This is a genomic window from Stenotrophomonas maltophilia group sp. RNC7, from assembly GCF_030910085.1.
GTDB classification, from domain to species: Bacteria; Pseudomonadota; Gammaproteobacteria; order Xanthomonadales; family Xanthomonadaceae; genus Stenotrophomonas; species Stenotrophomonas sepilia.
The window spans coordinates 1-57,047 of sequence record NZ_JAVFVN010000361.1; the positions used below are offsets into that span (position 1 = coordinate 1).

Consider the following 57,047-nt stretch of genomic DNA (forward strand, 5'->3'; position numbering starts at 1 on the left):
ACTACAACCAAGAGCGAATCAGATTGAAATTGAAGGGGCTAAGCCCGGTAAAGTACCGGGAACAGGCCCAAGCAGCCGCCTGACCCCACCGTCCAAGTCTCGGGGGTCACTTCATGGATGGGTTTACGGCGTGTCCTGCCCAGCCGCACCCTCCGCCTCCCAACGTATCAGGAAGGCGCTGCTTTGGCTTTGGCTGTGGCTTTGAGCTTCGAAAAGCGGACCGGCGGGCCGCAGGCCCGCCAGCGACACCCTCACCCGGCAACGATGTACTGCTGCAGTTGATCCAGCTCCCGCCGCTGCGCATCGATCACCGACTTCACCAGGTCGCCGATGGAGATCACCCCCAGCACCTGCGCGCCCTCCACGACCGGCAGATGGCGGATGCGATAATCGGTCACCAACTGCAGGCAATGCTCCACCTGCTCGCCCGGCGACACCGTCACCACCTGCGACGTCATGATCTCTGCCACCGCCGTATCGCGCGAAGAGCGATCACGCAACACGATCTTGCGCGCGTAATCACGCTCGGACAGGATTCCCACCAGCCGCGGGCCGTCCATCACCAGCACCGCACCGATGCCCTTTTCCGCCATCAACCGGATCGCATCGATCACCGCCGCATCCGGCGCGACCGCATGTACTTCAGGAGACTTGCCGTCCAACAGTTGCCGTACCGTGGTCATCTGCCTGCCCTCCCAGGGTGGGTTGCGGGACCGAGTCTGCCACGGACGATGCTAGCCAGGCGTCAACCAGGTACAACGGCCGCTGCTTGGACTCCTCGTACAGCCGCCCCAGGTACTCGCCGATCAGGCCAAGCGCGATCAGCTGCACGCCGCCCAGGAACAGGATCACCGCCATCATCGTCGGCCAGCCCGCCACCCGGTCGCCATACAGCGCCGCCTTCACGATCACCCACAGGCCGAACACGAAAGCGACGGCCGCGGTTGCCAGCCCGAGGTAGGTCGCCGCCCGCAACGGCACGGTCGAGAACCCGGTGATGCCTTCGAGGGCGAAATTCCACAGCCGCCACAGGCTGAACTTGCTGCTGCCGGCCACACGTGCGTGGCGGTGGTAGGGCACGGCGATCCGCTTGAATCCCACCCAGCTGAAAAGTCCCTTCATGAAGCGGTGGCGCTCGCGCATCCCGCGCAGGGCGTTCAGCGCGCGCGGTGACAGCAGGCGGAAGTCCCCGGTATCGGCCGGAATCGGTGTCCGCGACAGGCGGCCCATCACCCGATAGAACATCGCTGCCGTGGCCCGCTTGATCCAGGCCTCGCCATCGCGGGCCATGCGCGTGCCGTAGACGTTGTCATGCCCTTCGCGCCAGCGCGCGACGAACTGCGGCACCAGCTCCGGCGGGTCCTGGCCGTCGGCATCGAGGATCATCGCCGCACCCTCGTGCACCAGATCCAGGCCGGCGGTCAGCGCCGCTTCCTTGCCGAAGTTGCGCGACAGCTTCAGCGCCGATACGCGTGCATCGGCCTGGGCCAGCCCGGCGATCACGTCCCAGGTGCGGTCATGGCTGCCGTCGTCCACATAGAGGATGTGACCGTCGATGTCGGGCATGCCGTCGAGCACCGCGCACAGCCGTGGATGCAGCAGCGGCAGTGCCAGGGCCTCGTTGTAGGCGGCGATGACGAAGGTAAGCCGTTCGCGGGTCATGGCCGGATTGTACGTTGCCGGCAGGCGCCCGGCCCGTCGCCTGCCAATTGCAGCGCCGGGCTCAGTCCTCCGACAGATAGGACGCACCACCCAGCTGACGCGCCTGGCGTTGGATCCACGCGGCCCGCCGCTGCACATACGGCCCAGGCTTTGCCGCGTTGTAGCGACGCGGTGCCGGCAACACCGCGGCCAGGCGCGCGCTCTCGGCCGGACTCAGCCGGGCCGCGTCCTTGCCCCAGAATTTCTGCGCTGCCGCTTGCGCGCCATACACACCATCACCGAATTCGGCAATGTTGGCGTACATCTCCAGGATCCGCTCCTTTGGCCACAGCGCCTCGATCAGCACCGTGTACCAGACTTCCAGGCCCTTGCGGATCCAGCTGCGGCCCTGCCACAGGAACAGGTTCTTGGCCACCTGCTGGCTGATCGTGCTGGCGCCGCGCAGGCGCCCGCCCCTGGCGTTGTGGTCGCGCGCCTTTTCGATGGCCTGCAGGTCGAAGCCGTTGTGGTCGGGGAAGCGCTGGTCCTCGGCCGCCACCAGCGAGATCGGCAGGCTCGGTGCCATCTGGTCGAGGTCGCGCCACTGGTGATGCAGCCGATAGGACCAGTCGGCCTCGCCCAGCGCCTCGCCATAGCGCCACAGCATCACCATGGACACCGGCGGGTCGATGAACCGCAGCACCAGCACCTGCAGACAGCTGAAGGCGGCCAGCAGCACCGGCAGCCACAGCAGCCGCTTCCAGCGCCAGCGTCGCCGGCGCGGCGCGGCGACCACGGCCTCTACCTTGTGCTGCTCTCCCGCTGCCCCCATTACTGGTGCATCCTTCTTCTGTCTGGTTGTCGGCGCATTATCCGGCAACCGCCCCCGTTTACGCGCGATGTGAGCCGATGACCGCCAACCCCGATTCCCTGATCCGTTTCCTGCTCCCCGACGCCGGCGTGCGTGGCGTGCATGTGCACCTGCAGGCCACCTGGCAGGAAATCCTGTCCCATGCCGCCTACCCGGACGCCGCTGCCGAACTGCTTGGCGAGGCCTGCGTCGCCTCGGCGCTGTTCACCGGCCACACCAAGATCGACGGGCGCCTGTCGGTGCAGCTGCGCAGCAGCACCGCGCTGCGCACCCTGTTCGCCGAATGCACCGCCGCCGGCACCCTGCGCGGTATCGCCCAGCTCAGCGAGGGTGGCGACGCACCGCGTGACCTGTCCCGCCTCGGTGATGACGCAATCCTCGCCATCACCATCGAGAACCCCGGCCTGGACCCGCGCGAGCCGCAGCGCTACCAGAGCCTGGTCGCGCTGACTGCGCCGGAACTGGACGAGGCCTTCGAGGACTACTTCCGCCAGTCGGAGCAGCTGCCGACCCGCCTGCTGCTGGCGGCCGACCGCAACGGTGCCGCCGGCCTGCTGCTGCAGAAGCTGCCGGGCGACGAAGGCGACGAGGATGGCTGGGCCCGCGCCAGCGCCCTGTTCGAAACCCTGGGCAAGGCCGAACTGCTGGCGACCCCGGCCGAGCAGCTGCTGCACCGCCTGTTCCACGAGGAGCGGCCGGAACTGCTGGGCGACAAGCCGCTGTCCTTCGCCTGCTCCTGCTCGCGCGAGCGGGTGGCTGGCATGCTGCAGTCATTGGGCGAGGACGAAGCCCGCGCGGCCGCCGAGGCCACCGGCGCCGTCGAGGTGCGTTGCGAATTCTGCGGGCGTGAGTATCACTTTCCATTGACGGAGTTCGGCATACTGTTCCACGGCGCCCAGGGGGCTGTAGCGGCGCCTGAACGACTTCAGTAAACGGCAGTCTTGTACCTGGGGAGGATCAAGGCTTGTTAAGAATTCATAAACACCCTAGGATCGAGTTCCCGTCCCCACGGGAACTTCCGTTGTCCGTCCCTGTCTGAACTGGTCCGATGCGTACCTTCCTGCGTCTACCGCTGGCCCTGCTGATCGCCCTTGGCGCGATCACGGGCGTGCATGCGCAGAGCAAGGACACCCGCACCGTGTTGCCGGTATGGAACAAGGGCAGCGGCAAGGTCGAGGCGCTGCTGTACCTGGAGCCGACCGGCGAACAGGCAGCCGGCGCCCGCTGGCATTTCGGCCGCAATTCGCTGGACGCAGCCTTTGGCCTGTCCTCCGGCGATTCGCTGGGCCTGCTCTGCAACAGCAGCAGCGGCACCAGCATCAGCGGCCTGGCCAGCCATTGCATGCTGGCCAGCCTGGGCGACGAGGATGATCTGAACAGCCGTCGTTTCAGTGGTACCGCCGCGTTGAACCGGGGCAACAGCCGCTTGGGCATCACTGCCGGCACCGGCCGTGAAACCCTGCCCGCCTGGTTGTCGGGCCCGAACAAGACGCCCTCGCTGCGCGCCGAGCAGAACGATCTGACCGTGTTCGCGCAGAAGAACATTGGCCGCGAAGGCTTCGTCTCCATCGCCGGTACCTACGCCAAGGCACGCCTGGTACCGTTGGCCGACGCTTCGCCGGCCATCGTCGATCGCTGGGACAGCAAGAGCCTGAGCATCGGTGCCGGTTACGGCAACTTCACCGGCAGCATCATCGGCCGCGTGGTCGACGTGCCGGGCAAGCCCGGCAAGTTCGAAGGCCTGGGCATCGGCCTGACCTGGCGTACCCCGTGGTCCGGCCAGCTGACCGTCGGCGCCGAGAACGTGATCAGCCGCGGCAAGAATCCGTTCTCCCCGCGCAACGAAAGCAACGACGACGGCACCGTGCCGTACGTGCGTTACGAACAGGATCTCTGATCCCCTCAGTCAGGTTCAGCAACGACATTCCCGAAGGCGCCGAAAGGCGCCTTTTTGCATCTGCGTGCCAGCCTCGCACTCGCATGAGCGGTATCGACCGCAGAGCGTATCGACATATTGGGATACATATCAGTCGAAACTTTTTTCATCATTCTGCGTTAACAAACGAGGCAGATCAGCATGACCATACCAGCAACCCGTTGATTGGGCTGGAAAAAGCGCTTTTTTACCAAAATCACAGACTTCATTAACACAGCTTTAATTCTTGGCGAACGCCCGTTACTATCGGGTCAGCCTCGCGATTTGGGAGCGCTTTTTCGCTCCCCCGCCGGGCATTAACCCCAGCCAAGATTTCTTGGAGAGAGAGAGCCAATGAAACTCAAGTCCAGCCAGCTGCGTGACGCAGTTGTGATCGCGCTTGTCGCCGGTGCCACCACCGCGACGGCCCACGCCCAGGAAGCCACCAACCTCGACCGCATCGAGGTCACCGGTTCGCGCATCCGTCAGGTCGATACCGAAACCGCCCAGCCGGTGTTGAGCCTGAGCCGCGCCACCATCGAAAAGAGCGGCTTCAAGACGGTTGCTGACGTGCTGCAGAACATTTCTGCCGCCGGCAGCCCGGCCATCAGCCGTTCCGAACCGCTGTCCTCCGGTGAAATGGTCGGCGGCTACTACATCGACCTGCGCAACCTGGGTGCACAGCGCACCCTGATCCTGGTCGACGGCAAGCGCCTCGGCGCCAGCGTCAGCGGTTATCAGGACGTGTCGCAGATCCCGTCGGCGATCGTCGAGCGCATCGACGTGCTGAAGGACGGTGCTTCCTCGGTGTACGGTTCCGATGCCATGGCCGGCGTGATCAACATCATCACCCGCAAGAATTTCGAAGGCCTGGAAGTCAACGCCTACACCGGGCAGTACAGTGAAGGCGACGGCCAGAAGCAGAGCGCCGATTTCGTTGCCGGCTTCACCGGCGATCGCGGCTCGATCACCATCGGTGCCGAGTACTCCAACGAAAAGGCGGTGTGGGCAAAGGACCGCTGGTTCTCCGAATCGTCGCGCACCAATCGCCATCCGACCGCCGGCTGGACCTCGGTCAGCCAGTGGGGCTCGGTGTTCGACCCGACCGATCCGGACGCACCGTCGCTCACCCTCAACCGCGGCGGCAATCCTTACAACGCGGCGGACTTCCACGAAACCGACCTGACCCCGATCACCGGTGACGTAAGCAACTCCAACCAGCAGATGCAGCTGCTGACCCCGACAAAGCGTCGCAGCGTATTCGCCAACCTGCAGTACGACCTTACCGACAATGTCCGTTTCAGCGGTGACCTGCTGTACACCCGCCGCGAATCGGAAGCGCAGGTGGCCGGTTACCCGCTGCAGTCCGAAGCCTACGCCAACCTCGGTTCCATCTGGTCGGCCGACAGCTACTACAACCCGTTCGGCCAGGATATGGCGTATGTCCGCCGTGGCTGGGAAGTGCCGCGCGTTTCCAACAACAAGCTGACGACGTTCCGCTTCAGCGGCGCGCTGCAGGGCTCGTTCCAGTTCAATGACAAGTACTTCGACTGGGAAGCCGGCTACCTCTACCAGAACTCCGAAAACAACCAGAGCCAGACCGGCAACTACAACGTCCTGGCTGCCAACGCCGCCACCGGGGCCTCGTTCTACAACCCGGCAACCGGCCGCGTGGAGTGCGGAACCGCAGCGGGCCTGGCTGCGGGCACCAACCCGGCCTACGGCCCCGGCGCCGGCGGCTGCATCCCGTGGAACCCGGCCATTCCGTTCGGCCGCACCGGTGATGGCGGCTTGACCGGCAATCCGGACCTGCAGCAGTTCCTGTTCCCGACGACGCACAACGTCGGCGAAACCACGATGACGTCCTACTACGCCAACATTGCGGGCAGCATCCTGACCCTGCCGGCAGGCGACCTGGGCTTCGCACTGGGTTACGAGTACCGCGAGGAGAAGGGCAACTTCAATCCGGACGCGCTGTCGCAGTCGGGTTACTCCACCGACCTGGCGGCTGGCCCGACCGGCGGCAAGTACGACGTCAATGAAGTGTACCTGGAGCTGAACGTACCGATCCTGGCCGACCTGCCCGGTGCCAAGGAACTGAGCCTGAGCGCAGCCACCCGCTTCTCCGACTTCAGCACCTTCGGCAACACGACCAACAGCAAGTTCGGCCTGAAGTGGCGCCCGATCGATCAGCTGCTGGTTCGTGCGACCTACTCCGAGGGCTTCCGCGCGCCGACCATCGCCGACCTGTACGGCGGCAGCTCGCAGTCCTTCGAGTACTTCACCGATCCGTGCGATACCTCGTTCGGTCTGGCCGCAACCGACGCCGCCACGGCCCAGCGATGCGCTGCCGCCCTGGGTGCCCTGGCCCCGAACTTCCGCCAGCTGAAGCAGGGTTACGTCCCGGCTGAAGGCCCGGATGAGCAGAGCCCGGTGCCGTTCACCTCCGGCTCCAATCCGAACCTGACTCCGGAAACGTCCAAGTCCAAGACCGTTGGCCTGGTCTGGAGCCCGACCTTCGCCCCGGGCCTGAACCTGAGCCTGGACTGGTTCAACATCAAGATCGAGAACACGATCGTTTCCGATACCCCGACGGATCAGCTGAACGACTGCTACGTTCTGGGCATTGCTGAGCGCTGCAGCACCTTCACCCGTGACGCCACGCTCGGCTACGTCAACAACCTGACCTACGGCAGCCGCAATGCCGGCTTCATCGAAACCGAAGGCTTCGACTTCGATGCAAGCTACCGCTATGCGACCGACACCTGGGGCAGCTTCAACTTCAACCTGCAGAACACCTACGTCACCAAGAACGTTCTGAAGACGGCCAATGATGACTCCCCGGTGCAGATCTACAATGGCTTCGGCAGCAACTTCCGCCTGCGTTCGAACCTGACCGTTGGCTGGGAATTCGGCGACTTCGGCATCACCTGGGGCACCCGCTACTTCTCCAGCGTGAAGGAGCGTTGCTACTACGCCACCGAGTGCTCGCTGCCTGACTACGGCTCGCCGGATCCGGCTCGCAACCAGGCGCAGAACAAGCGCGGCGCCACCACCTTCCACGACGTCCAGTTCTCCTGGAACGCGCCGTGGAATGCGACCATCGCGGTCGGTGCACGCAATGTGTTCGACCACTACGGCCCGCAGATGTACTCGGCGCCGAACTCGCAGTACTCCTACTACGGCGGCTACGACATCGGTCGCCTGATCTACATGCAGTACAAGCAGAAGTTCTGATCGGGAACCCGATCAGCTGATGCAGCAACGGCCCCGAAAGGGGCCGTTGTTCTTTGCGCGCCATGGACGGGCGCTGGCCAGCGCACAACAAAAAAGGCCGCAGCATCGCTGCGGCCTTCCTTCGAGATCATTTCCGGGCGCTCATCCGTTCGGGATCAGCGTCTCGATCAGGTGCTCGACGTAGGCCTCGAAATCCTCGCGCGCCTGCTTGGGCTGCTGCAGCTGCAGCGACAACTGCAGGAAGCCGACATACGCGGCGTACGCAAGGCGTGCGCGATGACGCGCATCGGTCGAGCTGAGGCCGGCCTGGCGGAACGAGGCGACCAGATAGTCGAGGCGACGCTGCGAGACCCGGTCGATCACCGGCCGCACCATCGGATGATCCAGGGCCTTCAGCAGCTCGCTGTAGATGATGTGCGGCTGCACTTCATGCGCCACCATCTGGAACAGCTGGCGCAGGCGCACGCGCGGATCCGGTACGTCTTCCAGGCTGCCGAACACCTGTTCCTGTTCGAACAGTTCCCAGCGTTCCAGCGCCGCCTGCAGCAATGCATCGCGTGAAGGGAAATGCCAGTAGAAACTGCCCTTGGTAACGCCGAGCCGCCGTGCCAGCGGCTCTACCGCGACGGCGCCGACACCTTGTTCAGCAATCAGATCGAGGGCCGCCTGGGCCCAGTCTTCGGCACTCAGGCGGCTGTTGCGGCCGGCGCGCGGTTCGCCGGCGGAAGCGTCAGGTTGATTCATGGACTGATTTAACCATACGCCGGGGTTCGTTGCAGTACGCGGTTGCGGTCGAAACCGTCGCAGGCCCGTCGGAAGGGTCCCTCCACGCGCGTTCTGCAACGCACCATACCATGCAGTATTGACTTCCCCTCGAAGCTCTCCATACTAGCAAGTATGGTTATGTCCCCCACTCCCGCTGCGTTCCATGACCTGCGCCTGGACGCCGCCCATGGCGCCCGCCTGGCGGCGACCGTCAGCGACCATGGCCGGCGCGGCCGGGTCCTGTTTGCCCATGGCTTCGGCCAGACCCGCCACGCCTGGAATGCCACTGCCCGCGCACTGAACGCGGCCGGCCTGCAGACGCTGGCCTACGACGCCCGCGGCCATGGCGATTCCGACTGGAATGGCGCCGATCTGCCCTATCACGGCGAACAGTTCGCCGACGACCTGATCGTGTTGGCCGGCGAACAGCCGCGCCCGCCGGTACTGGTTGCCGCTTCGATGGGTGGCCTGTTCGGCCTGCTGGCCGAGTCGCGCTGGCCGGGCCTGTTCTCGGCCATGGTGCTGGTCGACATCACCCCGCGCTGGGATACCGCGGGTGTCGAGCGCATCCTCGCCTTCATGACCGCCCATCCCGACGGCTTCGCCTCGCTGACCCAGGCCGCCGACGTGATCTCGGCCTACATGCCGCACCGGCCGCGCAAATCCGAGCAGTCGCTGCGTGCGCTGCTGCGCGAGGATGGCCACGGGCGCTGGCGCTGGCATTGGGACCCGCGCCTGGTGGCCGAGCTGGCGCGCGACAGCGAGCAGCACCAGGATGCACTGGCCGAGGCCGCGCGGCAGGTGAAGTGCCCGCTGCTGCTGGTCAGCGGCGGCCGCAGCGACCTGGTCACGCCGCAGACCGTGGCCGAATTCCTGGCGTTGGCGCCGCACGCGCGCCATGTACAGCTGCCGCAGGCCACGCACATGGTCGCCGGCGATGACAACGACGCCTTTACCGCTACTGTGTTGGACTATCTGGACGTGTTGCCCGCAGCGGACGCTGCGGCTTCGTCCGCCACAAACGAGCACGTCACCGGAGCACGCTCATGAGCATCGTTCTTCCCTTCCTCGCCCTGCTGCTGGCAGGCGCGTTCGTCGCCTACCACCGCATGCGGCTGGTTACCTGGACGCTGATCAGCGTGGCCCTGCTGGCCGCCTGCTGGTTCATTCCCTACGTCAACCAGACCGCCACCATCGTCGCTGCGGCGGTGCTGGCGGTGATCGCCGTGCCGCTGCTGCTGCCGTTCATCCGCAAGCCGCTGCTGACCGGCCCGATGATGAAGGTGTTCCGCAAGGTGCTGCCGCCGTTGTCGCAGACCGAGCGCATTGCGCTGGAAACCGGCTCGGTCGGTTTCGAGGGCGAGCTGTTCACCGGTGACCCGGACTGGAACATCCTGCTCAACTATCCCAAGCCGCAGCTGACCGCTGAAGAACAGGCCTTCCTCGATGGCCCGGTGGAAGAGCTGTGCACGATGGTCAACGACTGGGAAATCACCCACGTCCACGCCGACCTGCCGCCGGAGCTGTGGGCCTTCATCAAGAAGAACAAGTTCTTCGGCATGATCATCCCGAAGGAATATGGCGGCCTGGGCTTCTCCGCGCTGGCCCACCACAAGGTGATCCAGAAGCTGGCGTCGGTGTCTTCGGTGGTCAGCTCCACCGTCGGCGTGCCCAACTCGCTGGGCCCGGGTGAACTGCTGGTGCACTACGGCACCCAGGAACAGAAGGACCAGTACCTGCCGCGCCTGGCCGATGGCCGCGAAGTGCCCTGCTTCGGCCTGACCGGTCCGTTCGCCGGCTCCGACGCCACTTCGATCCCGGACTACGGCATCGTCTGCAAGGGCGAGTGGAACGGCGAGCAGGTGCTCGGCGTCAAGCTGACCTTCGACAAGCGCTACATCACCCTGGCTCCGGTCGCTTCGCTGATCGGCCTGGCCTTCCGCATGTACGACCCGGATGGTCTGATGGGCGACACCCGCGACATCGGCATCACCCTGGGCCTGCTGCCGCGCGACACCGCCGGCGTCGAGATCGGCCGTCGCCATTTCCCGTTGAACTCGACGTTCCAGAACGGCCCGATCCGCGGCAAGGACGTGTTCATTCCGCTGACCCAGCTGATCGGCGGCGCAGCCATGGCCGGCAAGGGCTGGAACATGCTCAACGAGTGCCTGGCCGTGGGCCGCTCGATCACCCTGCCGTCCACCGCCAGCGGCGGTGCCAAGGCCGGTGCCGCCGTGACCGGCGCCTATGCGCGCATCCGCAAGCAGTTCGGCCTGTCGGTCGGCCGCTTCGAAGGCGTGGAAGAGGCGCTGGCCCGCATCGGCGGCAAGGCCTACAAGATCAGCGCGCTGTCGCAGGCCACCGCCGCGGCGGTCGATCGTGGTGACGTGCCGTCGGTGCCGTCGGCGATCGCCAAGTACCACTGCACCACCATGAGCCGCGAAGTGATCTCGGACATGATGGACGTGATCGGCGGCAAGGGCATCATCCTGGGGCCGCGCAACTTCGCCGGCCGCAGCTGGCAGGCCGCGCCGATCGCGATCACCGTGGAAGGCGCCAACATCATGACCCGCAGCCTGCTGATCTTCGGCCAGGGTGCGATCCTCTGCCACCCGTGGGTGCTCAAGGAAATGAAGGCCGCGCAGGATCCGGATACCCGTGCAGGCCTGCAGGAGTTCGACCGCAGCCTGTTCGGCCACATCCGCTTCGGCATCTCCAATGCCGTGCGTTCGTTCTGGTTCGGCCTGACCGGTGCGCGCTTCGGCGCCGCCCCGGGCGATGCCTACACCCGCCGCTACTTCCGCAAGCTGGACCGTTACTCGGCCAACCTGGCGCTGATGGCCGACATCTCGATGATGACCCTGGGCGGCAAGCTGAAGTTCAAGGAATCGCTGTCCGGCCGCCTGGGCGACGTGCTGAGCCATGTCTACATGACCAGCGCCATGCTCAAGCGCTACCACGACGAAGGTGCACCGCAGGCCGACCAGCCGCTGCTGGCCTGGGCCTTCCATGACAGCGTGCACAAGATCGAAGAGTCGCTGTCGGCCGCGCTGCGCAACTTCCCGATCCGTCCGATCGGCTGGCTGATGTGGGCGCTCATCTTCCCGTTGGGCCGTCGTGCCGAGGCTCCGGGTGATCGCCTGAGCCGCCGCGTCGCCGCCCTGCTGATGGCGCCGAATGAAGCCCGCGACCGTCTCGCCAATGGCGTGTTCCTGACCCCGTGCGAGAACAACCCGGGTGGCCGCATCAACAGTTACCTGAGCAAGGCGATCATGGCCGAGCCGGTGGAGCGCAAGTTCCTGAAGGCACTGAAGAGCAAGGGCATCGAGGCGCTGGACTTCAAGAGCCAGCTGGATGAGGCCGTGGCCGAAGGCGTGATCACCCAGGACGAGCGCAGCCTGCTGGAAGAGCTGCGTACGCTGACTCTGGACACGATCACCGTGGACGACTTCGACACCCACGAACTGCGCGCGGCCAGCTACTACGACCGCCAGCACAAGGACCCGCATTCGCAGGCGGCCTGATCGCCCGCGACACGCGTTGCCTTCGACGGCGGGCCTCGGCCCGCCGTCGCTTTATCCGCCGACCGGAATCCTCCTCATGTCCACGCCCCTGCTCTCGCTCTACAACCGCCTGCAGCGCTGGCCTGCCGGCAACTGGCTGTTCTCGCGCGCGGTGTGTTTCAAGGCGCCTTACTTCGCCAGCATCGCGCCGCGCATCACCCGCCTGGAACACGGCCGCTGCGAAGGTACGCTGGCCGACCGCCGCAGAGTACGCAACCACATCGGCACGGTGCACGCGATCGCGATGTGCAACCTGGCCGAACTGACCGCCGGGTTGATGGTCGACGCATCGCTGCCGAAGGGCATGCGCTGGATCCCGAAGGGGATGCAGGTGCAGTACCTGGCCAAGGCGCGTGGCACGCTGGAGGCGGTGGCGCTGCCGGCACAGCCGATTGTGGTCGCGGCCGAGGGCTATGCGCTACCGGTGACGGTGAGCGTGCGCGACCGCGCGGGCACGGAGGTGTTCAGCGCGGTAATCGACATGTGGTTGTCGCCGGCAAAGTAGTGTTCCGGCGAACGGCGCAGCCCCTCGTGGGTAGACGAAGCATGCGGTTTATCGGTTGGGCCGGAGGGGTGGGGCCGGGCGGGGACGCCGCAAGTACGTCCGTGTAGGCTTAGCCGCGCCATCCATGGCGCGGATACCCCGCCCGACCCCACCCCTCCGGCCTCGGACGGATCTCTGCGGCGTCTACCCACGCAAGAGAAAAAAGAAGAGCAGAAGCAGAAGCAAGAGCGGCCCACCGGCCGCTTTTTGCTGTTGCTCTTGATCTTCTCTTTCTTCTCCGTGGGCTGGCCGCACACGGAACCTGTCAGGGGTGTGGCGGGTGGGCCGTGCAGGGGCGTTGGCGCCATGGATGGCGCCATCGAGCTTACATGGACGTACTTGCAGCGTCCCCTGCACGGCCCATCCGCCACACCCAACACATGACCCGCTCTACGCGACCAACCCACGAGGGGCTGCGCCGTTGGCTGGAAACTACGCCAGCGCGCGAAACACCAGCGCCAGGATCGCAGGCACCGCCTGGATCATGAAAATGCGGCGGCTCACGCTGTAGGCGCCATAGCACCCGGCCACCACCACGCAGGCCAGCGAGAACGTCACCAGCACCGGCTGATCGATCACCAGCCCCACCACGATGCCCGCCGCCAGGAAGCCGTTGTACAGGCCCTGGTTGGCCGCCAGCACGCGCGTGATCTCTGCCTTCTCCGGCGTGTTGCGGAAGGTCTTCAGGCCCAGCGGGCGGGTCCACAGGAACATCTCAAGTGCCAGGAAATAGACGTGCAGCAGGGCCACGAGCAACGTCAGGATGAGTGCGATCCAGTACATGGGCGGTTCCTTGGACAGGGATGGGGGGTCGGAGCCCGGGAAATCATCGGTCGCGCGGCAGCTTCTTTTCTTCGCGCAGTACACCGAACGCGGCTGCGGTCATGCACGCGGCCACCAGCATGCCGCCGATGAACACTACGTGCGAGCCGAACAATGACAGGCCCTTGTGCACCCAGGCAAAGCTCAGGTCCGCACCGCGGTAGACCACGGTGTCGATCGCTGCGCCGGCCTTGTAGCGCCACTGCCGGTCCACGCGCGTGTAGATTGTCTCGCGCGCCGGCTTGGCCAGTGCGAATTCGCTGGCCCGGGTCATCACCTGCACTACCGCGACCATCAGCGGCATCGGCGAGGCCGCCAGCACCGAGAAGCCGATCAGGATCGCGAAACCGGGAATCAGCAGCGCCGGGGCGATTCCGTGCCGGGACAGCAACCAGCGGGTCAGGCCCAGCTGCATCAACAGCGCCAGCGCATTCACTGCCAAATCGATGCGCGAGAAAAACGCGGTGCTGGCTGCGGGGTCAGTGAACGCCGCACGCACGATCGCAGCCTGCTGGTTGTAGAGCAGCGTCCCCACGCCCACCCCGAACACCACCATGATCGCCAGCCAGCGCAGCAGCGGCTCGCGCACGATCAACTTCAGGCCGTCCAGCACACTGCCGCCCATCGGCTGCTCGCCGGACACCAGCTGCTGCTCGCGTTCGCGCAGCACCGCCCAGTGCCGCAGCCGCCAGATGCACAACAGGCACACGACCAGGAAAGCTGCGGAGACCAGCATCAGGTTGGCGATGCCCACGCTCTGCACCAGCGCACTGGTGATGATCGGACCAAGGAAGGCACCGACGGTGCCCGCCGCGCCAATGTATCCATAGAAGGCCCGGGCCTGCACATTGGAGAACACATCGGCCATGAAGCTCCAGAACACCGCCACCGCGAACAGGTTGAAGACGGTGATCCAGAAGAAGAAGGCCATGCCGCGGCCAGGCACGCCGCTGTCGAACATCATGTAGAAGCCCAGCAGGGTCACGATGAAGAACCCATACACCGCCGGCAGGAACACCCGTCGCGGGAAGCGGCTGACCAGCCAGCCGTACACCGGCTGCAGCACCAGCATGATCACGAACACGCAGGAGAACAGGAACTGCAGGACGAAGTCCTTCAACGCAATGCCGTGGCTGGCGAACCAGGCGATCAGCACGGGTGGGAACACCGTTTCCAGGTCTGCCGAGGCGGCCATGGCCTCACGCACCGGGCGCAGCACGTAGTAGCCGCTGAGCAGGCAGAAGAAGTACAGGAACGACCACCACAGCGCCGGCGACTCGCGCAGTGCCGACGCCAGGCCCTGCAGCGGCCCCTTCTTCCGTACCGCACTCACGCGGTGTCCCTCGCCTGAAGACGGCGGTTGGACAGCGGCATGGCAGGCTCCGGGGCGATGAAACGCGTACGTTAGCCAATGCACCGCAACATCGCCAGCGCGACGCGCCTTCCTGCGGGCGGATCGGCTCCGCTGATCGGCCCCGGATGACACGTTCCGATACATGCTTTCAGTACCTCAAATTCCAAATTTTTCAACGAGATGCGCATTCATCTTCGCTTTGTTTGTGCACAAGGGAAAAGCGGCGCTAGAATCGCCATCAGCAGTCGCGCACGGGTCCAACCGATGAAAAAGAACAGCCTGCGTCGCCCGATCCGTTCGGCGGCCACCGGTTTGCTGGGCATGCTGATGCCCGTTGCCTTGTCCACCACCGCGCAGACACCGCCGGCATTGCCGCCGATGCCGACCAACATCGAATCCGCTGCCGGTCCCACTGTCGCCCACACCCAGCCGGCGGCCTACCGCACCGGCCTGGTGCCGCGCGTGCAGGCCCCGGCGCCCGGCTTCAACGTCGCCAACATCGAATCGATGGCGCAGCAGCTCACCTATGGCGAACGCGTGCCGGGCATGGCCGTGGCGATCGTGCAGGGCGGCCGCATCCTCAGCGCGCGCGGCTATGGCGTCACCGACGTCAACAATCCGCTGCCGGTCGATGCGCACACCGTGTTCCGCCTGGCCTCGCTGTCCAAGGCCTTCGCCGGCACCATGGCCGGCCTGCTGGTCAACGACGGCACGCTGCGCTGGGACAGCAAGGTCACCGACTACGTGCCGGGCTTCCGCCTGAACTCGCCGGAAGCCACTGATCGCCTGACCGTAGCCGACGTGCTCAGCCATCGCGTCGGCCTGCCGTACAACGCCTACGACCGCGACATCGAGGGCAACGCCGAGTACTACGCGCTGACCCAGAAACTGGCCAACACCAGCCTGAAGTGCCTGCCGGGCGACTGCTATGCCTACCAGAACGTGGCCTTCAGCCTGATCGGCGATGTCGTCTACGCGGCCTCCGGCAGTTTCTACGAGCAGTCGGTCGAGCGCCGCATCTTCAAGCCGCTGGGCATGAACGATGCCAGCCTCGGCCTGGCCGGCATCCAGGCCAGCTCGCGCTGGGCGCGTCCTCACGTGCGCAGCCGCAACGGCTGGGTCTCGCTGACGCCGAAGCCGACCTACTACCGGGTGGCCCCGGCGGCCGGCGTCAATGCCAGCGCCAGCGACATGGCGCAGTGGCTGCTCGCCCACACCGGCCACCGCCCTGACGTGCTGCCGGCACCGCTGCTGGCCACCCTGCATTCGAGCCTGATCAGCACCCCCGGCGAGATGCGTTCGGGCTGGCGCCGCGAGCGCCTGCACTCGGCCGGCTACGCCCTGGGCTGGCGCACCTTCGACTACGCCGGCCACGACGTGGTGTTCCATGCCGGTGCCGTGCAGGGCTATCGCGGCCTGGTCGCGCTGGTGCCGGAACGCGATCTGGGCATCGCCATCATGTGGAATGGCGAAAGCAGCCTGCCCAGCGGCCTGCTGCCGACCGTGCTCGACTCCGCGCTCGGCCTGCCGGCGCAGCGCTGGCTGGACGTGGACACCGACTTCGGCAGCGACAACCTGATGGCCGAGGGCGCCAGCCCGGCGCAGCAGGACAAGCGCAAGGGCAAGGGCGCCTCGGGCAATCGTGCGGTGGCGTCGCCGCACTGATCAGGCGGGCTCGATCGTGTGTGCGAAGGGCGGCCTGCGGGCCGCCCTTTTTGTCGTTGTGTAGAGCCGAGCCGTGCTCGGCTGAGCGGAATTCTGGCGCAAGGCGGCCGAGCATGGGCTCGGCTCTACAGCTCCGCAGCATTAGTGCGCGAAGTAGTGCATGCCGCCGTCCACCGGAATCACCGCGCCTGTGATGTAGCCGGCCAGCGGCGAGGACAGGAACGCCACCAGTGGCGCCACCTCCTCGGGTTCACCGAAGCGTCCGATCGGGATGTTGCTGGCGATGAACGCACGCCGGCTTTCCTCGGTGGGATGCAGGCGTTCCAGGATCTGCGCGCTGTTGATGCGCCCCGGTGCAATCGCATTCACCGTAATGCCCTGCCCGGCCACCTCCGACGACAGCCCCTTGCTCCACAGATGCAGCGCCGCCTTCGCCGCAGTGGCCGCGTTCACCGCTCGCGGTTCCATCGAACCGCTGAAGTTGATCACCCGCCCCCATGCCTGCGCCTGCATGCCAGGCAACAGCGCCTGGGTCATCCGCCGCGCGGCGGAAAAGTTCAGGGCGATCGCTTCCTCCCAGACATCATCATCGGCATCGACGGTGGTCGGCCGGGAGCCCCCTGCGGCGTTGACCAGGATGTCGACGCGTTGCAATGCCTCCCGGGATGCCTGCGCGATGCACCGGACGTCACCGGCCACGGTGACATCGCCGGCCACGATGACCGGTGCCACGCCGCCTTCGGCTTCGATCCGCGCCGCCAGCGCCTGCAGGGGTGCCCGCTGCCGTGACGTGATGGCAACGCGCACGCCCTGGGCCGCCAGCTGCCTGGCGACGGCGGCACCGATGCCGCTGGCCGCGCCCGTCACCAAAGCGGTACGGCCTGCAAGATTCAAGTCCATGGTGTTCTCCTGTCCGCATGGCCGGCCAATCCAGCCCTTGCACGACATGCTGTTTGATCACCCCTGATTGATAAACTCCGCGCAGGTTTCAGCATTCAACACCCGGGGTGTCAGATGAACCTGCTGGAAAGCATGCGGGTCTACGTGCTGATCGTGGACAAGGGCAGCCTCAGTGCGGCAGCTGCGGCGATGAACATCTCCGCGACGATGGCCGGCAAGCATCTGCGTGCATTGGAAGCACGGCTGGGCATGCAGCTGTTGAGCCGAACCACCCGGCGCCAGCACACGACCCCGTTCGGCCAGGATTACTACACGCGCTGCCGGGAAATCCTGCGCCTGGTGGACGAAACCGATGCGCAGGCGCAGCACCAGCACCTGGCACCGGCGGGCACGCTGCGCATCAGTGCACCCGTGATCTTCGGTACGCATGCACTGGTACCGGCGCTGGCCGAGTACATGGCGCGCCATCCGGATGTCCGGGTCGAAGCGACGCTGACCGATCGCGTGGTCGACCTTGCCGAAGAGGGCTTCGAAGCGGCGCTGCGGATCGGCACGCTGGCCGACAGCAGCGTGCTGGTGGCACGAGCCCTGGCCCCTTATCGCCTGATGATGTGCGCCTCGCCGGCGTATCTGGCCAGGCATGGCACGCCACACAGCGTGCATGCACTTGCCGGCCATCAATGCCTGTCATTCGAACCGAGTGCACTTGCGCAGTGGCTGCAGGAGGACGCTGGCGAGCTCGACCACGTGCCCGACGGTCGACTGCAGATCAACAATGGCGAAGCGCTGCGTTCGGCGGCGCTGCATGGCCTGGGCATCGTCCTGCAGTCGACGCTGCTGCTGGCAGCCGATGTCGAGGCTGGACGACTTGTGCAGCTGCTCCCGGAGCACGGCCAGGCCGGTCGGCCGATGCACGTGGTCTATGCGCACGACCGTTACCACTCCACCCGCCTGCGCAGCTTCCTCGACTTCCTGGTGGAACGATTCCCGCCGGTAGTCACCCCACCAGGCGATCGAAGCCGCCCATAAAAAAACCCCCTCCCCGCTGGGCAGCCAGGGAAGGGGGTTTCAGGATGCGGCTATCGGGAAGTACTTAGATCAGCGGCGCCGGGGTTGCCGGCAGAGCGACCGGAGCGGCCTTCTTCTTGCGGGCGGCCGGCTTGCGCTTGGCAACCTTCTTCGCTGCCTTCTTCGGGGCGGCCTTCTTGGTAGCCTTCTTCGCGGTCTTCTTTACTGCCTTCTTGGCGGTCTTCTTGACGGCCTTCTTGGCAGTCGCCTTCTTTGCGACCTTCTTGGCCGGCTTGCGGGCCGTAGCCTTCTTGGCAGTCTTCTTGGTGGCCTTCTTGGCCGCCTTCTTCGCGGTCTTCTTGACGGCCTTCTTGGCAGTGGACTTCTTGGCGACCTTCTTCGCCGCCTTCTTCACTGCCTTCTTCGCCGTGGTCTTCTTGGCGACCTTCTTCGCCGCCTTCTTCACTGCCTTCTTGGCAGTCGCCTTCTTCGCGACCTTCTTCACTGCCTTCTTGGCAGCGGCCTTCTTCGCGACCTTCTTCACCGCTTTCTTGGCGGCGGGCTTCTTCTTCGCAGCTTTCTTGGTTGCCATGGGATGGCTCCTCGTCAGTGATAGGGAGTTGAAACGCCCAGTTGGATCAAACCCGCGGATGCTGCGTGCGGGGACCGCCGGCGCGTCAGGCGCGCCGTTACGGATGCGGCGATGCCCGCCTCGATCGGCGGAGCGGACATCGGAACGGGAGGTGCCTTGCATTTCTCCGGGGGAAGCGGGGCCGTGTCCACCGTCATCAGGGTCGCGGTGGTCTTGAAGGGGCTGCTTCGCATCGGACGATTGATTCTGCGCACTCGGTTGGGCAGGCAAGGTCTGCTGAGGCGAAACCTAATCACGGTTTTTTTTACTGTCAACAACCCCCGCGAAAAATTTTCACATCCGCGCCTTTCCGAGCGCCGTCGGCGCCACTGCTCTACGCGGCCCGCGATGGCGGTTGAAGCGTCGCGCAAGCGTGCTGCATGCACCGGCATCGATGCATACGTTGAACAAAAAACACTTGAAATAAGCACTCCGCGCATTTAGACACAGACTCGCAACGGCATCGCGCGTGCGACGTCGACGGTCACCGGCGCCGCCACCAACGCCAGCACAGCGGCGCCGCAACAGGGGGCGAAAAGTTTTCACATCCGAGTGCGTCGGCGCGGGGCTGAAACGCGGATTTGCGCAAAACTGCGCACGCCCATCGGCACCGTTCGCCTGTCGGCTGATGCCACGCCGAGGGTGCGCAGCGAACCCCGCGTCATGAGTCCGGTGCAGTCGCCAAAACAAAAACGGCCACCCGAAGGTGGCCGTTCCAGAATCCGGAAACGACGACTCAGTGGTCTTCGTTCTCCAGGGCTTCGGCGTACGCGTCCGGGTCCAGCAGCTCGTTGACCTCATCGGCGTTGGTCAGTTCGACCACGAACATCCAGCCTTCGCCGTAGGCATCTTCGTTGATGGTTTCCGGCTTGTCGGACAGGGCCGAGTTGACCTCGACGACCTTGCCGCTGATCGGGCTGTAGACGTCCGAGGCGGCCTTCACCGACTCGACGACGGCGATCTGCTCGCCGGCCTTGGCGTCGGCGCCGACTTCCGGCAGTTCGACGTAGACCAGGTCACCCAGCAGGCCCTGGGCGTGGTCGGAAATACCGACGGTGACGCGGCCATTGCCTTCGACACGGGCCCACTCATGGGACTTGAGGAACTTGAGGTCGCCGGGGATCTCGCTCATGGGACTGCTCCAGAGATATGCAGGGGTGGAAAAAACGGGGCTAGTGTAACCAACCGGCCACCACTGCTGTCAGTGACGACCGGCACGTACGGATCAGGCGTCGGCGAGCACGCCGGGCTGCGCCTGGCCTTCCCGAACGAACGGGAACTTGACCACCCGCACCGGCACCTGACGGCCGCGGATGTCGACGGTGACCTCGCCGAGTTCACCAGCCGGCACGCGGGCGAAGGCGATGCCCTTGGCCAGCGTCGGCGAGAAGGTGCCGGACAGGATCTCGCCCTGACCGCTGGCCGTGGTGACCGTCTGGCCATGGCGCAGCACGCCCTTCTCGTCCATCACCAGGCCGATCATCTGGCGCGCGGTGCCGGCGCTCTTCTGCGCCTCCAGCACGTCGCGGCCGATGAAGTCGCGGCCTTCGTCCAGCGACACGGTCCAGGCCAGCGCCGCTTCGTAGGGGCTGATCTCTTCGTCCATGTCCTGGCCGTACAGGTTCATGCCAGCTTCCAGGCGCAGGGTGTCGCGCGCGCCAAGGCCGGCCGGCTTCACACCCGCCGCCAGCAGGCGGTTCCAGAAGGCGACCACGGCGTCCTGCGGAAGCAGGATCTCGAAACCATCTTCACCGGTGTAGCCGGTGCGGGCGACGAACAGCTCGACGCCGTCATCGGACTGCACCTGCAGGGCGGCGAAGCGGCCCAGCTTGGTCAACGCTGCGCGGTCGGCTTCGCGGGCCAGGCCGATCACGATGTCGCGCGCCTGCGGGCCCTGCACGGCGAGGATGGCCAGGTCCGGGCGCTGCTCGACGGCGACGCCGAACGGCGCAGCCTGCTCGCGCAGCCAGGCCAGGTCCTTCTCGCGGGTGGAGGCATTGACCACCATGCGGAAGAAATCGTCGCCCAGGTAGTAGACGATCAGGTCGTCGATGACGCCGCCGCGCGGGTTCAGCATGCACGAGTACAGCGCCTTGCCGGTCACCTTCAGCTTGTCGATCGAGTTGGCCAGCAGGCGGCGCAGGAACGGCTTGACCTGCTCACCGCGCAGGTCGACCACCGTCATGTGGCTGACGTCGAACACACCGGACTCGCGACGCACCAGGTGGTGCTCGTCCAGCTGCGAGCCGTAGTGGATGGGCATGTCCCAACCCCCGAAATCGACCATCTTGGCGCCAAGGGCGCGGTGGGTATCGTTGAGCAGCGTCTTCTGGGTCATGACCGGGTCCGGCAGCAGAGGAAACAAGAATCCCCATTATCCCAGATCGGTCGCCCGCAGGCGTGCCGCAGCGCAGCGCCGGAGCTGTAGAGCCGAGCCCATGCCCGGCTGCTCTCCGTGTGGGAGCCGAGCGTGGGCTCGGCTCTACATGGGGCGGCCTGCGTCCTCGACCACCAGCACCGTGCCCTGCACGCTGCGCACCCGCACCCACGTACCCGCAGGCAGCTCCGGACCGCTCACCTGCCAGGACGCATCGTCAATGCTGACCCGTCCCTGGCCACCGACGATGCCCTGCTGCAGTACCACCTCGCGGCCGACCAGCTGCTCGGCGCGGCGGTTGAGCAACGGCGCATCGCTGGGCCGTGCCCGCGGCCGCCCCCAGCGCCGGTAGCACTGGATCGAGACCACACTCAGCAGAACGAAAGCGATCACCTGCCACAACAGCGGAATGTCACTGAACACCGCAACCAGTACGAACACCGCCGCCGCGCCAATGCCGATCCACAGCATGAACGCACCCGGCGCCAGCGCTTCGGCCGCGAACAGCAGCAGCGCCAACGCGCCCCAACCGACGACTTCCCAGCGCATGTCACCCTCCGAGCGGCGGCGGCCGCTTGCCGGCGACCTTGTTGTCCTGGCTGGCCAGCGCCTGCTTCGCCAGTTCGGCCACGCCCGCGATCGAACCGATCACGCCACTGGCCTCCATCGGCATCAGCACCAGCTTCTGGTTCGGCGAACTGGCCAGTTCCTTGAACGCTTCCACGTACTTCTGCGCAACAAAGTAGTTGATCGCCTGCACGTCACCCTCGGCAATCGCCGCCGACACCACCTTGGTCGCCATCGCTTCGGCCTCGGCCAGGCGCTCGCGTGCCTCGGCATCACGGAACGCAGCTTCGCGACGGCCTTCGGCCTCCAGCACGGTGGCCTGCTTTTCGCCATCAGCGCGCAGGATCTCCGACTGGCGTGAACCCTCTGCCTCGAGGATCTGCGCGCGCTTTTCGCGCTCGGCCTTCATCTGCCGCGCCATCGCGTCCAGCAGATCCCGCGGCGGCTGGATGTCGCGGATCTCGATGCGGTTGACCTTCACGCCCCAAGGATTGGTGGCATGGTCGACCACGCTCAGCAGCTGGGCATTGATCACCTCGCGCTGGCTGAGCGATTCGTCCAGGTCCATCGAACCGATCACGGTACGGATGTTGGTCTGCACCAGGGCGATCATCGCCACTTCCAGGTTGGCCACCTCATAGGCGGCCTTGGCAGCATCCAGTACCTGGAAGAACACCACGCCGTCCACGCGCACGGCGGCGTTGTCCTTGGTGATCACTTCCTGGCTGGGCACATCCAGCACCTGCTCCATCATGTTCACCTTGCGCCCCACCCCGTACACGATCGGGATCAGGAAATGCAGGCCGGGGGTCATGGTGTGCGTGTAGCGCCCGAAGCGCTCGACGGTCCACTCGTAGCCCTGGGGCACCATCCGTACGGCCTTGAACAGGATCACCACGGCCACGAAGGCCAGTACCACGGTAAAGAACATGGTCGGGAACATCTTGCTTTCCTTATCGATGACGTCCAGGCCCCAGCATAGCGCGTGAAGGCCGCATTCACAGCGGAGCTACCAGGGCACGCGCCCGCGCAGGATGTCGGCGAACATCACCCAGTCGCCCATGAACGAGTACAGCGGGTGCTGGAAGGTGGCCGGGCGGTTCTTCTCGAAGAAAAAATGGCCGACCCAGGCGAACCCGTAGCCGCAGAACAGGGCGCCGAGCAGGAACAGCGGCTGGCCGCGCAGCAAGGCAGTGGCGACCAGCAGCAGGACCCCGCAACTGCCGATGAAGTGCAGCCGCCGCGATACCGGGTGGCGGTGTTCGCTGAGATAGAACGGATAGAACTCGCGGAAGCTAGCGAAGCGGGACATGAGCAGGCTCGGGGAACCAGGGTCGCCCACATCATGCGCCATCGCTGACCTTGTAGAGCCGAGCCATGCTCGGCTTGCGCGCGCCAGCGCGGTCGGAAGGAGAGCAGCCGAGCATGGCTCGGCTCTACACCGATGAGGTGCGCGGCCCGAACATGATCACCGCCATGCCGGCCAGGCACAGCGCTGCGCCCAGCAGGTCCCAGCGGCTGGGACGAATGCCATCGACCAGCCACAGCCAGAACAGCGCGGTGCCGATGTAGACGCCACCGTAGGCGGCATAGACCCGTCCACTGGCAGTCGGGTGCAGGGTCAGCAGCCAGGCGAACAGGGCCAGGCTGGCCGCCGCCGGCAGCAGCAGCCAGACGCTGCCTCCCTTGCGCAGCCACAACCATGGCAGGTAGCAGCCAACGATCTCGGCCAGCGCGGTCAGCAGGAACAGGCCAAGCGTTTTCACGCCTTCTCTGCTGCCTTGGCCTGCTGCCACAGTGCTTCCTGCGCATCCAGGTCCAGTTCGGCCAACGCCTCACCCTGTGCGTCGGCCTGCGCTTCCATCGCGCGGAAGCGACGCTCGAACTTGTGGTTGGCACCGCGCAGTGCAGCGCCCAGATCGATATCGGCATGGCGCGCCAGGTTGGCGCAGACGAACAGCAGGTCGCCCAGTTCTTCCTGCACGCGCGCCTTGTTGCCCGCGACATCGCCGCGTTCGAACTCCTCGCGCAGCTCCTGCAGCTCCTCGGCGGCCTTGTCCAGCACCGGCAGCGGACCCAGCCAGTCGAAACCGACCTTGGCGGCGCGCGACTGCAGCTTCACCGCCCGCTGCCATTCCGGCAGGCCGCGCGAGATACCGGCCAGTGCGGAGGTGTCCTGCTCGCCCTTGGCGGCGCGCTCGGCCCGCTTGATCGCCTCCCAGTTACGCATCACCCCGTCGGCATCGTCGACGCTGGCCTCGGCGAACACGTGCGGGTGGCGGCGCTGCATCTTGTCGCTGATCGCGCGGGCCACGTCTGCGAAGGCAAACGCCCCCTGCTCCTCGGCCATGCGTGCGTGGAACACCACCTGCAGCAGCAGGTCGCCCAGCTCGTCGCAGAGATCGTCCAGGTCGCCGCGGTCGATCGCATCGGCGACCTCGTAGGCTTCTTCGATGGTGTAGGGGGCGATGGTCGCGAAGTTCTGCTCCAGATCCCACGGGCAGCCGCCCTGCGGGTCGCGCAGCCGCGCCATGATCGCCAGCAGGCGCTCCAGTTCGTTGCTTGCGGCGCTGCCGGTGGTGGGGGTGTCGTGCGCGCTCATGCGGCCTCCAGGATCAGTCGGACAACCAGTCGCGCCATGGCAGGCTGGTATCACCAAGGGCAATGAAATCGCCGTTCAACAGGGTCTCGCGGCGGTTGTAGCGGAACGGCTTGCCGGTCGCCGCCGACAGCACCGCGCCGCCGGCGGCATGCAGCACGCACTGGCCGGCGGCCGTATCCCATTCAGAGGTCGGGCCCAGCCGCGGATAGACATCCAGGCCGCCTTCGGCGATCCGGCAGAATTTCAGCGACGAGCCTTGCGCGATGGTCTCGATGCGGCCCATGCGCGCCAGCAGCGCCTCGGTTTCCGGCGAACGGTGCGAGCGGCTGGCGGCAACGCGCAGCGGAGCCGTGGCCGGCGTGCGGGTGCGCAGCACGGTGTCATGCAGGCCCTGCCGCCGATAGGCCAGTTCGCCGCGCATGGCATGCCAGACAATGCCGGTGACCGGCGCCAGCACCACGCCGAATGCCGGCGCGCCCTGGTAGATCAAGGCGATGTTGACGCTGAATTCGCCGTTGCGCTTGACGAACTCGCGGGTACCGTCGAGCGGATCCACCAGCCAGTAAGCGCCCCAATGGCGGCGCTGCTCCCAGCCCACCTGCGCCGATTCCTCGGACAGGATCGGCAGGTCCGGTGTCAGCTGCCGCAGGCCCAGCTCAATGACCTGGTTGGCCGCCAGGTCGGCCGCGGTGACCGGGCTGTTGTCGTCCTTGATCTGGACCTCGAAGCCATCGGCATACACCTGCATGATGGCTTGGCCGGCCTGCTGGGCGATGGCGATGGCGGTCTCGCGCAGGTCCGTCGTCAGCTTGATCATCGCGTTCCCTGCAGCCACTGGCGGGCAATGAACAGCGCCGCCAGCGAGCGTCCCTCGGAGAAGTCCTCGCGCAACATCAGCTGGTCCAGTTCGGCCAGCTTCCACGGCACCACTTCCAGTTCTTCCGGCTCGTCGCCGGCCAGTTTTTCCGGGTACAGGTCGCGCGCCACCACCAGCCACGACTGGTGGCTCATGTAGGTCGGGGCCAGTGTCATCGCGCGCAGCACGTCGACCCGGCGCGCACCATAACCAGCCTCTTCCTTCAGTTCGCGGTCGGCAGCCTGCTCGGGGGTCTCGCCGGCGTCGATCCTGCCCTTCACCAGCCCCAGTTCGTAACGATGCATGCCGGCGGCGTATTCACGCACCAGCAGCACGGTTTCATCGTCGAGCATCGGCACCACCACCACCGCACCGTGACCACGGCTGACCAGGCGCTCGAAACGGCGACGTTCACCGTTGGAGAACTCCAGGTCCAGATGCTGGCGCTGGAAGGGGCCGTTCTCCTCATCGGTGATCCGATGGATGATCGGCAAGCGACGGCCGGCACGGTCATCGTTCATGCGGAATCTCCGCGGCGACCGGCGGCTGCGCCGGGGCCGATAGAATGTGCAGGCAGCAACATGTTCATGAGCCCGAAATGCTAGCAGACCCGACCCCCTCCCCGCTGGCCCGCCACTGGCGGCAGCGCGACCTGCAGGTGCTGTGGCACCCGTGCACGCAGATGCGTGAGCATCCGGACACCCTGCCGCTGGTGCCGATCGCCCGTGGCGAAGGCGCGTGGCTGATCGACCACGACGGCCACCGCTATCTGGACGCCGTCAGCAGCTGGTGGACCAACCTGTTCGGTCATGCCGAACCGCGCATCGGCGGTGCCATTGCCACCCAGGCCACGCAGCTGGAACAGGTGATGCTGGCCGGCTTCAGCCATGAGCCGGCCATCACCCTGGCCGAACGCCTGCTGGCATTGGCACCACGCCAGCCCGGCCGCGAGCCGCTGGCCAAGGTGTTCTACGCCGACAACGGCTCGGCCGGCGTGGAAGTGGCGCTGAAGATGGCCTTCCAGTATTTCCAGAACCGTGGGGAGCCGCGGCGCACGCGTTTCATTGCACTGGAAAACGGCTACCACGGCGAGACCCTGGGTGCGCTGGCGCTGGGTGACATCCCGCTGTATCGCCGCGTCTATGCGCCGCTGCTGGCCGAAGCGCTGTTCGCGCCGTCGCCCGATGCCTACCTGGCCGAACCCGGCCAGAGCGCGGCCGACCGCGCGCGGCAGGCTGCCGACGGCCTGGCCACGCTGTTCGACCAGCATCCGGGCGAGATCTGCGCGGTGATCCTGGAACCGCGCCTGCAGTGTGCCGGCGGCATGCGCATGCATGACCCGGTCTATCTGCAGCGCGTGCGCGAACTGTGCGATGCCCATGGCGCGTTCATGATCGCCGACGAGATCGCCACCGGCTTCGGCCGCACCGGCACCCTGTTCGCCTGCGAGCAGGCAGGGGTGATGCCGGACCTGATGTGCCTTTCCAAGGGTCTGACCGGCGGCTTCCTGCCGCTGGCCGCCGTGCTGGCCACGCAGGCGCTGTACGACGCCTTCCTCGACGACTCGCGCGAGCGCGCCTTCCTGCATTCGCACAGCTACACCGGCAATCCGCTGGCCTGCGCGGCGGCACTGGCGACGCTGGACATCTTCCGCGACGACGATGTGATCGCCCGCAACCGGGGCATCGCGTCGGTGATGGGCACGCTGGCGGCACCGTTTGCCGACCATCCGCACGTGGCCGACGTGCGCCAGGCCGGCATGGTGGTGGCGTTCGAGCTGTCGCGCGACGGCAACAGGCGCACGCCGTTCGACCCGGGCCTGCGGCTGGGCCTGCACGCTTACAAGGCCGCCCTCAAGCGCGGCGTGGTGCTGCGCCCGCTGGGCGACGTGCTGTACTGGATGCCACCCTATTGCGTGGATGACGAACAACTGGAGCTGCTGGCACACACCACGCTGGCGGCCATCGACGAGGCGATTGCATGCGCGTGACCCGCTGCCCCATCGACCTGGCGCTGCACAGCGGCCAGACCGTGACCCTGCCGGAAGAGACGGCCAACCACCTGGTGCGGGTGATGCGCCTGCGCGAGGGAGACACCTGCGTGCTGTTCAACGGCGACGGCCATGACTACAGCGCCACGCTGACCGTGGCCGGCAAGCGCGAGGTACAGGTGCGCATCGATGCTGTGCAGGCCATCGATAATGAATCACCGCTGGCGATCACCCTGCTGCAGGGCATCGCCCGTGGCGAGAAGATGGACCTGATCCTGCAGAAGGCCACCGAACTGGGCGTGGCGGCGATCATTCCGGTCAACGCCGAGCGCACCGAGGTGAAGCTCGATGCTGCGCGCGCCGAGAAGCGCGTGGCGCACTGGAACAACGTGGTGACGTCGGCCTGCGGCCAGTCCGGGCGTGCGCGCATTCCGCGGGTGGGGCCTCCGCTGTCGCTGGCGCAGGCCGCGGCGGCGCTGCCGGCCGATACGCTGCGGCTGACCCTGGATCCGCGGGGCGCACATCGCCTGTCGACGCTGACGGCCGCTCCGGCAGGGGGCGTCGTGCTCGCGATCGGCCCGGAAGGGGGCTGGTCGCCGCGCGACCGCGACCAGCTGGCAGCGGCAGGGTTCCAGGGACTGCAGCTGGGCCCGCGGATCCTGCGCACGGAAACGGCCGGGCTGGCCGCGGTCGCGGCGTTGCAGGCGCGGTTGGGCGACCTGGGATAAGACAGGTTCGTGGTAGTGCCGGCCGCTGGCCGGCATCCACGGGATCAGGAGGTTGCCGGCCAACGGCCGGCACTACCGCGACCAACGCGTCCAGGGCAGCAGCCGAGCGCAGGCTCGGCTCTACAGGGCCCGCGCCAGATTGCAGTTTCCTTGTAGAGCCGAGCCATGCTCGGCTCGGTGCCGGTCGGCAGCCGGCACTACCGTTTGGTAGATCAGGCCGCCAGTGAATCCAGGGCGGCTTCCAGTGCGTCCAGGTTCGGCAACAGCGCGCTCTGCTCACCCAGCAGCACGCGCATGTGCACGGTCTGCGGCAGGGTTTCTTCGGAGGCGTCGGCCAGCAGGCCGTCGCGCGGCACCGAGATCAGCTGCGGGAAGTTCTGCGTCAGCAGCGCGTAGTACGGGCGCTGCGCGTTGCCGCTGAGGGACTTCAGCACCACCACCTTGTTGTGGCCGGCCACCGTCTCTTCGCCCAGCCCCGAAAGGCGTGCGAACGACACCAGCGGCACCTGCCAGCCGTGCCAGCCGATCTCGCCAACCAGCCAGCGCGGCGCATCGGAGACCGGCTGCACCGGCACGCGCGACATCATTTCGGCCACGGTGGCATTGGGCAGCAGCACGCGCTCGTTGCCGGCCTGGATCAGGACGCCGCGGATTTCGTCATTGCTGGCGTAGCTCATGGTGCGTCTCCGTTGTCGTCCTGCTCACCCCAGCGCGCGGCAATTGCCTGCGCCAGTTCCTGCGGTTCACCGGCCACCATGCCGGCAGCCACCACGGCGGTGGCCGCCGCCGGGTCATAGCAGCCCTCGCCCACCTGCCCGGCCACCCACGCACCGGCGGCAGCCAGGTCCAGCGCCGGGCCTACGTGGGCCAGGTCGGCACCGCTGAGCAGCACCAGCGCGGTGTGTTCGGCCGGCAGCGAAGCGAGCGAAATACCATTGGCATCGCTCTGGAAATGCAGGCCATCGCTGGCCGCGCGCACGCCGATATCATCGGCCAGCACGTGCACCTCGCCCGGCACCGCGTGCTGGCCGGCCTCGGCCAGCTGCACCGGCAACGGCGAAACGCGGGACATCTGCTTGACCAGGTTGCCGTAGCGGCCACCATCCAGACGCATGTGCACCAGGACCGGCACGCTCAACGACGCGGGCAGTGCGCCGAGCAGGCGACGCAACGCATCCGGGCCACCGATGCCGGCCAGCACCAGCAGCGATGCGGCACGCGCACCGGCCGGGGCGGCGGCATCCAGATCGACCAGGCTCAAATGATCGGTATCGAACGAGGGCTGCGGCGCGACGACCGGCGCCACGGCTTCTGCCGATACGGGTGCTTCGATCGATTCCTCGACCAGCGACCAGGCGGTGTGATCGAAGGAGACCGGCGGTGTCGCGGGCGCCGCCGGTTCGGCCAGTGCGTGCGGCGCCGAAGGCGGATCCAGAGGCTCGAGCACGACCGGCTGCAGCGCCGCCAGGGCCTGCTCCAGCGCGATCGGTTCGTGCAGGTCTGCCGGTGGCGAATACAGGCCGTCGGCCGGAACGTCATCGGCCCAGCTCAGCGCCTGTTCCAGGTGTGGCCGCAGGGCTTCTTCCTGCGGCGCCGGCGCGGGCGCCGGATGACCAGGCTCCAGCTGCAGGCTGGGCTCTTCTTCGGCGCCCGGCGGCAACACCTGCTGGTGGCCGTGCAGCTTGGCGGCCAGGTGGCGCCCCCAACGTTGCGCCTCCCAGCCGTCGCGGCGGGCGGCCAGCTCAGCCTCATCGAACACCAGGGTCAGCCCCGGTGCCGAGAGCGCGGATTCCAACCGTTCCAGTGCGTCCTCGATGGCAGCTTCCAGCGCGATCACCACGAACTGCGGATCCGCGGCCTGCAGGACCTGCGGCTCGAGGCCGTTCGGATCATCTTCCAGGACCAGCTGTACATCGGCATGCGCCAGCGCCTCGCGCAGGCGTTCACGCGCCGCACCGGGGCGGGCCAGCAGGGCGACGGCCGGGGCCGGATGGGTTTCACTCACGGACACGGGCGATCCCCAGCAGGTCGTACACGTTACGCATCAGGTCCAGTTCCTGGTACGGCTTGCCCAGATAACGCTGGACACCGATCTCGAAGGCACGCTGGCGGTGCTTGTCGCCGCTGCGCGAGGTGATCATCACGATCGGCACATCCCTGTATCGCGGATCGGCACGCATCACAGTGGCCAACTCGTAGCCGTCCATGCGCGGCATCTCGATGTCCAGCAACATCAGGTCCGGCACGCGCTCTTCCAACCGCTCCAGTGCTTCCACGCCATCGCGGGCGACACTGACTTCGAAGTTGTGGCGTTCGAGGATGCGGCCGGTCACCTTGCGCATGGTCAGAGAGTCATCGACCACCATCACCAGCGGCACCTGGCGTTCGTCGCGCGGCGCATTGGCCAGCACCGGTGCCGTCGGATTGGCCAGGAAGCGGCGCACCAGCGGCGCGACGTCCAGGATCACCACCACGCGGCCATCGCCGGTGATGGTGGCACCGTAGATGCCCGGTACCGATGCGATCTGCAGGCCGACCGGCTTGACCACGATTTCGCGGTTGCCCAGCACCTGGTCGATCGCCACGGCTGCACGCAGGTCACCGGCACGGACCAGCAACAGCGGCACCTGGTCCTGGCCATCGGCACGCGCCGGGGCCTGCCCGACCAGGCTGCCGAGGTCATACAACGGATAGTCTTCGCCGCTGTAGCGGTAGCTGCTGTCGGCGGCCTCGAAACGTTCGCGCGACAGGCGGCCGATACCGCTGACCGAGGCCACCGGCACGGCGAAGGTGGTCTCGCCGATCTGCACGAACACCGCCTGGGTGACGGCCAGCGTCTGCGGCAGGCGCAGGGTGAAGCGCACGCCCTGGCCGCGCACCGACTGGATGTCGACCGAGCCGCCCAGCTGGCGCACTTCGTTGCGCACCACGTCCATGCCCACGCCACGACCGGCCAGCTGGCTGACCTGGTCGGCGGTGGAGAAACCGGAGGCGAAAATCAGGTTGTCCAGTTCCTGATCGTTCGGCTGCGCGTCGGCGGCCAACAGGCCACGGTCGATGGCGCGGCGGCGGATCGCTTCGCGATCGAGGCCGGCACCGTCATCGGCCACTTCCAGCACGATTTCCGAGCCTTCACGGTGCAGGCGGATGGCAACTTCGCCCTCTTCCGGCTTGCCGGCGGCGCGGCGCTGTTCCGGCGCTTCCAGGCCATGGGCCACCGAGTTGCGCAACATGTGTTCGAGCGGCGCGACCATGCGATCGAGAACATTGCGGTCCAGTTCGCCGTGGGTGCCTTCCAGGGTCAGGTGCACCTGCTTGCCGGTATCCATGCCGGACTGCCGGACCACGCGGCGCAGGCGCGGCACCAGGCCATCGAACGGCACCATGCGCGCGCGCATCAGGCCGTCCTGCAGCTCGGAGCTGACGCGCGACTGCTGTTGCAGCAGCGAATCGTACTGGCGCGACAGATCGTCCAGCACCCCTTGCAGGCCGCCAAGGTCGGCCGCCGATTCGTTCAGCGCACGGCTGAGCTGTTGCAGCGTGGAGAAGCGGTCCAGCTCCAGCGGATCGAACTTCTGGTCTGCCTGGTCCTGCTCACGCTGGTAGCGGGCGACGATCTGCGCTTCGGTTTCCAGGTCGAGCCGGCGCAGCTGGTCGCGCAGTCGCGCGTTGGTGCGCTCCAGCTCGCCCATCGCACCACGGAACGCGCCGAGCTGCTGCTCAAGGCGCGAGCGGTAGATCGCCACTTCACCGGCATGGTTGACCAGGCGGTCGAGCAGATCCGCGCGCACGCGCACCTGTTCCTGCTGCGGGCGTGCCAGCGGATCTTCATCGACCACGCCTTCGGCCGGCAGCGGTGCCGACAGCGGCGCGTCGAGCAGTGCCGGCGCCGGACTGGCGACCGCTGCCGAAACAGTTTCCGCGACGCTCGCCACGTTGGCTACAGCTACGGCAGCCGCCGCTGCCGCAGCGAGATCGGTGGTCGTACGCACTTCGAACGCGTCGACCAGGTCCTGTGCCGGTTCCACCACGCGATGGTCGCCGGTGTGGGTGAGCAGCTGGTGCAGGCGATCGAATCCGCGCTCCAGCAACTGCACATCGCGGCGTTCGATCTCGGTGCGACCAGCGGCGACGGCTTCCAGCAACGATTCGATGCTGTGGCCAAGATCGCCGATGGCGTTGATGCCGGCCATGCGTGCGCCACCCTTCAGGGTATGCAGGTCACGCTGCAGGCCGGCCAGCACCTCGCGGTCCTGCGGCGCATCGCGCAGCTCGCTGATCAGGCCATCGCAGTGGTCGAGCAGGTCCTTGCCTTCCTCGACGAAGATGTCGACCAGCTCGCGATCGTAGACGCTGAAGTCGAGCGTATCGGCGCTGTCTTCCGGCACCGGGATGTCAAGGACGTCGGGTGCCACGGTTTCAGCCACGTCGGCGTCAGGCGCGCCAACGGCCGGGGCATCCGACACGGCATCGGCAGCTTCGGCGTGGACTTCCACCTGGCCCGGCGCGTCTTCCAGTTCGAAGAACCGGACCGGTTCGGCGGTGGCCGGCGCCGCGGCCTCCGCGATCTCCTCATTCACCGTCGCCGGGGACGGCTGATCGGCGCTCTCTCCTTCACCGATCGCCGCCTCCCCGCCGACGTCCGCATCCTCGGCAAAGGCTTCCGCCTCGCCCGGCGCGAGTTCGCTGGCCTGCAGGCCGAGCACGGACCATTGCCCGTCGTCGGCCAGGGGCTGCTCTTCGTCGATCACGTGCAGGCCGGCCTCGAGCGCGGCGTCCAGCGAGACCGGTTCTGCAAACCCCGGCGCAGCCATTTCATCCTGCAGGCTCGACAGCTCGCTGTCGAGTGGCAGTGCAGCAGGCGTCTCGAATGCCTCAGGGTCAGCGACGTGCACGTGATCGAACGAGGACGCATTCAGGTCAGATGCGACGGCTTCGACAGCATCCGGAATCTCTTCGGCATCGCGGTCGTCGACCGGCAGCGCACTGGCATCCAGGTACGGCGACAGATCGTCCACGACGGTCAAACCGGCATCGTCGGCCAACAGCGGCGCGCTTTCGGCCTCCGTCTCGACACCGTCTACCTCAACGCCCGGAACATCGTCGGCCACCTGGATCGATTCGACCACCGGTAGCGACGCCGCTCCCTCACCCGGTACCGACGGCCATCCGGCATCGAAGTAGCGCGAAAGATCGTCGCTGGCGGTCAGCTCACCAACCTCCAGCCCGCCCTCGCCCTCAATCGCCGCATCCTCGACCGGGGCTTCGGCGACATCGGCAACTGCCTGTGGTTCCTGCTCCGGCGCGACGGACGAAGGCGGTACCGCATCGGTTTCAGGCGCGATGGCTGCCGAGGCGTCCGCATCCCATTCCGCCGTCGGTTCGTCATCCAGCGCCAGCTCGGCTTCGTCGTCCTCCAGGCCCACCATCGGCCAGCGCGCTTCCGGCAACTCGCTGGCCAGCGCCTGCAGGCGCTGTGCCAGTACCTGTTGCGGTGCGATGCGCGGCTGTTCGGCCTGCAGCGCTTCCATGGTGGCGGTGATCGCCTGCGCGGTCGCATCCAGCGCGGCCACGCCTTCATAATTCGGCACCACCTCGGCGGCCAGTGCACGCTTGATGTAGGACTCGGCACCGCCGGTTACAGCCGTGATCTCGGGCACTTCGGTCATCGCGAAGGCGCCGTTCATGGTGTGCACTGCGCGCAGGAGTGCGTCGCTGACCGGCTGCGGTGCCTGCTGCGCCGAACGCAGCCAGTCCTGCAGGGTGGCCTGGTGGACTTCCACCTCGGCCTCGAGAATCTCGCGCAGCACGCTGTCGATGTTGGCCGGCGTGCCGGTGGTTTCGGCCTCCTCGGCGGTATCGGCCAGCGCCGAAGCGGCAATCTCCGCGTCGAGAATGCGGCTGATCTCGTCTTCGCCCACGGCTTCGGCCAGCGGTGCGACCGGTGCAGTGGCCCCAGGCAGGGGGACGTAGTAGGTTTCCTCGCCTGCACCGACACGATCGGCGATGGCCTGCATGGCCTGCAGGTCGACGCTGATGCGCTGGCCATGGCGCAGCGCCGCGTTCAGCTGGGGCAGCGCCGCATGCGCGTTGTCGACCATCGCCAGCACGGCGGGGGATGCAGCGCGGCTGCCATCCAGCACGCGGTTGAGCATGCCTTCGATCTTCCACGCGAACTCACCCAGGGTGCGTGCGCCGACCAGGCGGCCACTGCCCTTGAGAGTATGGAAGATGCGGCGGATCGGGCGCAGCCGGTCCATGTTGTCCGGCTGCATCCGCCATGCCGGCAGCAGCGTGCCGAGATTGGCCAGCTCATCGTCGAACTCTTCCAGGAACACCTCGCGGATGTCCTCGTCGATGTTCTCGGCATCGTCATCGAAACCGGCGTCGAAGCCCGCATTGGTGTCAGCATCGGTCCCGGCAACGGCCGAATCCACCGCCTCCGGCGCTGCCGCAGCGGCCATCGCCTGTGGATTGAAGCCGGCAGCGGCCGCACTCAACTCGGCGAAGAACTGGGCGTCGGCCTCGCTGAAATCGATCGGCGCGATGGTGTCGATATCGATCACCGACACGGCCGGCGCCGAGGTTTCCGCTGCCGGGATGGGCGCTTCGATCGACGGCGGCGTGATCAACGTTGCCGGCAGGTCATCCGGGGCCTCATCCACCTCGGCCAGCACTGCGGGCGATACATCGGCCAGCGGCGGGACGACGGCATCGACGATCTCCAGCGAAGGATGCAACGCGGCGTCATCGTCCAGCGACAGCGTTTCCATCGCATGCAGCGACAGCACGTCGTCAGCGTTGTCCAGCGCGTCGGCATCGAAGCGGAACACCACGTCGTCGGCCACGGCAGCCGCATCCTGTTCGGCCGCCACCGGGTCGAATACCGGTGCAGCATCGAAAGCGGTCGCGGAGGAATCCACCGCGTCCGTCATCTCATCGATCACAGGCGCTGCGGTGTCCTCAAGCATCTGCGGCGCCTCGGACAGCGACCACTGCGGTGCACCGGGGTGGCCGCTGTCAGCCAGTTCGAAGCTGACCGGATCGAAACTGGCGAAGGTCGGGCTGCGCTCGTCATCGGCAGGCACGATGGCGTCGGCCTCCGGATGGAACGGCGCCAGCTCCCACTGCGGGACATCCGGCGCAGGTGCGCTGGACGCCGCGAAGACCAACGATGCCTCCGCATCGTCGTGCGTCGGCGACGGCGAAGCATCGATATCAGCCTTGCTGGCGGCCACGGTGCCCAGTGCGCCGAACATCAAGCGGTTGTCGGACACCATCGGCGCCGGCGAGGCCGGCGGCGGATCGAAGGTGAAGTCCGGCAGTGGCACCGGCACGTCGCCGGCAGCGGGCGCCGCAGGCTGCACCGGAACCTCGATGCGCTCCGGCTGCAGCGGCTCGGCCTGCAACGCAACCGGCTCACGTTCGACCGGCAGCAGTGCCGGCGCTTCCGGCGCGACGGCATTGTGCTCCGGCAGCGGCCAGTAGCGCAGAGCCTCGAGGCTGCTGCGGGTGATTTCGAGGATGTCCTCGCGGCCCGGGCGGCGGTCGCGCAGGGCTTCCAGGTAGTACTCCAGGCTGGCCATGGCATCGGCCAGGGTGTCCAGCTGGCGGCCACTGGGCACGCGCTGGCGGCCGATCAGTTCGGCCTCGATGTACTGCTGCACGCCGCGCAGGTAATCGGCGGCGGTACCCAGGTCGAGCATGCGCAGCGCGCCGGACACATCGCCCAGCAGGCGTGGTACATCCTGCAGCTCGGCATGGTTCCAGCTGGTTTCGATGAAGGCGACGAAATGCTCGCGGGCAGCGGCGAAGTTGGCGATGGCTTCATGCGCCAGCACCTCCACCGTGCGCCGGTTCTCGACCGCGCTCGGATCGTCCTCGCCACTGCCGCCGGCGCCCAGATGGGCAACCTGGTCGTCCAGCGAGGCATCGACGTACAGCAGTGCACCGGCAATATCCAGCAGCAGGTTCTCGTCAATCTGCTGGCGACCTTCAACCACGCCGCGCAGCGCATCGCGCTGCTGCACGACCACGCCGCGGGCCACGCCCAGGCCCATCATGCCCAGCGTGTCGGCCACGGCGCCAAGCTCGTTGGCCTGGGTCTGCAGCTGTTCCGGCGCACCACCGGTGCGCAGGTGCAGGTCAAGCGCATCCTTGATGCGCAGCAGTTCTTCCTTCACCGCACTGCCGACCGTGTCGAGCAGCTCGCGGTTGCGTCCGCTCAGGCTGCCACGGGCATGGTCCAGCTCGGCCTCGGTGGCGGTGACGCTCTCCGGCGCAAAGGCCAGCAGCACACTGTCAGTGACGCCTTCTTCGCCGCGCGACGCACGGATCTCGTTGAGCAGCGGCATCAGCACGATCGGAATGTCGCGATGGCCGTTCTGCAGGCGTTCCAGATAGTCGGGCAGCAGCACGCTGCCACGCATCAGGGTTGCGCAGGCTTCATCACGGTCGGCCACGCGACCAGCGCCGATGGCATTGGCCAGCTGCTCCAGTTCTTCGGCCACCATCGCCGGGGCATACAGCTCGACCATGCGCAGGGTGCCCTGCACCTGGTGCAGGTAGCCGGCGCAGATGCGCATGCGGCTGGCATCGGTCGGGTCTTCGGCGTAGTACTCGACCTCGTTGCGCACCTGGCGCAGGGTCTCGTCCAGCTCGGGCTTGACCCAGCCCAGCGCTGCGTGGCTCATCGCATCGCGCAGACTGCTCATGGACGCGCTCCGTTCGCCGCCGCGCGGTGGCCGCGCGAGTTCTGGCGTGGGGAATGGAAATGCTTCATCGACTGGTTCCTTGCTCGCCGCCCTGCCCGCGTCACGCCGGCAGCTTGAAGTCGGCGACCGAACGGCGCAGGTCCGCCGCCAGCTGCGCGAGGTGGCCGATCGACTCGGCGGTCTGTCCGGCACCCTGCGAGGTCTGCCCGGTGATCTGCCGGATCACGCCCATGGTGCGGGTGATGTCCGAGGCGGCGGCCGACTGCTGCTGGGCGGCGATGGAGATGTTCTTGATGAGGGTGTTCAGCGCGTTTGACACGCGTTCGATCTCGGTCAGCGCGGTACCGGCGTCCTCGGCCAGGCGCGCACCAGACACCACTTCGGCCGTGGTCTGCTCCATCGAGGTGACCGCTTCATTGGTGTCGGCCTGAATGGCCTGGACCAGGTTTTCGATGCGTCGGGTCGCACCCGAGGTGCGTTCTGCCAGGCGCTGCACTTCGTCGGCCACGACCGCGAAACCGCGGCCCGCTTCACCGGCCGACGCGGCCTGCACCGCCGCGTTCAACGCCAGGATGTTGGTCTGCTCGGAGATGTCGTTGATCAGTTCCACGATCGAGCCGATTTCCTGCGACGACTCGCCCAGGCGCTTGATGCGCTTGGAGGTTTCCTGGATCTGGTCACGGATCTGGTCCATGCCCTGGATGGTCTCGCGCACCACGCCGGCACCTTCGGCAGCGATCACCACCGAGCGCTGTGCCACGTCGGCCGACTCGGCCGAGTTGCGCGACACCTGCTCGATGCTCGCCGCGATCTCCCCGATGCGGTCCGAAGCCGAGGTGATCTGGTTGGCCTGGTGCCCCGCGGCCTCTGCCAGCTGCATGGCGGTGGCCTGGGTTTCCTGGGTGGACATCGCGACCTTGGCCGAGGTGTCGTTGATGGTGGTCACCAGGTGGCGCAGCTCATCAACCGCGTAGTTGATCGCGTCGGCGATCGCGCCGGTCATGTCCTCGGTCACCGAGGCCTTCACCGTCAGGTCGCCCTCGCCGAGCGAGGAGATTTCGTCCAGCAGCCGCATGATCGCCTGCTGGTTGCGGCTGTTGAATTCCACCTGGGTCTGGTAGCGCAGTTCCTGCTCGCGCGAGCGGCTGCGCACGTTGGTGGAGACGAAGCCGATGATCGCGATCAGCGACAGCGCACCGGAGACCACGCCAATCCAGAAGTTCGGGAACAGGCGGGTGTCGGATACCGAGCCGAACGAGGAGAACGCGTCGAACAACTTGCGGCTGTCATCCAGCATGTGGGCCGAACCCTGGCCCAGCGCGGTGGCAGCGGACTGCGCCGCGAACAGCTGGCGCGAGCTGGCCAGGATCGCGTCGGCGTCCTGCTTCATCGCTTCCCACTTCTGCTGTGACTGTTCCAGCGCGGCCACGGCGGCGGCACCGCGCACGGCGGTGATGCCCAGTTCCTCGTTGCCGTTGCGCAGGCCGTCGAGCACCTGCGAGAACACGGTGATGTCACGTGCCAGCGCATCGCCGGAGGTCGCCGCGGCGCTGCCACCGGCACGCATTTCGGTCACGCGGCGGGCCATCGAACCGGCCACCACAACCTGCTGCAGCGCGCTGTACACCTGCGACGACGGCGCGCCGGAAGCGGACATCGCACGCACCAGCTCGTTCAGCTGGGCCTGCAGGCCCGGCACTGCGCCGGTGAAGTTGTTCGCGTTGCCGGCCAGCGCCAGCACGGCCGGTTCGCTGGCCACCAGCTGCCCGGCCTGCTTGCCCAGCGGCGCCCAGGTCTCGCCGAGGGTGGCGATGGCACCGGCTACGCCCGGCTCCTTGCCGTAGCGTCCCTGCAGGGTCGACACGTTCTGCTCGATCGCGTTGCGGGTGGCCTTGAAGGCGGTGAAGGCCTGGGCGTTGCCGCCGACCGCGTCACGTCCCTGGTTGGCCAACTGCTGCGACAGCACCTGCAGGTCGGCGGCCTTGGAGCCGGCGTCGGCAAGGCGGCTGCCCTGCCAGGTGGCGACGCCGGTGTTGACGCCGAACAGGATCATCGATGCCAGCAGCAGGAACAGCCAGAGGTTGCTGCCGCCCAGCCGCAGCTTGCCGGTCTTGGTGGCGTCCGAAGCAGTACTCATCGTTCAACCTCGATCTTCAATGCAGGGGGCGATGCCTGGCCTCAGGCCGCGGCTTGCCGGAATTCAGGGGTGCGCGACAGCAGCGAGAGCGAGAACACGCCCCAGTCATGGCCGTCGGCATGGAAAGCACGATCGACGAAATGCCCGTAGCGGCCTTCTGCCAACGTGCCCGCTTCGATCTGCTGGTCCAGCTCGAAGCTGCGCTGGCCGAACAGTTCATCGATGGTCAGTGCGACGTCGCCGCCGGCCTGGCGCATGATCAGCACGCGCTGGCCTTCCTGCTGCACGGTGCGCGTGCCTTCCAGGAAGTACTTCAGGTCGACCACCGGGAACAGGTTGCCGCGCAGGTTGCCCACGCCCAGCAGCCAGGGCTGCGCACAGGGTACCGGGGTCACCGGCGGCATCGGTACGATTTCCACCACTTCGCGGAAATCGGACACCAGCCGGCGCTGACCGACGCGGAAACCCACGCCACGCCACAGGTCCTGGGCAAACTGCTTTCCGGGCAGCTGCACCGCATGGGCCAGGCTGCGCCGTTCATAGGCTTCAAGGATGTCGAAGGGCGAGCGCATCAGGCCACCAGTTCGTTGATCCGCGCGATCAGTTCATCCTCGCGCGGCGGCTTGACGATGTAATCGGCGGCGCCCTGGCGCAGGCCCCAGGCCTTGTCGGTTTCCATCGCCTTGGTGCTGACGATGATCACCGGGATGTGCTTGATCGCCGCATCACGGGCCATCGCACGGGTCGCCTGGAAGCCGCTCATGCCGGGCAGGACCACGTCCATCAGCACCAGCTGCGGCACCTGGTCGCGGACCAGCTGCAGGCCATCCTCGGCGTTGTCCGCTTCCAGCACTTCGTGGCCGGCACGGCGCAGCCACTGGGTGAACACCGCGCGGTCGGTCGGTGAATCCTCGATCAGGACGATACGAGCCATTGTGCCTTTCCCCCCTGGTCAGGCGTTGACGTATGTGCGGATGGCACCCAGCAGTTCTTCACGCGTGAAAGGCTTGGTCAGGTACTGCTCCGAGCCGACGATGCGTCCCCGCGCCTTGTCGAACAGGCCATCCTTGGACGACAGCATGATGACCGGGGTCGCCTTGAACAGCTGGTTGCCCTTGATCAGCGCGCAGGTCTGATACCCGTCCAGGCGCGGCATCATGATGTCGACGAAGATGATCTGCGGTTGCTGGTCTGCGATCTTGGCAAGCGCTTCGAAGCCGTCGGTGGCGGTGACCACCTCGCAGCCTTCGCGCTTGAGCAGCGTTTCCGCAGTCCTGCGGATGGTCTTCGAATCATCGATGACCATTACCCGGAGTCCTGCGAGTTCCCCGCCCGCAGTCGTGTTTTCAGTCATTGCCTATCCCCAAGCGCACGGCCCGATCTCTGGCGGGGGCCGCTGCGAAAGCGTATCTATATCGCACTTTCCGCGCCCGCTTCAAGGCCGCCCCACGGCGCGGGGCATGGCCCCCTCCTGAACGTGACGGGTTTCGCAATGAGTGCGCGACCGCCGGGCGGACGCTGCGTTGCAGTATGGCAGGGAGGCGCGCGACCGGCGTTGCCGCTACCATCAACGCCTTGCCTGACAGGTGCGACCATGCCGTTGAACGTCATCGTGGTGATGGACCCCATCGCCCACATCAAGATCGCCAAGGACACCACCTTCGCCATGCTGCTGGAAGCCCAGCGCCGCGGCCATGCCCTGCACTACGTGCGGCCGGGCGGACTGGCCCTGGAAGGTGGCGTGGCGGTGGCCCAGACCGCGCCGCTGCAGGTGCGCGACGACCCGGCCGGCTGGTATGAGCTGGGTGAGTTCAGCCGTACCGAGTTCGGGCCCGGCCAGATCGTGCTGATGCGCAAGGACCCGCCGGTCGACGCCGAGTACATCTACGACACCCAGGTGCTGGACGTGGCCGCCGCTGCCGGTGCCTGCGTGGTCAACAACCCGCAGGGCCTGCGCGACTACAACGAGAAGCTGGCCGCCCTGCTGTTCCCGCAGTGCTGCCCGCCGACCCTGGTCAGCCGCGATGCCAAGGCGCTGAAGGCCTTCGCCCTCGAACACGGCCAGGCCGTGCTGAAGCCGCTGGACGGCATGGGCGGCCGCTCGATTTTCCGCAGCGGCCAGGGCGATCCGAACCTGAACGTGATCCTGGAGACACTGACCGACGGCGGCCGCAAGCTGGCGCTGGCCCAGAAGTTCATTCCCGACATCACCGCCGGCGACAAGCGCATCCTGCTGGTCGACGGCGAACCGGTCGATTACTGCCTGGCACGCATTCCCCAGGGTGACGAGTTCCGCGGCAACCTGGCGGCCGGCGGCCGTGGCGAAGGGCGCCCGCTGAGCGAGCGTGACCGCTGGATCGCCGGCCAGGTTGGCCCGGAGATGAAGCGTCGTGGCATGCGCTTCGTCGGCCTGGACGTGATCGGCGATTACCTGACCGAGGTCAACGTGACCAGCCCGACCTGCGTGCGCGAGCTCGACGCGCAGTACGGCTTGAACATTGCCGGCACCCTGTTCGACGCGCTCGAGGCCGGCCTGCGCTGATGCCGTCCGCACCCGCCGTTCTGCCCCCGCCGCCACGCGAAGCGCAACGGCTGGGGGCCACCATCGCACTGTCGGTGCTGGTCCACGCCCTGCTGATCCTGGGCGTGGGCTTCGCCGTGAAAGGCGATGCTCCGCTGGTGCCGACGCTGGAAGTGATCTTCAGCCAGACGCGCACCGCACTGACGCCAAAGCAGGCTGATTTCCTTGCCGCCGCCAACCAGGAAGGCGGTGGCGAGCACGACCGCGCACAGCGTCCGCGCGACAACCAGGCCGGCATCGTGCCGCAGGCGCAATCCGGACTCAGCCCGGTTCCCCAGCAACAGCAATCGGCCGCGCCGGTTCCGCCGCCGCAGGCACGGGTGGTCAGCAGCCGCAACGGACAGGACTCGGTGGCACAGGCGCAGGCCCAGCCAACCCCGGAACGCCCCGAGCCGGACGCGCCGTTGAGTGCACGCGAGCAGCGCGATGTGGAGATGGCGCGACTGGCTGCCGAAGTGCATCTGCGCTCGGCGCAGTATGCCAAGCGCCCGAATCGCAAGTTCGTGTCGGCCAGCACGCGTGAATATGCCTATGCCAATTACCTGCGTGCTTGGGTCGACCGTGCCGAGCGCGTCGGCAACCTGAATTATCCGGACGAGGCCCGGCAGCGACGGCTCGGCGGCCAGGTGGTGATCAGCGTGGGCGTGCGGCGCGATGGCAGCGTGGAGAGCAGCCGCATCCTGCGTTCAAGCGGGACGCCGCTGCTGGATGAAGCGGCGCTGCGGGTGGTGACGCTGGCGCAGCCGTTCCCGCCGTTGCCAAAGACCGAGGACGAGATCGACATCCTGCAGGTCACCCGTACCTGGGTGTTCCTGCCGGGCGGCACGCTGCACGACGACCGGTAAGGTTTTGGTGCCCGGGCCTGCGGCCCGGGACCCGCTGAAGGGCTAGAGCAACAGCAACAGCAGCGGTTGGTGTCCTGAAGCTTGGCGGGGCGGTGTCGGGCGGCGGGGACGCCGCAAGTACGTCCGTGTAGGCTTGGCAGCCGCTTGCTCGTGTGCGCTTTCCTGCGCACACGGCAAGACCGGGGTTGGGCGTCCTGCCCAACCCGCCCGAGGCATGCCTCGGGCTCATGCGGCTGACACCCCGCACTCCGACACCGCCCCACCTCTGACAGATTCCCGCGATCGGGTATATCCACGCCGTGCTTGGATGAAATCTGTCAGATATCGATACCCAACGAGCTGTTCCGACAGATCGCAGAGAACTGTCGAAGGCGGGGTGGGTCCGGTTGAGGGGGCGTGAGCCGCATGGATGCGGCGACCGAGCTTACATGGGTGAGGGCGCTTTGCTTGCGAAGCACTGCTTCGCAAGCGCCCGAGCGCACAGCCGCCAGCGGCTGGGCCGGGCCCCGGAGGGGTACTTGCAGCGTCTCCCGCAACCGGATCCACCCCGCCATCCCACGGATAGCCGCTGTTGCTGTTGCCTTGGCTTGAAGCGGGTGCAGGGCCGCAGGCCCTGCCGCTACCCCTGTTCCCGGCGCCCGCGCAGGATGTCGCGGAACCACTGGCGGTGATGCTTGTACGCCCACCCATAGGTCACCTTGCCCTGGGTCATCGCCCGCACCGATCCCTTGATCCAGAGCGCCGCATAGATGTGCACCACGATCGCGCAGACCAGCACCCAGCCGAACAGCGCATGGGCCAGCACCGAGAAGCGGATCACTCCGATCGGGAAGAAATGACTGAAATACTGCCGCCAGATCACGAAGCCGGTCAGCAGCAGTGCTGACAGGCAGCCGATGATGGCCCAGAACAGCAGCTTCTGGCCGGCATTGAAGCGACCGACCGGTGGCAGCTTTTCATCCTCGTTGCGCAGCACATCGCGCATGCCGCGCATCCACGCGCGGTCATCGGCGGTCGGCAGGTTGTCGCGCCACATGCGCAACGCCAGCAGCGCAAAGCCCACCACCATGGCCAGGCCGATGAACGGATGCAGGATGCGCGTCCACGGGCCGCCACCGAACAGCTGGGTCAACGGGAACAGGGCAGGGTGGAACAACGCCAGCCCGGACAGCGCGGTCAGCACGAAGCAGATCGCCACGATCCAGTGATTGATGCGGGTCGGCGCGCGGTAGCGGATGATCTGCCGCGGGTGCGGGGCGTATTTCATGGCCGCTGCTCCTCTTCGATCTTCTTCGCCTCGTGCTCGGCTTCTTCTTCTTCCTCGTCGTTGACCGTGTTGCGGCCGATGCCGATGTAATGCAGGAACCCAGCAAAGGCCGTAGCGGCGATCGCCAGCACGCCCAGCGGCTTGGCTACGCCCTTCCAGACTTCCACCATCGGGCTGATGCGCGGGTCCTTGGGCAGGTCGGCGTACAGCTCGGGCTTGTCCACGTGCTGCAGCACGTACATCACATGGGTACCGCCGACGCCCTGCGGGTCGTACAGGCCGGCATTCTCGTAGCCGCGCGATTTCAGGTCTTCCACGCGGCCGGCGGCATGCTCGGTCATCGCCTGTTTACTGCCGAAGGTGATCGCCCCGGTCGGGCAGGTCTTCACGCATGCCGGCTCCTGACCGACCGCCACCCGGTCCGAACACAGCGTGCACTTGTAGGCCTTGTGGTCCTTCTTGGAGATGCGCGGTACGTCGAACGGGCAGCCGGTCACGCAGTAGCCGCAGCCGATGCAGTTCTCTTCCTGGAAGTCGACGATGCCGTTGGCATACTGGATGATCGCGCCGGGCGACGGGCAGGCCTTCAGGCAGCCCGGGTCGCTGCAGTGCATGCAGCCCTCCTTGCGGATCAGCCACTCCAGCTTGCCCTTTTCGTCCTCGTACTCGCGGAACTTCATCACCGTCCACGACTGTTCGCTCAGATCGGGCGGGTTGTCATAGCTGCCAACGCAGCTGCCCACTTCGTCGCGCAGGTCGTTCCACTCCATGCAGGCGACCTGGCAGGCCTTGCAGCCGATGCACTTGCTCACATCGATCAGCTTGGCGACCTGGCCGGTGTGCGCACCGCGCGCCTCCGGCGAGGGCGTGGTGGTGGCCGAGCGGCGGATGATGTCCAGCGATTGCAGTGACATGGCGTTTCTCCTACACCTTCTCGACCTTGACCAGGATGCACTTCGATTCGGGCGTCTGCGAGTTGCCGTCACCGATGGCATTGGTCAGCGTATTGGCGATATATCCGGGCTTGGCCGCACCGAGGAAGCCCCAGTGGATCGGCACGCCCACCTGGTGCACGGTCTTTCCATCGATCTGCAGGGCCTTGATCCGCTTGGTCACCATCGCAACGGCTTCGATATGGCCACGCTTGGAACTCACCCGCACGCGGCTGCCGTTGGTGATGCCCAGCTCATCGGCCAATGCCGCGCCGATCTCGACGAACTGCTCGGGCTGGATGATGGCGTTCAACTTGCCGTGCTTGGTCCAGAAGTGGAAATGCTCGGTCAGGCGGTAGGTGGTGGCCACATGCGGGAACTCGTCCGGCGAACCGATCTGTGCACGGTCGCTGGCGAACACGCGTGCCGCCGGGTTGTTCAGCGTCAGGGCCTGGCCGGGGCTGAGCGGGTTGCTGCGCAGCGGCGTATCAAAGGGCTCGTAGTGCTCCGGGAACGGTCCCTCGGCCATGCCGGCCTTGGCGAAGAAGCGGGCGATGCCTTCCGGGTTCATGATGAACGGGCCCATCCCGCCGGCGGGATCTTCGTCGGCCTTGAAGTCCGGCACGTCCACGTTGCCCCAGTTCTTGCCGTTCCAGGCCAGCAGCGTGCGGCGCGGATCGAAGGGCTGGCCGGCCACGTCGCACGAGGCGCGGTTGTACATCACGCGGCGGTTGGCCGGCCACGCCCATGCCCAGCCCAGCGTGTTGCCGATGCCGGTCGGGTCACTGTTGTCACGCCGCGCCATCATGTTGCCGGTCGGACCCCAGGCGCCGATGTAGATCCAGCAGCCGGAGGCGGTGCTGCCGTCGTCGCGCAGGTCGCCAAACGCGGCCAGCTGCTCGCCGGCCTTGCGCACCAGCCTGGTCGGGTCCTTCGGATCGAACACGTCCACGAGCGCCTTGCCGTTGTATTCCATCGCCAGTTCTTCCGGCGTCGGCAGCTCCGGGTTGGCGTACTTCCAGGCCAGGTCGCGCACCGGCTCCCACCACGCACCGCCATCCTTCTCGTACATCGCTTTGATGCGATGGAACAGCTCGGACATGATCTCGATGTCGCTGCGCGCTTCGCCCGGCGGGTTGGCCCCCTTCCAGTGCCACTGCAGCCAGCGCGATGAATTGACCACCGCGCCGTTCTCCTCGGCGAAGGAGGTGGTGGGCAGGCGGAACACTTCGGTCTGGATCGTGCTCGGGTCGACGTCGTTCAGTGCGCCGTGGTTCTGCCAGAAGGCGATGGTCTCGGTTTCCAGCGGATCCATGCTGACCATGAACTTCAGCTTGGAGAACGCGCTGATCAGCTTGCCCTTGTTCGGCGCCGAAGCCAGTGGGTTGAAGCCCTGGCAGATGTAGCCATGGATCTTGCCCTCGTTCATCAGCTCGTACGCCTGCAGCATGTCGTACGGCTTGTCGAGCTTGGGCAGGTAATCGAAGCACCAGTTGTTGTCGGCGGTGGCGGCATCGCCCCACCACGATTTCATCAGGCTGACGTGGAACTTCGGGTAGTTCTGCCAGAACGACATCTGGTTGGCGCGCAGGGGCTTCTGCGTGCGCTTGGCGATGTAGGCCTCGTAGTCCTGCTCATCCTGTTTCGGCAGGGTCAGGTAGCCGGGCAGCAGGTCGGACATCAGGCCGATGTCGGTCAGGCCCTGGATGTTGGAGTGCCCGCGCAGCGCGTTCATGCCACCACCGGCCACGCCGATGTTGCCCAGCAGCAGCTGCACCATGGTGCCGGCACGCACGTTCTGCGCGCCGATCGAGTGCTGCGTCCAGCCCAGCGCGTACAGGATGGTCATCGCCTTGTCCTTGCCGGCGGTGGACGCGATCATGTCCCACACCTGGCGGATGCTGTCGGCCGGCGTGCCGCAGATGCGCTCGACCATCTCCACGGTGTAACGCGCGTAGTGTTGTTTCAGCAGGTTGTAGACGCAGCGCGGGTCCTTCAGCGTCGGGTCGCTGCGCACGAAGCCATCGTCACCGTAGGCGTAGTCCCAGCTGGAACGGTCGTAGCTGCGCTTCTCTTCGTTGTAGCCCGAATACAGGCCGTCCTTGAAGGCGAACTCGTCCTTCACCAGGAACGACATGTCGGTGTAGTTCAGCACGTACTCGTGCTGGATGCGGTCCTCGGTCAGCAGGTAGTTGATCAGGCCGCCCAGGAACACGATGTCGGTACCGGTGCGGATCGGCGCGTACACATCGGCCACCGCGGCCGAGCGGTTGAAGCGCGGATCGACCACGATCAGCCGGGCCTTGTTGTGCGCCTTGGCCTCGGTCACCCATTTGAACCCGCACGGATGCGCCTCGGCGGCATTGCCACCCATGATCAGGATCAGGTCGGCATTCTTGATGTCGACCCAGTGATTCGTCATCGCACCACGGCCTAGCGTCGGGGCAAGACCTGCCACCGTCGGGCCGTGTCAGACACGTGCCTGGTTGTCGAATGCCAGCATGCCAAGGGAGCGGACGACCTTGTGGGTCAGCACCGCGGTCTCATTGCTGGTGGCCGAGGCCGCCAGCATGCCGGTGGTCAGCCAGCGGTTGACCGTCTGCCCGGCTTCGTTCTTCTGCACGAAGTTGGCGTCGCGGTCTTCCTTCATCAGCCGCGCGATGCGATCCAGCGCATCGTCCCAGCTCAGCCGCTTCCACTCGTTGGAGCCCGGCGCGCGGTACTCGGGGTAGAGCAGGCGCGACTTGCTGTGGATGATGTCGGCCAGGCCGGCACCCTTCGGGCACAGCGTGCCGCGGTTGACCGGATGGTCCGGGTCGCCCTCGATATGGAAGATGCTCGGCTCGGCGTTCTTGGCGCCATCGCCGAGGCTGTACATCAGGATGCCGCAGGCCACCGAACAGTAGGTACAGGTGTTGCGGGTCTCGGTCGCGCGGGTCAGCTTGTATTGCCTGACCTCCGCGAGCGCGATGCCGGGCGCGAAGCCCATCAAGGCCAGGCTGGAGCCGACCAGGGTTGTCCCGGTCACTTTCAGGAACTGGCGGCGGCTCATCGATGGCATGCCGTTCTCCTGGGATGGCGGGGAGGCGCAGGCCTCCGGGCTGTCGTTGGGTACGGGCCGGTTATAGCACAGGCCCCCGGATGCCCATGTGGCACAAGGCGCGGCGCCTGCCGGGCGGGCCCGGAAAGGGCCTGCTCTGGTAAAGTTGCGTGCCCGCCCCCTGGGGAAGCGTCTGCCGGGCCTGGTTCCAGGATGTTCCGCGCAGCCCCCGCCGTCCTGGCGCGATCCTCCGCGCCGGACCTGGAACACCGAGGAAAAATTTTGCGAAATCAACCAATTGGGTTCCGCGCATGAGCGCCCCGTCGAAGCCGTCGGACGCCGTTGCGCGCGGCACGCTGTACATCGTGGCCGCCCCGTCCGGCGCCGGCAAGAGCAGCATCGTCAATGCCACCCTGGCGCGTGACCCGCAGATCGCCCTGTCGATCTCCTTCACCTCGCGCGCGATGCGCCCCGGTGAGGTGAACGGCCAGCACTACCACTTCGTCAGTGCCGAGAAGTTCGAGCAGATGATCGCCGCCGGCGACTTCTTCGAACACGCCTGGGTGCACGGCGACTGGAAGGGCACGGCCCGGCAGTCGGTGGAACCGCAGCTGGCCGCCGGCCAGGACGTGCTGCTGGAGATCGATTGGCAGGGCGCGCAGCAGGTGCGCCAGCTGGTGCCGGGCACGGTCACCGTGTTCATCCTGCCGCCGTCCAAGCAGGCCTTGCAGGACCGCATGCGCAAGCGCGGCCAGGACAGCGAAGCGGTCATCGCCCAGCGGCTGGGGGCAGCCCGCGATGAAATGCTGCACTTCAACGAGTTCGACTACGTCATCGTCAACGAGGTATTCGACACTGCCGTGGACGAGCTGTGCGCCATCTTCACTGCCAGCCGCCTGCGCCGGGAGGCCCAGAAGGTCCGCCACGCCGGCCTGATCCAGGCGCTGCTGACCCCCGATCCGGGTGCAACTGACTGATTCCAAAAGAATCGGGTAGGGGTTGGCTTGATTTTGTCCAGCCCCTGCCAGTACACTCCGTCCCCTTTCCCTCATTCGACTGAGCGGCCGACCGGTCGCCGGGAGCCCGTATGGCCCGCATCACCGTAGAAGATTGCCTGGAAGTCGTTAACAACCGTTTCGAACTGGTCATGATGGCGTCCAAGCGTGCCCGCCAGCTCGCCAACGGCGTGCAGGCCACGCTGGACAACAGCGAGACCGAGGACAAGCCGACCGTGCTGGCGCTGCGCGAAATCGCCGCCCGCAAGATCGACAACGCCCTGATCGACGAAGTCGAGAAGGCCGAGCGTGAGCGCGCCGAGCGCGAAGCGCTGGAGTGGGCTGCCGCCGAAGTGGTCGCCGACGAAGACATGTCCAAGAACGACGATTGATCGCATCGATCAACGTAATCGTTGGATACACCGAACAGCCCGCCCCGTGCGGGCTGTTTCGCATTCAGGATTTGCCGTAAACGTCGCGCTGGAATAGGCTTCGGGCATGAACCCAGGCCCCACTGCCAAGGTCGCCGCAGCCCCCGCTGCCGCCGTACCCGACTATGTCCTCCAGCTCGAACGCGCCGCCCATTACCTGCCGCCGGAACAGCTGCCGCTGTTGCGCCGTGCCTGGGAAGTCGGGGCCTCCGCGCACGCTGGGCAGACGCGCAAGTCGGGCGAGCCCTATATCACCCATCCGGTGGCCGTAGCCCAGGTGCTGGCCGAGCTCGGCCTGGACGTGGAAGCGCTGATCGCCGCGATCCTGCACGACACCATCGAAGACACCCCGCTGACCCGCGAGGCGCTGGCCGCCGAGTTCGGCGAAGCCGTGGCCGAACTGGTCGACGGCGTCACCAAGCTGGACAAGCTGAAGTTCCGCGACCGCCAGGAAGCGGCCGCCGAGAGCTTCCGCAAGATGCTGCTGGCGATGTCGCGCGACCTGCGCGTGATCATGATCAAGCTGGCCGACCGCCTGCACAACATGCGCACGCTGGGCGCGCAGAGCCGCGAAGCGCGCGGCCGCATCGCCCGCGAGACGCTGGAGATCTACGCGCCCATCGCCCAGCGCCTGGGCATGAGCCTGGTCAAGAGCGAGCTGCAGAACCTGGGGTTCAAGGCGCTCTACCCATGGCGCCACGCCATCATCGAAAAACACATCCGCAGCCAGCCGGTGGTGCGCCGCGAAGCGATGGCGCAGGTGGAAGTGCAGCTGTCGCAGCGCCTGGCCAAGGAGGGGATCGAGCATCGGCTGATCAGCCGCATCAAGACCCCGTGGAGCATCTACAACAAGATGCGCGACGAGAACAAATCCTTCGACCAGGTGATGGATGTGTTCGGCTTCCGCCTGGTCGTGCGCAGCGTGCCCAGCTGCTACCACGCGCTGGGTTCGGTGCACGCCACCTTCAAGCCGCTGGATGGGCGCTTCCGCGATTTCATCGCCATTCCCAAGGCCAACGGTTACCAGTCGCTGCACACCGTGCTGTTCGGGCCGTATGGTTCGCCGATCGAAGTGCAGATCCGTACCGAGGAAATGGACCTGATCGCCGAACGCGGCGTGGCCGCGCACTGGACCTACAAGTTCGGTGGTGACTCGCCCAACAGCGCGCAGAGCCGTGCCCACGCCTGGATCGTCGAGCTGATCGACTCGCAGCGCGCCGCCGGTTCCTCGCTGGAGTTCCTCGACAACGTCAAGGTCGACCTGTTCCCGGACGAGGTCTACCTGTTCACCCCGAAGGGCAAGATCCTGGCGCTGCCGCGCAACTCCACCGCGCTTGATTTCGCCTACGCCGTGCATACCGACGTGGGCAACATGGCGGTGGCCTCGCGCGTGGACAAGAAACTGGTGCCACTGCGCACCAAGCTGGTGTCGGGGCAGTCGGTGGAGATCATCACCGCACGCTCGGCCACGCCGAAACCGCAGTGGCTGGAATTCGTGGTCACCAGCAAGGCACGCACCGCCATCCGCCACCAGCTCAAGCAGCTGGAGCACGAAGATGCCGTGCAGCTCGGCCATCGCATGCTCGACCGTGCGCTGGAAGCGATGGATTCGTCGCTGGAGCGCCTGCCGAAAGGCCGCCTGGACGCGTTCCTGGCCGAACACCGCTTCCCGCGCCTGGAAGCGCTGCTGGCCGAGGTCGCACTGGGCAACTGGATGCCGACCCAGGCCGCGCAGGCGCTGATGGCCTACGCCGAACTGCGTGGTGGCCCGCATTCGCGCCACCACTCGCAGGAGAAAATCCTGATCAACGGCAGCGAGCGTGGCGTGGTGACCTTCGCCGGCTGCTGCCAGCCGATACCCGGCGACGAGATCATGGGCTACCACACCGCCGGCAAGGGCATCGTGGTGCACCGCATGGACTGCCCGAACCTGGCCGAGCTGCGCAAGTCGCCCGAGCGCTGGGTGCCGATCGGCTGGGACACCACCGTCTCCGGCGACTACGACACCTCGCTGGTGGTGGAAGTGGAGAACGGCACCGGCGTGCTGGCGCAGCTGGCCGCCGCCATCGCACAGAGCCATTCCAACATCGAGCGCGTGGACTACCTGGACCGCGACTTCAACGCCGCCGTGCTGGCGTTCAACATCCAGGTGCGCGACCGCAACCACCTGGCAGAAGTGATGCGCCGCCTGCGCCGCCTGTCGGTCGTGCAATCGGTACGCCGCCAATAACCCCACCCCATGCGTGGATGGTTTTTGTAGAGCCGAGCCCATGCTCGGCTGCTCTTGCCTGAAGCAGCCGAGCATGGGCTCGGCTCTACAGGCGGCGCATCACATGCCCGGACTGCGGTAGATCCACGCCATGCGTGGATGCACCCCCAGCCGGTACAATCACCGCTCTGTTTTCCCCCAAGCACCGGAGCGACCCATGTCCCGCCAGATCATCAACACCGAAAAGGCCCCCGCCGCCATCGGCCCGTACTCGCAGGCCGTGCGCGCCGGCAACACCGTGTACTTCTCCGGCCAGATCCCGCTCGACCCGGCTACCGGCGACATCGTCGGCGCCGGTGACGTCGAAGCACAGGCCCGCCGCGCCTTCGACAACCTCAAGGCCGTGGCCGAAGCCGCAGGTGGTTCGCTGGACAAGGTCGTGCGCCTGGGCCTGTACCTGACCGACCTGGGCGAGTTCGCCAAGGTCAACGCGGTCATGCAGGACTACTTCCAGGCCCCGTACCCGGCCCGTTCCACCATCGAAGTCTCCGGCCTGCCGAAGGGCGCCAGCTTCGAGGTCGACGCGGTGATGGTCATCGACTGACCGCCACGTGGCACGCAAGGCGGCGGTCACCCCGGTCCTGTCACCGTCCGGCGAAGCATCCCTGGCGATGCTCGCCGGCGTCGGTCCGGCCGTGGCCGCCAAACTGCAGGCGCGTGGCCTGGCCACCCTGCAGGATCTCTGGCTTCATCTGCCGCTGCGCTATGAAGACCGGACCCGGCTGACCCGCATCGAAGACCTGCGCAACGGCGTGCCGGCGCAGGTGGAAGGGCGGGTGGTCGCGGTCGAGCGCGGCATGCGCTACCGGCCGATGCTGAAAGTGGCGGTGGAGGACGAAGGGCAGGGCACCCTGGTGCTGCGCTTTTTCCACTTCCGCCAGCAGCAGGTCGGGCAGTTCGCGGTCGGCACCCGGCTGCGCTGCTTCGGCACGCCCAAGCCCGGCCACCTCGGCCTGGAAATCGTCCATCCCAGCTACCAGGTGCTGGGCCGCAACGACGATCCCGAACTCGGCGACCGCCTCGACCCGGTGTATCCCACCGTCGAAGGCGTCGGCCCGATGACCATGCGCAAGCTGATCGGCCAGGCGCTGGACCGCCTGCCCGAGGAAAGCACGCTGGAACTGCTGCCCAGCGGTTGGCTCGATGGCCTGGGCCTACCGTCGCTGCGCAGCGCGCTGCTGACCGTGCACCGGCCACCGCCGGATGCCGATCTGGCCGCGTTGGCGGCTGGTACCCACCCGGCGCAGCGTCGCCTGGCGATGGAAGAACTGCTGGCCCATCACCTCAGCCTGCGTCGCCAGCGCATTGCCTTGCAGGCACACCATGCGCCGCCGCTGGCCGGTCCCGGCAAGCTGGCCAAGGCGCTGCTGAAGCAGCTGCCGTTCGCGCTGACCGGGGCGCAGGCACGCGTGTTCAAGCAGATCCGTGAAGACCTCGCGCGCCCCAGCCCGATGCTGCGGCTGGTGCAGGGCGACGTCGGCTCCGGCAAGACGGTGGTGGCCGCGCTGGCCGCCATGCTGGCGGTGGAGCAGGGCAAGCAGGTTGCGTTGGCCGCACCCACCGAACTGCTGGCCGAGCAGCACCTCAACAATCTGCGCGGCTGGCTGGAACCGCTCGGTGTGCGCATCGCGTGGCTGGCCGGCAAGGTCACCGGCAAGGCACGTGCCAAGGTGATGGAGCAGGTCGCCAACGGCGAAGCGCAGGTGGTGGTCGGTACCCATGCGCTGATGCAGGAGGCCGTGGTGTTCCAGGATCTGGCGCTGGCCATCGTCGACGAGCAGCACCGCTTCGGCGTGCACCAGCGCTTGGCCCTGCGCGACAAGGGCGCGGGCGGCAACAGCGTGCCGCACCAGCTGGTGATGACCGCCACGCCGATTCCGCGCACGCTGGCGATGTCCGAGTACGCGGACCTGGATGTGTCGGCCATCGACGAACTGCCGCCGGGACGTACACCGGTGCAGACGGTCGCGCTCAACAATGACCGTCGCCCGGAACTGATCGAGCGCATCGCACTGGCCTGCCAGGAAGGGCGGCAGGTGTACTGGGTGTGTACGCTCATCGAGGAAAGCGAAGAGCTGGATGCCACCCCGGCGCAGGCCACCTACGAATCACTGCAGGCGCTGCTGCCCGGTGTTCGCGTCGGGCTGGTGCATGGCCGCCTCAAGGCCGCCGAGAAGCTTGCGACGATGGTGGCGTTCAAGGCCGGCGAGATCGACCTGCTGGTGGCGACCACCGTGATCGAAGTGGGCGTGGACGTACCGAACGCCTCGCTGATGGTGATCGAGAACGCCGAGCGCCTCGGCCTGGCCCAGCTGCACCAGTTGCGTGGCCGCGTGGGTCGTGGTTCGGCGGTATCGCGCTGCGTGCTGCTGTACCAGTCCCCGCTCTCGCAGATGGCGCGCGAGCGCCTGCAGACCATGCGCGAGACCAACGATGGTTTCGTCATCGCCGAGAAGGATCTGGAACTGCGTGGCCCCGGCGAACTGCTGGGCACGCGCCAGACCGGCCTGGCCGGTTTCCGCATTGCCGACCTGGCCCGCGACGCCGGCCTGCTGCCCGGCGTGCATGAATTGGCCGAGCGCCTGCTGGACCAGCAGCCCGCGCTGGCCGATCGCGTGGTTGCACGGTGGATCGGCACCGCTGTGCGTTACGCCTCGGCATAATGCCGCCTTGGTGGGTGTGGACCTTGGTCCACACATCCACGCATGGCGTGGATCTACTGTAGAGCCGAGCCCGCGCTCGGCTGCTGTTCGCGCTGCGCGCGGGAGTCGAGCATGGCTCGTCTCTACAGACGGCGCTTTCGATCATCCTCCCGTCATCCACGTATGGCGTGGATCTACAACACCAAGCGTTCCGAAAGGCCGGGAAGCACGAGATACTCGGAAGCCTTCCCGACGCGCTCTTTGCTGACAAGTCCGGCAGCCACCAATCCATTCAGATCCTTCAATGCGGTCGGATAGGTAATGGTGTGTGCCGCCTGGTGGCTGGCGACGGTGTAGGTCCGGTCAGGATCTTTCAGCGCGTTGGCCAGCAACGCGCGCTGACGGTGATTGAGCTGTATACCGCCAAGCCGGGCGGTTCGCAACATACGTCGCGCCGCTTGATCCTCTGCATGCTTCCTGGCGATGTAGGCATGCAGTCCCTGGATCGATTGCTCAATGGCCTCCAGTTGTTGCGCAACGAAGTAGCCAAGATCCCGGTTGTCACTTTCGGTGTACAGGTAGGCCCGCATGTACTTGCCTGGAGACTTCTTCAGCACGCTGGAAATGGAGAAGTACTCGGTCATCCAGTACCCGGCATTCATCATTGCCCAGTAGAACAGTGCGCGCGCCGTACGGCCATTTCCATCCACGAAAGGGTGGTCATAGCCAATCTGGAAATGTAGTGCGATGGCTTTGGCGACTGGATGCACGAACGGTGTGCTTTCTTCATTGATGAACGTGCACAGCCGCTCAATCCGTGCAGGCACTTCCTCGGCCGGAGGAGGGGTGTGCAGAAGCGTAGGCGGTGAGCCGCGGTCGAAGATCGCAACGTTGTCTTCGGCGGTTCTGAAACGCCCGCTGTCGGTTGGCAGCTCCAGCGTGCCGTCGGTGAGGATGCTGTGCAGTTCCAGAATCTCGCCGGGAGTGATCGGGCGTATGCCGCGCTCGCGGATCACGTTCATTGCCACGTAGTTGTTGTAGATCATGCGCTCGGACTGGTCGCGCGGCGCGCGGCCCGTGCTCAACATTTCCTTTGCCACGGCCCGCGTGGTCGAGGCGCCCTCCAACTGCGATGAGGTCATCGCTTCCTCGATCAGCGACCGGATCATGAACCGTCCTTGGCCGCTGGCAGCATCCACACCCTTCACCGAGCCTGCGGCCTCCCGGTCAATGTAGTGCAGGTGCCGCTGCATTGAATCGGTAAGTGCGAGCTTGAAGGGTTGCTGCGTCTTGTCCAGCAACAGCGGCAGCGGCTTCAGCAATGCTGCGCGCGTCCACGTGATACCCAGCCACCACTGCTCCGCGTTCAGGCCTGCCGGTGGCGCTCTGTGGCGCACCTTGTCCCAGTGCTCATAGGCGCCGTTCACCTCTGGCCCAATCCGGGCGTCCAGGATGGTACCGAGGGTCTCAATGTACTTCCGGGTGAGGGTTGCCAGATCGGGGGCTGGCATGGGCACCTTCATGGCGGCTTTCTATAAAATATGTATTACTTTTTATAGCAAATGATGTTGAGCGCTCCAAGCGTGCCCAATCAAAATTCGTTCATGTTCGTGAGCGAGTCGGGCGGGGCCGTTAGTGGCGGGCAAGGGAGCCCACGCTCTCCCCGGCACCTTTGCCGTTGGGGTAGTGCGGTATTGCAACGGTCATCATCCCGGTCCACACTTCGTTGCCGATCTGAAGACGGCAATAATGACCCACAAGATCCCCCTGTTGATCGACACCGATCCCGGTGTGGACGACGCCCTGGCCCTGCTGATGGCCTTTGCCGATGAACGGCACGACGTGGTCGCCCTGACCATCGCCGCCGGCAATGTCGGCCTCGAATACACCGTCCGCAATGCCCTCAAGCTCTGCGACATCGTCGGCCGCCCCGACGTACCGGTGTTTGCCGGCAGCCCGGATCCGCTGCTGCACCCCTCCGTTGACGCTGCCCACGTGCATGGCCGTGATGGCTACGGCGACGTGGACCTGCCGCCGCCGAGCCGCCAGGCCGAAGCCGAGCACGCTGCGCTGGCCATCCTGCGCCTGTCGCATGAACACGCCGGCGAACTGATGCTGGTGATGCTCGGCCCGCTGACCAACCTGGCGCTGGCGCTGAAGCTGGACCCGACCCTGCCCCAGCGCATCAAGCGCATCGTGGTGATGGGCGGCGCGGTCACCTGCCACGGCAACATCACCCCGGCTGCCGAGTTCAACATCGCCTTCGATCCCGAAGCGGCGCACGTGGTGTTCACCTCGTTCAAGCACCTGCTGGTGTCGGACTGGGAGGCCACCGTCGCCCATGGCCTGCCGCTTGAGCAGGCCGAGCAGTGGTTGCAGGCCGATTCCGATCGCGCCCGCTTCTACGAACTGATCTCGCGCAAGACCCGCGCGCTGTCGGAAGATGCCAAGGGCGGCCGCTGGTATACCGCTGATGCGGTGGCCATGGCGTGGGCGCTGAATCCGGAAGGGCAGCTGCAGGTCGAGTCGCGGCCGCTGAACGTCGAGCTGAATGGCACGTTCAGCCGCGGCGCCACCATCGTCGACTGGAACCGCCAGACCGGCCAGCCGGACAACTGCGATCTACTGATGGCCTACGACCAGGGGCGTTTCGAGGCCCTGGTGCGCCAGGCCCTGGGCGCGGACTGACGTCCGTTGCCGGCCACCGGTTGCCCCGAACGGCAACCGGTGCTTATAATGCCGCTCTTGACCACCAGCCCATTTACGGTGTGAGCCCATGAAGGCCGATATCCATCCGAACTACCGCGACGTCGTCTTCCATGACGTCACCTCCGATTTCAAGATCCTGACCCGCTCCACCATGGCGACGAAGGAAACCATCCAGTGGGAAGACGGCAACGAATACCCGCTGGTCAAGGTTGAAATTTCCTCGGCTTCGCATCCGTTCTACACGGGCAAGCACAAGGTCATCGACACCTCGGGCCGTATCGACAAGTTCCAGAAGCGCTACGCGCGCTGATCTGTCGATCCAGCTTCGAACCGACGGCCGCGCTCTGCGCGGCCGTTTGTTTTTCCCCAACGCCAACCCAACGGGCGTTTGGATGGACGGAACACTGCGTTCGTGTGACAACGCTTTTGCCGATCCGGGCCGCTCAACG

Annotated in this window: 49 protein-coding genes; 21 read left to right on the top strand and 28 right to left on the bottom strand. The window is 66.5% G+C overall.

Going from position 1 to position 57,047, the window contains the following annotated elements; all coding sequences use genetic code 11:
• A partial coding sequence (locus RCF13_RS05950) for an IS3 family transposase (protein WP_308140961.1) occupies window positions 1–83 on the top strand: 83 nt, incomplete at its 5' end.
• Between the two features lie 168 nt (window positions 84–251).
• Here RCF13_RS05950 and RCF13_RS05955 read toward each other — a convergent pair.
• From RCF13_RS05955 to mtgA, 3 genes are all read right to left on the bottom strand, one after another.
• Window positions 252–683 (bottom strand): CBS domain-containing protein, encoded by a 432-nt coding sequence (locus RCF13_RS05955; protein ID WP_005418405.1) that lies wholly within the window; start codon window positions 681–683, stop codon window positions 252–254.
• A complete protein-coding gene (locus tag RCF13_RS05960; RefSeq protein WP_005418406.1) occupies window positions 643–1,662 on the bottom strand; it encodes a glycosyltransferase family 2 protein in 1,020 nt (339 codons plus the stop codon). Before RCF13_RS05960 ends, RCF13_RS05955 begins: the two co-directional genes overlap by 41 nt.
• Window positions 1,663–1,723: 61 nt before the next feature.
• Entirely contained in the window at window positions 1,724–2,473 is a 750-nt protein-coding gene (mtgA, locus tag RCF13_RS05965; protein ID WP_231352255.1) for a monofunctional biosynthetic peptidoglycan transglycosylase, read from the bottom strand.
• 77 nt (window positions 2,474–2,550) lie between these two features.
• Here mtgA and RCF13_RS05970 point away from each other — a divergent pair, with 77 nt between their 5' ends.
• From RCF13_RS05970 to RCF13_RS05980, 3 genes are all read left to right on the top strand, one after another.
• Window positions 2,551–3,444, top strand: a complete 894-nt coding sequence (locus tag RCF13_RS05970) for an Hsp33 family molecular chaperone HslO (protein ID WP_049412229.1) — start codon at window positions 2,551–2,553, stop codon at window positions 3,442–3,444.
• A gap of 116 nt (window positions 3,445–3,560) precedes the next feature.
• A complete protein-coding gene (locus RCF13_RS05975; RefSeq protein ID WP_061478882.1) occupies window positions 3,561–4,409 on the top strand; it encodes a hypothetical protein in 849 nt (282 codons plus the stop codon).
• A 372-nt stretch (window positions 4,410–4,781) separates the two neighbouring features.
• The gene (locus RCF13_RS05980; RefSeq protein ID WP_049412226.1) at window positions 4,782–7,664 is read left to right on the top strand and encodes a TonB-dependent receptor; all 2,883 of its coding nucleotides are present in this window, start codon (window positions 4,782–4,784) and stop codon (window positions 7,662–7,664) included.
• 141 nt (window positions 7,665–7,805) lie between these two features.
• Here RCF13_RS05980 and RCF13_RS05985 read toward each other — a convergent pair whose 3' ends face one another.
• Entirely contained in the window at window positions 7,806–8,408 is a 603-nt protein-coding gene (locus tag RCF13_RS05985; protein ID WP_005418411.1) for a TetR/AcrR family transcriptional regulator, read from the bottom strand.
• Between the two features lie 153 nt (window positions 8,409–8,561).
• Here RCF13_RS05985 and RCF13_RS05990 point away from each other — a divergent pair, with 153 nt between their 5' ends.
• The 3 genes from RCF13_RS05990 to RCF13_RS06000 all read left to right on the top strand — a co-directional run bounded on the left by RCF13_RS05990 (window position 8,562) and on the right by RCF13_RS06000 (window position 12,497).
• Window positions 8,562–9,479 carry an alpha/beta hydrolase gene (locus RCF13_RS05990; protein ID WP_032954411.1) on the top strand — a complete coding sequence of 306 codons (918 nt, stop codon included), beginning with the start codon at window positions 8,562–8,564 and terminating at the stop codon, window positions 9,477–9,479.
• Window positions 9,476–11,953: an acyl-CoA dehydrogenase gene (locus tag RCF13_RS05995; protein WP_061478883.1), complete on the top strand. Its 2,478-nt coding sequence runs from the start codon at window positions 9,476–9,478 to the stop codon at window positions 11,951–11,953. Before RCF13_RS05990 ends, RCF13_RS05995 begins: the two co-directional genes overlap by 4 nt.
• A 76-nt stretch (window positions 11,954–12,029) precedes the next feature.
• A complete protein-coding gene (locus RCF13_RS06000) occupies window positions 12,030–12,497 on the top strand; it encodes a hotdog fold domain-containing protein (protein WP_134968385.1) in 468 nt (155 codons plus the stop codon).
• A 471-nt stretch (window positions 12,498–12,968) separates the two neighbouring features.
• Here the strand turns inward: RCF13_RS06000 and RCF13_RS06005 are convergent, their stop codons facing one another.
• Together RCF13_RS06005 and RCF13_RS06010 are read right to left on the bottom strand one after the other, a co-directional pair.
• Window positions 12,969–13,319 (bottom strand): DUF1304 domain-containing protein, encoded by a 351-nt coding sequence (locus RCF13_RS06005; protein ID WP_134968386.1) that lies wholly within the window; start codon window positions 13,317–13,319, stop codon window positions 12,969–12,971.
• Between the two features lie 43 nt (window positions 13,320–13,362).
• Window positions 13,363–14,691, bottom strand: coding sequence for an MFS transporter (locus tag RCF13_RS06010; protein ID WP_134968387.1), 1,329 nt, complete (start codon window positions 14,689–14,691; stop codon window positions 13,363–13,365).
• Between the two features lie 285 nt (window positions 14,692–14,976).
• Here RCF13_RS06010 and RCF13_RS06015 point away from each other — a divergent pair, with 285 nt between their 5' ends.
• On the top strand, window positions 14,977–16,377 hold the full coding sequence (locus RCF13_RS06015) for a serine hydrolase domain-containing protein (protein ID WP_061478887.1): 1,401 nt from the start codon (window positions 14,977–14,979) through the stop codon (window positions 16,375–16,377).
• Between the two features lie 141 nt (window positions 16,378–16,518).
• Here the strand turns inward: RCF13_RS06015 and RCF13_RS06020 are convergent, their stop codons facing one another.
• Entirely contained in the window at window positions 16,519–17,277 is a 759-nt protein-coding gene (locus RCF13_RS06020) for an SDR family oxidoreductase (RefSeq protein ID WP_134968389.1), read from the bottom strand.
• A gap of 114 nt (window positions 17,278–17,391) precedes the next feature.
• On the opposite strand from RCF13_RS06020, the gene RCF13_RS06025 reads away from it, so the two are divergent.
• The gene (locus tag RCF13_RS06025; protein ID WP_061478889.1) at window positions 17,392–18,306 is read left to right on the top strand and encodes a LysR family transcriptional regulator; all 915 of its coding nucleotides are present in this window, start codon (window positions 17,392–17,394) and stop codon (window positions 18,304–18,306) included.
• Between the two features lie 64 nt (window positions 18,307–18,370).
• Here the strand turns inward: RCF13_RS06025 and RCF13_RS06030 are convergent, their stop codons facing one another.
• Window positions 18,371–18,877 (bottom strand): hypothetical protein, encoded by a 507-nt coding sequence (locus RCF13_RS06030; RefSeq protein WP_032954412.1) that lies wholly within the window; start codon window positions 18,875–18,877, stop codon window positions 18,371–18,373.
• A 111-nt stretch (window positions 18,878–18,988) separates the two neighbouring features.
• Here RCF13_RS06030 and RCF13_RS06035 point away from each other — a divergent pair, with 111 nt between their 5' ends.
• Complete coding sequence (locus tag RCF13_RS06035; protein WP_134968390.1) at window positions 18,989–19,360, top strand: hypothetical protein; 372 nt, start codon at window positions 18,989–18,991, stop codon at window positions 19,358–19,360.
• A gap of 292 nt (window positions 19,361–19,652) precedes the next feature.
• Here RCF13_RS06035 and gcvH read toward each other — a convergent pair whose 3' ends face one another.
• From gcvH to nudE, 9 genes are all read right to left on the bottom strand, one after another.
• Window positions 19,653–20,048, bottom strand: a complete 396-nt coding sequence (gene gcvH, locus RCF13_RS06040) for a glycine cleavage system protein GcvH (RefSeq protein ID WP_005418426.1) — start codon at window positions 20,046–20,048, stop codon at window positions 19,653–19,655.
• 93 nt (window positions 20,049–20,141) lie between these two features.
• Entirely contained in the window at window positions 20,142–21,254 is a 1,113-nt protein-coding gene (gene gcvT / locus RCF13_RS06045; RefSeq protein ID WP_134968391.1) for a glycine cleavage system aminomethyltransferase GcvT, read from the bottom strand.
• 144 nt (window positions 21,255–21,398) lie between these two features.
• Window positions 21,399–21,842, bottom strand: a complete 444-nt coding sequence (locus tag RCF13_RS06050) for an NfeD family protein (protein WP_061478891.1) — start codon at window positions 21,840–21,842, stop codon at window positions 21,399–21,401.
• 1 nt (window position 21,843) lies between these two features.
• Window positions 21,844–22,803, bottom strand: a complete 960-nt coding sequence (locus RCF13_RS06055) for an SPFH domain-containing protein (protein WP_049410653.1) — start codon at window positions 22,801–22,803, stop codon at window positions 21,844–21,846.
• Window positions 22,804–22,869: 66 nt separating this feature from the next.
• The gene (locus RCF13_RS06060) at window positions 22,870–23,172 is read right to left on the bottom strand and encodes a DUF962 domain-containing protein (protein WP_134968392.1); all 303 of its coding nucleotides are present in this window, start codon (window positions 23,170–23,172) and stop codon (window positions 22,870–22,872) included.
• 124 nt (window positions 23,173–23,296) lie between these two features.
• The gene (locus RCF13_RS06065) at window positions 23,297–23,626 is read right to left on the bottom strand and encodes a YnfA family protein (RefSeq protein ID WP_072168556.1); all 330 of its coding nucleotides are present in this window, start codon (window positions 23,624–23,626) and stop codon (window positions 23,297–23,299) included.
• The gene (mazG, locus tag RCF13_RS06070) at window positions 23,623–24,462 is read right to left on the bottom strand and encodes a nucleoside triphosphate pyrophosphohydrolase (RefSeq protein ID WP_134968393.1); all 840 of its coding nucleotides are present in this window, start codon (window positions 24,460–24,462) and stop codon (window positions 23,623–23,625) included. Before mazG ends, RCF13_RS06065 begins: the two co-directional genes overlap by 4 nt.
• A gap of 13 nt (window positions 24,463–24,475) precedes the next feature.
• A complete protein-coding gene (gene cysQ / locus RCF13_RS06075; protein WP_053499520.1) occupies window positions 24,476–25,279 on the bottom strand; it encodes a 3'(2'),5'-bisphosphate nucleotidase CysQ in 804 nt (267 codons plus the stop codon).
• Window positions 25,276–25,839, bottom strand: a complete 564-nt coding sequence (gene nudE / locus RCF13_RS06080; protein WP_005418435.1) for an ADP compounds hydrolase NudE — start codon at window positions 25,837–25,839, stop codon at window positions 25,276–25,278. Before nudE ends, cysQ begins: the two co-directional genes overlap by 4 nt.
• Window positions 25,840–25,916: 77 nt before the next feature.
• Between nudE and bioA the strand changes: the two genes are divergently transcribed.
• Together bioA and RCF13_RS06090 are read left to right on the top strand one after the other, a co-directional pair.
• Window positions 25,917–27,308 carry an adenosylmethionine--8-amino-7-oxononanoate transaminase gene (gene bioA / locus RCF13_RS06085; RefSeq protein WP_061478895.1) on the top strand — a complete coding sequence of 464 codons (1,392 nt, stop codon included), beginning with the start codon at window positions 25,917–25,919 and terminating at the stop codon, window positions 27,306–27,308.
• Window positions 27,299–28,036, top strand: coding sequence for a 16S rRNA (uracil(1498)-N(3))-methyltransferase (locus tag RCF13_RS06090; protein ID WP_180870121.1), 738 nt, complete (start codon window positions 27,299–27,301; stop codon window positions 28,034–28,036). Before bioA ends, RCF13_RS06090 begins: the two co-directional genes overlap by 10 nt.
• A 212-nt stretch (window positions 28,037–28,248) precedes the next feature.
• Here the strand turns inward: RCF13_RS06090 and RCF13_RS06095 are convergent, their stop codons facing one another.
• The 7 genes from RCF13_RS06095 to pilG all read right to left on the bottom strand — a co-directional run bounded on the left by RCF13_RS06095 (window position 28,249) and on the right by pilG (window position 40,241).
• Complete coding sequence (locus tag RCF13_RS06095; RefSeq protein WP_005418442.1) at window positions 28,249–28,713, bottom strand: chemotaxis protein CheW; 465 nt, start codon at window positions 28,711–28,713, stop codon at window positions 28,249–28,251.
• Window positions 28,710–30,047 carry a chemotaxis protein CheB gene (locus RCF13_RS06100; protein WP_231352256.1) on the bottom strand — a complete coding sequence of 446 codons (1,338 nt, stop codon included), beginning with the start codon at window positions 30,045–30,047 and terminating at the stop codon, window positions 28,710–28,712. The genes RCF13_RS06095 and RCF13_RS06100 overlap by 4 nt, the downstream gene beginning before the upstream one ends.
• A complete protein-coding gene (locus RCF13_RS06105; protein WP_134968905.1) occupies window positions 30,034–36,750 on the bottom strand; it encodes an Hpt domain-containing protein in 6,717 nt (2,238 codons plus the stop codon). The genes RCF13_RS06100 and RCF13_RS06105 overlap by 14 nt, the downstream gene beginning before the upstream one ends.
• Before the next feature lie 100 nt (window positions 36,751–36,850).
• Window positions 36,851–38,887, bottom strand: a complete 2,037-nt coding sequence (locus tag RCF13_RS06110) for a methyl-accepting chemotaxis protein (RefSeq protein ID WP_049415562.1) — start codon at window positions 38,885–38,887, stop codon at window positions 36,851–36,853.
• 41 nt (window positions 38,888–38,928) lie between these two features.
• Window positions 38,929–39,459 carry a chemotaxis protein CheW gene (locus tag RCF13_RS06115; protein WP_005418454.1) on the bottom strand — a complete coding sequence of 177 codons (531 nt, stop codon included), beginning with the start codon at window positions 39,457–39,459 and terminating at the stop codon, window positions 38,929–38,931.
• Window positions 39,459–39,821 (bottom strand): response regulator, encoded by a 363-nt coding sequence (locus RCF13_RS06120; protein ID WP_005410717.1) that lies wholly within the window; start codon window positions 39,819–39,821, stop codon window positions 39,459–39,461. Before RCF13_RS06120 ends, RCF13_RS06115 begins: the two co-directional genes overlap by 1 nt.
• Before the next feature lie 18 nt (window positions 39,822–39,839).
• The gene (pilG, locus tag RCF13_RS06125) at window positions 39,840–40,241 is read right to left on the bottom strand and encodes a twitching motility response regulator PilG (protein WP_005418455.1); all 402 of its coding nucleotides are present in this window, start codon (window positions 40,239–40,241) and stop codon (window positions 39,840–39,842) included.
• Between the two features lie 240 nt (window positions 40,242–40,481).
• Here pilG and gshB point away from each other — a divergent pair, with 240 nt between their 5' ends.
• Both gshB and RCF13_RS06135 read left to right on the top strand, forming a co-directional pair.
• Window positions 40,482–41,429, top strand: coding sequence for a glutathione synthase (gshB, locus tag RCF13_RS06130; protein WP_061478899.1), 948 nt, complete (start codon window positions 40,482–40,484; stop codon window positions 41,427–41,429).
• Window positions 41,429–42,313, top strand: coding sequence for an energy transducer TonB (locus RCF13_RS06135; RefSeq protein WP_134968907.1), 885 nt, complete (start codon window positions 41,429–41,431; stop codon window positions 42,311–42,313). Before gshB ends, RCF13_RS06135 begins: the two co-directional genes overlap by 1 nt.
• A gap of 619 nt (window positions 42,314–42,932) precedes the next feature.
• Here RCF13_RS06135 and RCF13_RS06140 read toward each other — a convergent pair.
• The 3 genes from RCF13_RS06140 to fdnG are packed head-to-tail and all read right to left on the bottom strand — an operon-like array spanning window position 42,933 to window position 47,573.
• A complete protein-coding gene (locus RCF13_RS06140; protein WP_134968540.1) occupies window positions 42,933–43,580 on the bottom strand; it encodes a formate dehydrogenase subunit gamma in 648 nt (215 codons plus the stop codon).
• Window positions 43,577–44,494 carry a formate dehydrogenase subunit beta gene (fdxH, locus tag RCF13_RS06145; protein ID WP_012481154.1) on the bottom strand — a complete coding sequence of 306 codons (918 nt, stop codon included), beginning with the start codon at window positions 44,492–44,494 and terminating at the stop codon, window positions 43,577–43,579. Before fdxH ends, RCF13_RS06140 begins: the two co-directional genes overlap by 4 nt.
• Before the next feature lie 10 nt (window positions 44,495–44,504).
• Window positions 44,505–47,573 carry a formate dehydrogenase-N subunit alpha gene (gene fdnG, locus RCF13_RS06150; RefSeq protein ID WP_141653593.1) on the bottom strand — a complete coding sequence of 1,023 codons (3,069 nt, stop codon included), beginning with the start codon at window positions 47,571–47,573 and terminating at the stop codon, window positions 44,505–44,507.
• Between the two features lie 290 nt (window positions 47,574–47,863).
• Here fdnG and gmk point away from each other — a divergent pair, with 290 nt between their 5' ends.
• The 5 genes from gmk to recG all read left to right on the top strand — a co-directional run bounded on the left by gmk (window position 47,864) and on the right by recG (window position 53,910).
• On the top strand, window positions 47,864–48,529 hold the full coding sequence (gene gmk / locus RCF13_RS06155) for a guanylate kinase (RefSeq protein ID WP_005410878.1): 666 nt from the start codon (window positions 47,864–47,866) through the stop codon (window positions 48,527–48,529).
• Between the two features lie 110 nt (window positions 48,530–48,639).
• Window positions 48,640–48,939 carry a DNA-directed RNA polymerase subunit omega gene (gene rpoZ, locus RCF13_RS06160; RefSeq protein ID WP_005410877.1) on the top strand — a complete coding sequence of 100 codons (300 nt, stop codon included), beginning with the start codon at window positions 48,640–48,642 and terminating at the stop codon, window positions 48,937–48,939.
• A gap of 106 nt (window positions 48,940–49,045) precedes the next feature.
• Window positions 49,046–51,208: a bifunctional (p)ppGpp synthetase/guanosine-3',5'-bis(diphosphate) 3'-pyrophosphohydrolase gene (locus RCF13_RS06165; protein ID WP_005410876.1), complete on the top strand. Its 2,163-nt coding sequence runs from the start codon at window positions 49,046–49,048 to the stop codon at window positions 51,206–51,208.
• 196 nt (window positions 51,209–51,404) lie between these two features.
• Window positions 51,405–51,791 (top strand): RidA family protein, encoded by a 387-nt coding sequence (locus RCF13_RS06170; protein ID WP_005418954.1) that lies wholly within the window; start codon window positions 51,405–51,407, stop codon window positions 51,789–51,791.
• 7 nt (window positions 51,792–51,798) lie between these two features.
• Window positions 51,799–53,910 carry an ATP-dependent DNA helicase RecG gene (gene recG, locus RCF13_RS06175; RefSeq protein WP_134968542.1) on the top strand — a complete coding sequence of 704 codons (2,112 nt, stop codon included), beginning with the start codon at window positions 51,799–51,801 and terminating at the stop codon, window positions 53,908–53,910.
• A 173-nt stretch (window positions 53,911–54,083) separates the two neighbouring features.
• Here recG and RCF13_RS06180 read toward each other — a convergent pair whose 3' ends face one another.
• Complete coding sequence (locus RCF13_RS06180) at window positions 54,084–55,412, bottom strand: Fic family protein (protein ID WP_134968543.1); 1,329 nt, start codon at window positions 55,410–55,412, stop codon at window positions 54,084–54,086.
• A gap of 226 nt (window positions 55,413–55,638) precedes the next feature.
• Here RCF13_RS06180 and RCF13_RS06185 point away from each other — a divergent pair, with 226 nt between their 5' ends.
• Complete coding sequence (locus tag RCF13_RS06185; protein ID WP_134968544.1) at window positions 55,639–56,577, top strand: nucleoside hydrolase; 939 nt, start codon at window positions 55,639–55,641, stop codon at window positions 56,575–56,577.
• Window positions 56,578–56,665: 88 nt separating this feature from the next.
• Window positions 56,666–56,908, top strand: a complete 243-nt coding sequence (locus RCF13_RS06190) for a type B 50S ribosomal protein L31 (RefSeq protein ID WP_005410871.1) — start codon at window positions 56,666–56,668, stop codon at window positions 56,906–56,908.
• Window positions 56,909–57,047 lie beyond the last annotated feature (139 nt).

What these genes read in the sequence shown, in the direction of transcription:
- RCF13_RS05985 (WP_005418411.1), bottom strand. Translation starts at nt 8,408, where the DNA reads ATGAATCAACCTGACGCTTCCGCCGGCGAACCGCGCGCCGGCCGCAAC.
- bioA (WP_061478895.1), top strand. Translation starts at nt 25,917, where the DNA reads ATGCTAGCAGACCCGACCCCCTCCCCGCTGGCCCGCCACTGGCGGCAG.
- RCF13_RS06000 (WP_134968385.1), top strand. Translation starts at nt 12,030, where the DNA reads ATGTCCACGCCCCTGCTCTCGCTCTACAACCGCCTGCAGCGCTGGCCT.
- RCF13_RS06055 (WP_049410653.1), bottom strand. Translation starts at nt 22,803, where the DNA reads ATGTTCCCGACCATGTTCTTTACCGTGGTACTGGCCTTCGTGGCCGTG.
- RCF13_RS06110 (WP_049415562.1), bottom strand. Translation starts at nt 38,887, where the DNA reads ATGAGTACTGCTTCGGACGCCACCAAGACCGGCAAGCTGCGGCTGGGC.
- gmk (WP_005410878.1), top strand. Translation starts at nt 47,864, where the DNA reads ATGAGCGCCCCGTCGAAGCCGTCGGACGCCGTTGCGCGCGGCACGCTG.
- RCF13_RS06015 (WP_061478887.1), top strand. Translation starts at nt 14,977, where the DNA reads ATGAAAAAGAACAGCCTGCGTCGCCCGATCCGTTCGGCGGCCACCGGT.
- gshB (WP_061478899.1), top strand. Translation starts at nt 40,482, where the DNA reads ATGCCGTTGAACGTCATCGTGGTGATGGACCCCATCGCCCACATCAAG.
- RCF13_RS06120 (WP_005410717.1), bottom strand. Translation starts at nt 39,821, where the DNA reads ATGGCTCGTATCGTCCTGATCGAGGATTCACCGACCGACCGCGCGGTG.
- RCF13_RS06140 (WP_134968540.1), bottom strand. Translation starts at nt 43,580, where the DNA reads ATGAAATACGCCCCGCACCCGCGGCAGATCATCCGCTACCGCGCGCCG.
- RCF13_RS05995 (WP_061478883.1), top strand. Translation starts at nt 9,476, where the DNA reads ATGAGCATCGTTCTTCCCTTCCTCGCCCTGCTGCTGGCAGGCGCGTTC.
- RCF13_RS06185 (WP_134968544.1), top strand. Translation starts at nt 55,639, where the DNA reads ATGACCCACAAGATCCCCCTGTTGATCGACACCGATCCCGGTGTGGAC.
- mtgA (WP_231352255.1), bottom strand. Translation starts at nt 2,473, where the DNA reads ATGGGGGCAGCGGGAGAGCAGCACAAGGTAGAGGCCGTGGTCGCCGCG.
- RCF13_RS06180 (WP_134968543.1), bottom strand. Translation starts at nt 55,412, where the DNA reads ATGAAGGTGCCCATGCCAGCCCCCGATCTGGCAACCCTCACCCGGAAG.
- pilG (WP_005418455.1), bottom strand. Translation starts at nt 40,241, where the DNA reads ATGACTGAAAACACGACTGCGGGCGGGGAACTCGCAGGACTCCGGGTA.
- gcvT (WP_134968391.1), bottom strand. Translation starts at nt 21,254, where the DNA reads ATGACCCAGAAGACGCTGCTCAACGATACCCACCGCGCCCTTGGCGCC.
- RCF13_RS06165 (WP_005410876.1), top strand. Translation starts at nt 49,046, where the DNA reads ATGAACCCAGGCCCCACTGCCAAGGTCGCCGCAGCCCCCGCTGCCGCC.
- RCF13_RS06135 (WP_134968907.1), top strand. Translation starts at nt 41,429, where the DNA reads ATGCCGTCCGCACCCGCCGTTCTGCCCCCGCCGCCACGCGAAGCGCAA.
- RCF13_RS06050 (WP_061478891.1), bottom strand. Translation starts at nt 21,842, where the DNA reads ATGCGCTGGGAAGTCGTCGGTTGGGGCGCGTTGGCGCTGCTGCTGTTC.
- RCF13_RS05970 (WP_049412229.1), top strand. Translation starts at nt 2,551, where the DNA reads ATGACCGCCAACCCCGATTCCCTGATCCGTTTCCTGCTCCCCGACGCC.
- RCF13_RS06090 (WP_180870121.1), top strand. Translation starts at nt 27,299, where the DNA reads ATGCGCGTGACCCGCTGCCCCATCGACCTGGCGCTGCACAGCGGCCAG.
- RCF13_RS06060 (WP_134968392.1), bottom strand. Translation starts at nt 23,172, where the DNA reads ATGTCCCGCTTCGCTAGCTTCCGCGAGTTCTATCCGTTCTATCTCAGC.
- rpoZ (WP_005410877.1), top strand. Translation starts at nt 48,640, where the DNA reads ATGGCCCGCATCACCGTAGAAGATTGCCTGGAAGTCGTTAACAACCGT.
- RCF13_RS06005 (WP_134968386.1), bottom strand. Translation starts at nt 13,319, where the DNA reads ATGTACTGGATCGCACTCATCCTGACGTTGCTCGTGGCCCTGCTGCAC.
- RCF13_RS06020 (WP_134968389.1), bottom strand. Translation starts at nt 17,277, where the DNA reads ATGGACTTGAATCTTGCAGGCCGTACCGCTTTGGTGACGGGCGCGGCC.
- gcvH (WP_005418426.1), bottom strand. Translation starts at nt 20,048, where the DNA reads ATGAGCGAGATCCCCGGCGACCTCAAGTTCCTCAAGTCCCATGAGTGG.
- cysQ (WP_053499520.1), bottom strand. Translation starts at nt 25,279, where the DNA reads ATGATCAAGCTGACGACGGACCTGCGCGAGACCGCCATCGCCATCGCC.
- nudE (WP_005418435.1), bottom strand. Translation starts at nt 25,839, where the DNA reads ATGAACGATGACCGTGCCGGCCGTCGCTTGCCGATCATCCATCGGATC.
- RCF13_RS05990 (WP_032954411.1), top strand. Translation starts at nt 8,562, where the DNA reads ATGGTTATGTCCCCCACTCCCGCTGCGTTCCATGACCTGCGCCTGGAC.
- RCF13_RS06105 (WP_134968905.1), bottom strand. Translation starts at nt 36,750, where the DNA reads ATGAGCAGTCTGCGCGATGCGATGAGCCACGCAGCGCTGGGCTGGGTC.
- RCF13_RS06030 (WP_032954412.1), bottom strand. Translation starts at nt 18,877, where the DNA reads ATGGCAACCAAGAAAGCTGCGAAGAAGAAGCCCGCCGCCAAGAAAGCG.
- RCF13_RS06095 (WP_005418442.1), bottom strand. Translation starts at nt 28,713, where the DNA reads ATGAGCTACGCCAGCAATGACGAAATCCGCGGCGTCCTGATCCAGGCC.
- RCF13_RS06115 (WP_005418454.1), bottom strand. Translation starts at nt 39,459, where the DNA reads ATGCGCTCGCCCTTCGACATCCTTGAAGCCTATGAACGGCGCAGCCTG.
- fdxH (WP_012481154.1), bottom strand. Translation starts at nt 44,494, where the DNA reads ATGTCACTGCAATCGCTGGACATCATCCGCCGCTCGGCCACCACCACG.
- RCF13_RS06190 (WP_005410871.1), top strand. Translation starts at nt 56,666, where the DNA reads ATGAAGGCCGATATCCATCCGAACTACCGCGACGTCGTCTTCCATGAC.
- RCF13_RS06035 (WP_134968390.1), top strand. Translation starts at nt 18,989, where the DNA reads ATGCCCGCCTCGATCGGCGGAGCGGACATCGGAACGGGAGGTGCCTTG.
- RCF13_RS06170 (WP_005418954.1), top strand. Translation starts at nt 51,405, where the DNA reads ATGTCCCGCCAGATCATCAACACCGAAAAGGCCCCCGCCGCCATCGGC.
- RCF13_RS06025 (WP_061478889.1), top strand. Translation starts at nt 17,392, where the DNA reads ATGAACCTGCTGGAAAGCATGCGGGTCTACGTGCTGATCGTGGACAAG.
- RCF13_RS05980 (WP_049412226.1), top strand. Translation starts at nt 4,782, where the DNA reads ATGAAACTCAAGTCCAGCCAGCTGCGTGACGCAGTTGTGATCGCGCTT.
- RCF13_RS05955 (WP_005418405.1), bottom strand. Translation starts at nt 683, where the DNA reads ATGACCACGGTACGGCAACTGTTGGACGGCAAGTCTCCTGAAGTACAT.
- mazG (WP_134968393.1), bottom strand. Translation starts at nt 24,462, where the DNA reads ATGAGCGCGCACGACACCCCCACCACCGGCAGCGCCGCAAGCAACGAA.
- RCF13_RS05960 (WP_005418406.1), bottom strand. Translation starts at nt 1,662, where the DNA reads ATGACCCGCGAACGGCTTACCTTCGTCATCGCCGCCTACAACGAGGCC.
- RCF13_RS05975 (WP_061478882.1), top strand. Translation starts at nt 3,561, where the DNA reads ATGCGTACCTTCCTGCGTCTACCGCTGGCCCTGCTGATCGCCCTTGGC.